Origin of the sequence: Mesorhizobium sp. M0011 (assembly GCF_040324155.1) — a bacterium.
Classification (GTDB): domain Bacteria; phylum Pseudomonadota; class Alphaproteobacteria; order Rhizobiales; family Rhizobiaceae; genus Mesorhizobium.
Genome location: NZ_JAMYVQ010000011.1, coordinates 1 through 57,671, shown reverse-complemented (window position 1 = coordinate 57,671; position 57,671 = coordinate 1). Strand labels below are relative to the sequence as shown.

Here is a 57,671-nt window from a genome sequence, read left to right as displayed (position 1 = left end):
GGTGCTTGCCGGCGGCACCTGGATGATGCGTGATCCACGGCGCGGGGTCGACCTTCCCGAGGCGGTGGTCGCACTCCACCGAATACCCGCCTTGTCCAAGGTCGAAATCGAACCGGACCATGTCGTGATCGGCGCAGCCGTTACCCATGCAGTCCTTGGCCGCGCGTTGCACGGGGCAGTGGGCTTCGAAGGTCTGGTTGCCGCGGCGGAGAATGCGGCCAATCCCGGCATCCGAAAGGTCGCCACCGTGGGCGGCAACCTTTGTGCCCTCGACTTTGCCGCCGCCGATCTCGCCCCTGCGCTTCTCGTCTGTGAGGCGGCGGTGGAACTGGAGACGTTCGAAGGCCCAAAACTTCTCGGCATTTCAGATTTCCTCAAAGACAGGCATACGCTGCTGGCCGAAGCGATTGTGACGAGAATTCATCTGCGCCGCGACCTTGTCGCAAGTGCTCATATCCGCCTGCCGCTTCGGAAAGCCGGCGACTATCCGGTCGCCATCGTCTCGCTTGCGGTAGACAAAGACAAACGATGTCGCATCGCCGTCGGCTCGGTGGAGCCGGTAGCGCGGCGCTGGACGGCGCTCGAACAGGCCATGGCGGCGGACTCGGCCTCTGCGTTCGATCCGGAACGCGCCGCCGGGCTTGCGCTGGAGCACAATGATTTTCAGGGCCGCGACGGCAAGGAGGCGGAGGGTTGGTACCGCCGCCAGGTTCTTCCGCCGCTGGTCAAACGCGGTGTTGCCGCACTTCTCAAGACTGGGGGCCTGGCATGACCGTGACATTCCAGCTGAATGGCGAGGACTGCCGCTTTGATGGCGATCCGATGACGCCGCTCGTCGACATCTTGCGGCAGGAACGATTCCTGACGGGGACCAAAGCCGTGTGCCGCGAAGGCTTTTGCGGCGCGTGCACGGTGCATGTCGACGACGAAGCGGTGCCGTCCTGCCTGAAGCCGATTGGCCTCGTCCAGGGATGCGCGGTGACGACCATCGAGGGATTGAGTTCCGGAAACCAGGCGCTGCACCCGCTCCAGGCCAATTTCGAGGCGGCCGATGCCGTGCAATGCGGCATGTGTTTTCCGGGAATGGTCATGAGCCTTTCGGCGTTCGTGCGTGACAATCCGCATGCGAGCCGTCCCGAAATCAAGGCGGCGATGGTCGGCAACATCTGTCGCTGCACGGGATATGAGCGGATAGTCGACGCCGTGGCCGACTGCCTCGACCAAGCGCGGATGGCTGGCCAGGTGGTAAGAGGCATCCATGTCTGAGCTGTCCGCCACGGTGATGAATCTTCCCCGCCGCGATGCGCAGGACAAGCTGCGCGGGCGCACGAGATACACCAACGACCGGGTTCGCCCCGACATGTTGCATGCCGTGCTGCTGCGGTCGACCGTTCCCGCTGGGCGGATCCGCAAGCTCGACGTTTCGGCAGCACTTCGCTGTCCTGGTGTGCGCGCGGTGGCGACCGGCGCCGACGCGCCAGGGCTCTACGGCATCGGCATTGCCGACCATCCGCTCCTGGCCATCGACATTATCCGCTATCATGGCGAGCCAATCGCCGTCGTTGCCGCCGAAACGGAGAAGCAGGCGCGGGCGGCGCTTGCGGTCATCGTGCTTGAGGTCGAGCCGCTGCCACCGGTGTCCACCATGGCCGAAGCGCTCCAGCCCGCCGCCCGTCTCGTCCACGAGGGCTGGCGCGGCTATGAGGTGATCACCGAGGGCGGTGCACGTGCCGGCAACATCGCATGGGAGGCAAAATCCAGCCGCGGTGACGTCGATGCGGCCTTCGCCCGCCCCGACATACGCATTGTCGAGAGCAGCTTTACCGTCGGCCGGCAGAACCATGTGCCCTTCGAACCGCGCGTTGCCATCGGCTCCTGGGAGGACGGCCGTGCTCACATACAGACCTCGACGCAGGTGCCTTGGACCGTGCGCAACGTCACCGGAAAGGTCATGCAGCTTCCGCCCGGGCGTGTGCGGGTCACAGTACCCCCTGTCGGCGGCGGGTTCGGCCTGAAATTCGATGCATCGATCGAGCCTATCACTGCACTTCTGGCGCGGATGACCGGGCGCACGGTGGTCCTGGAAAATACCCGGCAGGAAGAGATGGCAACCTGCCTCTGCCGCGAGAATGCGGAAATCCGCATCCGGTCCGCTGTCACTGCCGAAGGATACATCGCCGGGCGCGAGGCGGTCGTGCTGATGGACTGCGGCGCGTATGGAGGCGAACAGGTTTTTCTGACGACGATGACGGCGCACACGCTGGGCGGCAATTACAGGGTTGGCGCAACGCGGCTCGTCAGCCGCGCCGTATACACCAACACACCACCCAACGGTGCTTTCCGGGCTTGCAACGGCGTCTACAACACATTCGCTTTGGAGCGACACACCGACGAAATCTGTGATGCGCTAGGCTTCGACCCGATGGAGTTCCGGAAGAAAAATGTCCTGGGAGATGGTGATCTCGGTGCCACGGGCCAGGTTTTCGAGGCCGACGTGCTGGGTCCGATGCTCGATCGCATGGAGACACTGCGCGCCAGTACCGGTACATCAGAGGCCGAGGCCGACGGCAGGCTCTATGGTATTGCAACCACGGTCGGCACATGGTTCGTTTTCGTCGGGCCTTCGGCGGCGACGGTGAATTTGAACGCCGACGGCAGTGCAACACTGGTCACGTCGGGTGTGGAGATCGGATCTGGCACGATGGTGCAATCCCTGCCGCAAATCGTGGCCGGGCAACTCGGCCTCGCTCCCGACCAGGTGATCGTGCGCGAAGCCGACACCGATGCCGCCGGTCTCGATGTCGGCGTTGGCGGCGGACGAACCACCGTGTCCATCGGCGCGGCAAGTGTGGCTGCCTGCGCGGAAGTGCGGGAAAAGCTGCTGCGGACCGCCGGCGAGATGCTCCAGACCCGACCGGAAGACTTGGTGCTGCGGGATGGTCGTGTCGAGATCGCGGGACGTCCCGGTTCCGGCATGTCGATCCCCGCCGTCGTCGCCCATGCGCAGGCCACCACCGGCCCGATCACAGGAAGCGGAGCCTTTACCGCCAAGAACACTCCGGCAATGTCCGGCTGCGCCATGGGGCATTTCATCGATGCGCTCGACATCCCCGTCTTCGTTGTCCACGAGGCCGAGGTGGCGGTTGACCCGGACACCGGCCATGTCGAGGTGCTGGCCTATCGCGTGGTGCAGGATGTCGGCCGCGCACTCAACCCGCGCGCGGTCATGGGCCAGATACAGGGTGGTGTCGTGCAGGGTCTCGGCTACGCCCTGCATGAGGAGGTGACGATCACCGCCGACGGACGCATCGCGCAGGACGATTTCGAGACCTATCGCCTGCCGCTGGCGCAGGACGTGGTTCCGGTCGCCGCCGACCTCTACGAGGGCGCACCGTCGATGGGGCCGCTCGGCACCAAGGGCGCGGGCGAGGTCCCGATCCTGGCCGTGGGCGCGGCGATCGGCTGCGCTGTGGCACGCGCTATCGGCAAGCCGGTGCGGCAGCTGCCACTGACGCCGCCGCGCGTGCTTCGGCTGCTGCACGAGCGCGAACCCCCGCCGGAATTCCCGCACATCGCCCCCGGCTGGGCGTCGAACACTCTGGGCTGAGGCAAGCAAACCATGGTCACCCTGAACTGCGACATGGGGGAAAGTTACGGCAACTGGCGTTTCGGCGACGATGCCGGCATCATGCCTCACATCGATTGCGCCAACATCGCATGCGGCTTCCACGCCTCCGATCCATGGACGATGCTGAAGACCGTGCGGCTCGCGCTTTCGCACGGAAAGCAGGTTGGCGCGCATCCCTCCCTTCCCGATCGCGAGGGATTCGGCCGGCGCGAGATGAAACTTCAGCCGGAGGAACTGACAGCCGCCTTCCTCTACCAAATCGGTGCGCTGACAGGAATGCTGGCCGCCGAGGGCGGGCAACTCAGCCATGTCAAGCCGCACGGCATCATCTACGGCATGGCCGCGCACGACATGGACACTGCCCGGGCGATTGCCGCGGCGGTCAAGCCGTTCGGCGTCCCTCTCTTCGGCCTGGCGGGAACCTGTCACGAGACGGCGGCAGCCGAACTCGGCGTCGCCTTCGTGGGCGAGTTCTTTCCCGATCTTGCCTACGCTCCCGGCGGCAGCCTGATCATTCCGCGCGTCCAGTCGGCCATCGACCTGACGCTTGCCGAGCACCGCATGGTGGGGGCGCTTACCCGACGCGAACTCGTCACGACAGACGGTACGATCCGCCCGGTCGACTTCGACACCGTCTGCATCCACTCCGATCCTCCGAATGCGCGCGACGTCGCCGCGCTGATGCGGCGGATCATCGACACCCATTCCAACAGCCTGCCATGATTCATTCCCGAATCGTGAAAGCTCCACGCATGGGATCGAGGACTATCTTGCACTCACTGCCCGAACCATTTCCCCAAGCCGCTGAGGACTTCCATGGATGCGCTTTCCAACTCTCTCGCCGCCGCCGACATCGCCACCTCCATGCACCCCTACACAAACCTGCGTCAGCACGAGGAAACCGGGCCGCTGATCATCAGCCGCGGTGACGGCATCCGTGTGTATGACGAACGCGGCAAGGAATACATCGAAGGGCTCGCCGGGCTGTGGTCGGTGGGCGTCGGCTTTTCGGAAAAGCGGTTGGCCGACGCTGCCTACCAGCAAATGCTGAAGCTGCCCTACTACCACACCTTCTCCTCCAAGGCGCATGAGCCATCCATCCGGCTCGCTGAGAAACTTGTGGAGATGACGCCGGAAAACCTGACGCGTGTCTTCTTCACCTCGTCGGGCTCGGAAGCCAACGACACCATCGTCAAAATGATGTGGTTCATGAACAACGCGCTGGGCCGGCCAAAAAAGAAGAAATTCCTGGCACGGACCAAGGGCTACCACGGCATCACCGTCGCCTCCGGCAGCCTGACAGGCCTGCCGGTCAACCATCGCGACTTCGATCTTCCGGCGATTCCCGTTCGCCATTTGACCTGTCCGCACTTCTATCGCTTCGGCATGGAAGGCGAAGACGAAGCCGCCTTCACGGCGCGTCTGCTCGCCGAGCTGGAAGCGGTGATCGCGGAAGAAGGGGCTGACACCATTGCAGCCTTCATAGGCGAGCCGCTTATGGCAGCCGGCGGCGTTCTGCCACCGCCGGTCGGGTACTGGGAAGGCGTGGAGAAAATCTGCCGGGCAAATGATATCATCCTGATAGCAGACGAGGTGATCTGTGGTTTCGGGCGGCTTGGTACGCCTTTCGGCGCTCAGAAATACGGCTTCACGCCTGATATCATGACGGTCTCCAAGCAAATCACGTCGTCTTATATGCCGCTTGCCGCCGTCATTTTCTCCGATGCGATCTATCAGGCGATCGCCGACAACACCGCAACGATCGGCAATTTCGGCCACGGCTTCACGGCGTCGGGTCATCCGGTCGCGACGGCGGTGGGTCTCGAAAACCTCGCCATCTTCGAGGAGCGGGACTTGATCGGAAACGCGGCCCGCCTTGAGACGTCGTTCCAGGCCGGCATCCGCTCGTTCGCCGATCACCCGCTTGTCGGCGAAGCGCGGGGCACCGGTCTTATCGGCGCCGTGGAGCTGGTGGCAGACAAGGCGACGAAACGCCCCTTCGCCAAGGTTGGGCGCGCAGGGAGTATCGCAGCGGGAATCGGCCACGAGGAAGGCCTCATCTTCCGCGCCATCGGCGACCAGCTCGCGCTCTGTCCGCCGATGATCTCGACAGAAGACGATGTGAAGGAAATCATGACGCGCATGGGCCGGACGCTTGAGCGCCTGACCGGTGCGGTTGCCAAGGAGGGGCTTGAATGACCCGCATGAAAGCCGAACCGGTCGTCCATATCGACGACGAACGCTTTCGGGTCACCGAATGGCGCTTTGCCACCGGGGCCGAGACCGGCTGGCACATCCATGGCCATGACTACGTCATCGTGCCGCTTACGGACGGCAAGCTCGGTCTCGAAGGCCCGGACGGCGCGCAGTCGCAAGCCGCTCTCACCCAAGGGGTGCCTTATTCGCGGCGGACGGGTGTGGCCCACAACGTCATCAATGCCGGCGATGCACCGCTCGCCTTTCTGGAGGTCGAAGTCGTTGAGGCTGGCGATCTCGCAGCCAGGCGGCTCGCCGTGCTCGACCGGTTCCTCGCGGCCTGGAACGCTCGCGACGTGGGCGCGCTGATGGACTGCATGGTTGAGAATTGCGCTTTCCACGGCTCGGCCGGCCCCGATGCCGAAGGGCGCAAGCATGTGGGGCGTGACGCAGTGCGCGTCGCCTATGCAGCGCTGTTCGATGCCTTCCCGAAAGGCGCGTGGATCAGGGGACGGCACATCGTGACGGGCGACACCGGGCTTTCATCATGGCGCTTCGTCGGCACCACGGCAGCGGGGCAGCAAATCGAAGTCGACGGCTGCGATATCTTCGCTTTCTCGGGGGAGCTCATAGCGCTCAAGGATTCCTACCGCAAAGCGCGAGGGTAGCGAAAATCTGGATTCATCGGGCGACAAGGGCGGTCCAAACGGGCCGCCCTCGTTTTTTGCTCAAAGGCAATATCCTCAAAAGACGAAAGGCCCAGTCATCCCAAAGGAACAGGGCCTTCCGCATATGAAGGGCCGGGCTTACCCGGCCCATCTTCTCCTACTTGAGCAAGGCTTCCATCGGTACCGGCTCGGAAATCGTCCAGTTGCCTACAACACCCGGCTTGCCGGCCTTGGTCTCGACGATCAGGTACCGCGTCTGGTTCTGGTGATGCAGTTCCGGCGTGAAGGTACGAGGCCCGAACAGTGTCGGCTCATTCTTCATCTTTTCCAGTTCCGCGACGACCGCGTCGGCATCGGCCGTGCCTGCACGCTCCACCGCCTTGGCCCAGACGTCGACCATGACGTAACCCGGAAAGACATACTGGCTCGAGGGATCGGCGCCTGTCTTCTGCTTGTAGGTGGCATTGAACTTCAGCACGGCCGGATTGGGATCGTCGCCATAGATCGATCCCTGAACGGGGACGTAGAAGTTCGTCAGATCGGGCACAGCCGAGAGCCAATAGCTACCGTCGACGCCCGATCCATTCAGGATCATGGAATTGATACCCGCGGCGCGAAGCTGCTTGATGGCCGAGACGGCGCCCGGCATCATCGTGCAAAGCATGATCGCATCCGGCTCCTTCGGCAGAGACTTGATGCGGGTGATCTGCGCGGCGATGGAGGCATCCTCGTTCTTGAAGGTGTCTTCACCGACAAGCTTCGCGCCCTGGGCTTCGAGCTTCGGCATCATCCAGTCGAAGCCGTCGCAGATGCCCTTGTTGTAGGCCGTCCAGGTATCGAGCAGACGGTAGAAGTCCTTTGCGCCCTTTTCCTTGAATGCCCACTCGGCCATGGTCGCTCCCTGCACGGCCGCCAGCACCGACGCGGAGAAGCTGTGCGGGCCGACACCCTGGATGCCGGCCTTGACCGATTCCGCGCACAGGAAGAAGGAGATACGGCCTGCGTCCTCGGCCGCGAGCGCAGCCGGCGATCCGAAGTCGTAGTCGCAGGACACGACCACGAGATCCGCACCCTGGTCGAGCACGGAGAGGCCAGCCTTGGCGCCTTCGGCCCGGTCGGACTTGGTGTCGGCCTTGACGACCTTGATCTGCTTTCCAAGCAGACCGCCAGCCGCATTGATCTCGTCGATGCGGATCAAAGCCGCCTCCTGGGCAGGCTTGTCATAGGCTTCCATGAAGCCCGACTCCGCAGTGGCGAAGCCGATGACGATAGTCTTGTCATCGGCCAGGGCCGGGTATGCGATGGACATCGAGGCCAGAGCGGTTGCGACAATTCTCATTTTGTATGCCATGCACGTCTCCTTTTTTGTTTTCCGGTCGGGCTTGTGCCGCCGGTCACTTGTTGCGACTGCTGCGAGGTAAGGTGAGTTCGCGGTTGCCCATGAGTCCGGATGGGCGAAGCGCGAGGATCACGATCATGATGACGCCGAGGGCTATTTCCTGAACCCCTTTCGGGAGGGCGAACGTGGACTCGCCGAGCGATACGCCTGCCTCCAGCCAACGCAGCGCCTGGATGAGGGCGGACAGCAGGACGACACCCACCACACCACCCGACAGGCTGCCCATGCCGCCGACGACGAGCATGGAAAGGGTGATGAAGGTGAGACCGAGATAGAATGTATCGGGTGTGACCACGCCGATGGAATGAGCCATCAGCGCACCGCCCAGCCCCATCACCGCGCCCGATACGACGAACGCCACCAGTCTTTCCCTGGGAATGTCGATACCGGAAGCCGCGGCGGCGGTGGGCTCGTCGCGGGCAGCACGAAGGGCTAGGCCAGACCGGGAGATCGCGTGCACCCAGGCGATGAAGATTGCGACCACGGCGCCGATGAGATATGGCCAGATCACGCGCACGATCGGAATGCCGACGACCGATGAGGTCGCTCCGGTCACGCTCTCCCAGTTGGAATAAATTGTGTTGATCATGGCGAGCATCGCGAAGGTCGCGATCGATGCTGCGATGCCCGATAATCGCATCAGCACCCGCCCGAAGATGAGAGCGGCGAGGGCGGCGAACAAGGCTGCCAGCACGGCCGATTGCCAGTAAGGCAATCGGGTCGCCAGCAGCCATTCGGGCAGTCCCGGCAACGAACCGCGTTTCATCATCGGGTTGATGGTGAGCCACGCGGCCGCGTAGGCGCCAAGGCAGGTGAAGCCGATATGCCCGAAGCTGAGAACGCCCGAATTTCCGATAAAGATGTATAGGCCCACGACGAGGATGACACGGACGAACACGTCGATCACCGTCTGGTTGAAGGGCCGCGATCCGGTCATCACCGTGATCAGCGCGATGGCCAGCAGCAGCAGAGAAAGCAGGACCGGCGTCAGGATTGTGCGGCGCGCAAGTGCGAAGCGGGCGGGCTTTTGCTTGGCAGCCGCGGCACCGGGAGCGGTAGAGTTGGCTAGGGAGGCGGCGACAGCCATGAAATCAGACCCTTTCCTTGGTGCCGCGCGCGGCAATAAGCCCTTGCGGGCGGAAGAGGAGGACGAGGATGACCGCTCCATAGACAAAGGCATCGCGGAATGGCCGGGCGTCGATGGGCAGCATGACCTGCATGATCACCGAGGCGGCACCCAGCAGGAAGCCGGCGAGCACGGCTCCCCCGAGGCTGCCGAGGCCGCCAATGACGGTGGCGATGAAGGCCATCAACATGATCGAGGCGCCCATCTGGATGTCCAGCGTGCCTGTCTGGGCGCCAAAGATCAGCGCAATGGCGGCGGCCAACGCGCCGGAGAGGGCGAACGCACCCATGATGACCCGGTTCGCACGCACACCCAGCATGCGGGCCATCGAGAAGTTCTCGGCCGCCGCCCGCATCTCCAGGCCGAAGCGAGTTTGACGCAGGAACAATGTCAGGCCGATCAGGATGACCATCGTAGTCACGATCGTTATGAGTTGGAGGAGGGGAAGCCGGGCACCGAGGATCTCCACCGGCTGGGACAGTTCGGGCAGCAGCGAAATCGATTTCGGCCGACTGGAGAACAGCATGAGCAGGAAGTAGCGAATTACGAAACCGAGCGCGAAGGAGGCGATCATCATGGTTGCCGGATTTGCCTGGCGGAACCGCCTGAAGACGACGATTTCGCACAGCACCGACAGCCCGGCCCCGCAGAGGAGGACGAAGGGCACCAGAAGGTACCACGGCAATTGGCCGGCGAAGACGATGGCCATTGCGTCCGTAGACGGCCATAGCAGCGCGAAGACGCAGAAGGCGATGACGTCGCCATGCGCGAAGTTCACCAGCCGCATGACGCCGAAGATGAGGGCGATGCCGAGCGCTCCGAGCGCGTACAGCGAGCCAAGCGAGAGTGCGTCGAACAGGATCTGAAGCATCTCAATTGTCCTCGTAGCCGAAATAGGCAGCCTGGATCGCCTCGCCGTTGCCGAGCGTCCGCGCGTCGCCATCGAGCACGATCTGTCCGCCACGCATCAGGATCATCCTCCCGCCCACCATCATCGCTCGGGCCGAGCTCTGCTCAACGATCAGGAGCGTGAGCTGGCGCAGCGCACGCAGCGCGATCAGCCGCTCGTAGACCTGGTCGTTGATGTTGGGGGCGAGGCCCAGCGAAGGCTCGTCAATGGCTACAAGCCGCGGATTGGTCATCAGCGCGCGTCCGATGACCAGCATTTGCTGCTGCCCGCCGGACAGCAATCCCGCCTGCCCGTGCCGCCTCTCTTTCAGCATCGGGAAGGTTGCGTAGACGGCTTCGAGTTCGTCGGCCGCTCGGCTGCGCCAGCCGCGTTCGCGGGCGTGCATGCCGGTTCCGACCAGGAGGTTCTCTTCGGTCGTCAGCGAGCCGAAGACATCGCGCCCCTCCGGCACCATGGAGAATCCGAGCCGGGCGATGTTTTCCGGCGCCTGGCCGGTGATCTCATGACCTGCAAGGTCGATCCGGCCGCCCGCCACCGGCGTAACACCGGCGATCGCGCGCAGCAGCGAAGACTTCCCGGCTCCGTTCGGGCCGGTGATGAACAGGATTTCTCCCTCGGCCATGGAGAAGGAGACATTTCGGACCGCCGTGAGACGGCTATAGCGAATAGTGATATCGGAAAGGGCGAGCAGGCTCATTCCATCGCCTCCAGCACAGGCAGGTCGGTGTTCGCGGCAGTGCCCATATAAGCGTGGCGCACCTTCTCGCTGTCGCGGATCGCGGCAGGCGGGCCTTCCTCGATGATCGCTCCGGAATCGAGCACGACGATATGCTGGCAGAGGCCGAGCACCAGCCCGACATTGTGCTCGATGAGCAGGACACCACAGCCGAGATCGGCGGCGATGTGTCTTATCAGGGCCGAAAGCTCCCGCGCCTCCAGTGCGCTCATGCCAGCCGCGGGCTCGTCGAGCAGGATGTATGCGGGCCGTCCCATCAGGGCGCGGCCAATGGCGACGCGGCGCTCGTCCGTATATGGCAACGTTCCGGCGATGCGGGTGCTCAGCGCACCGATGCCTATCCAGTCGAGCATCGCTTCCGCTTCGGCGATGGCAGCGCGCCGGCTCATTCCCAGGCCAACGCCGGTTACCTCCAAATTGTCCAGCACAGGCAAGTCGCGGAAGAGCCGCCCACCCTGGAAGGTGCGGGCGATGCCGCGCCGCCGGACCTGATGCGGCTTGAGACCCGTGAGTGCTGCGCCGTCGAGCTTGATGGTGCCTTCCGTCGGTGCCTGGAAGCCGGTCAGCACGTTGACGAGCGTGGTCTTGCCAGCGCCATTCGGGCCGATGAGGCCATTAATGCGGCCGGGCGTAATTTGGAGGTCTACCGATGACAGGGCCTTCAGCCCCGCAAACGATACCGAGACGTTCTCCGCGCTCAGATGACTCATGACCCTTTCCTTCTTTCTACCGACGGAAAGGCGCGAAGCATCCGGCCTTGCGGCCAGTCACGTTGCAAATGTCTTCCCCTGTCGGTTCCGGCGGTCTCTAGCGGACTGCTCGGATGCCAAATTCACGCCGTTGCCCGGCGTCGTCTTGTCGTTTCGCGCACCGGATTTTGTCTTCCGCCACGCACGGTCGGTTTTGGCCGGCCGATCTCCTCGCCACCGGCTCCTCCGCCGGCATTTTTCCGGCTGACGTCAGCCGGCCAGATGTCCTTCAGCACGCGCCAGCGCGGCGCGCTGTTCGGTTCGCGCGGCAAGCGCGTCTTCCAGCGTCACCGGAACGAAGCGCGCCGGGGTGTGCGGCTGGAGCTGGGCGATAAGGTCCATGTCGGCCGATATCACCACGCCCAGCATCATGTACCCGCCACCCGAAACCGCGTCCCGGTGAAGAACGATCGGCTCCGTGCCACTCGGCACCTGGACGGATCCGTAGGGATAGCAGGCATCGACGATGTTCGAGGGGTCGGAGCCCGCACCGAAAGGCTGCTCGCGCTCGACGAACTCCAGCGGCGTCCCGCCCCGGAAGCGATAGCCGATGCGGTCGGCTTCGGGCGCGACCTTCCAGGTTTCCTCAAAGAACCGATTGCCGGCAGCCTCGGTGATCCGATGCCAGTACATCCCGGGAAGCATTCTGAGTTTCGCCGGACTATTGCCCGCGCGGCGCAGATTTGCAGGCAGTGAAAGACCGGCTTTGCCGGAACCTTCGCCGAGGGGAAGCTCATCACCCGCCTTCAGCGTGCGGCCCTGATGGCCGCCGAGTGCGCCCAGAATGTAAGTCGAGCGCGAACCGAGAACCACGGGTACGTCGATGCCGCCGGAGACGGCCAGATAAGCGCGCGCGCCGCCCTTGAGGAAGCCGAAGGAAAGCCGGTCACCGGCCTTCACCGGAAAACTTTCCCAGGTCGGCCGCTCCTCGCCATTGAGTTTGGGGGGGAGTTCTCCGCCGGTGACGGCGACGACCGCGGATTGGGTGAATTCGAGTTCGGGGCCCATGAAGGTGGCTTCGAGCACCGCGGCACCCGGATTGTTGCCGACAAGCAGGTTTGCGATGCGTGTGGCAAAGCGGTCCATGCCGCCGCCTTCGGGAATGCCGACATGATAGTGGCCTGGTCGACCAAGGTCCTGCACGGAAGTGGAGAGGCCGGGAGAGATTACCTTAACGGTCATTGATAAGCTCCATCAGCTTTGCATTGGTGCCGTAAATATCTCTGTTGAAGTCCTTCAGGCTGAAGGTGCACTCGCGAACCGTCGGCTGCCACCGATTGGCTTCGATTTCCTCCAGCGTGGCGTCGTAGTCATCGCGACCAATGGCCTTGAACTTGACGATGTCGCCTGGCTTGAACAGGCACATGTCATCGGAGAGGTAGCGCACCTTCCTGGTCGGGTCGTAGATCGGGGCCGGGGTTATGCCATACATCTGGTAGCCGCCAGCGCCGCGTACTGAATAGATCGCTGCGAAGCAGCCGCCATGGCCAATGGTGAGCTTGGGAGTGTCGGTGCGTGGACGCAAGTATTTCGGCGCCTGAATCTGTTTCTTGCGCTCAACCATCTGGTACAGGAAGGGCAGTCCGGCGACGAAGCCGACCATCGATACGAACCAGGGCTGGCCGGAATAGGCCTCGATAAACTCTTCCACCGTGGCGTAGCCGTTGATGCGGGCCGAATATTCAAGATCGGTGGAGGAGGGGTCCTGATGGCGCTCGCGGAAGCGCAAGCAGGTTTCACGCGTCCATGGATCCTGGAAATAAACCGGCAGTTCGATGATCCGGGTCTTCAGCACCGGGTCCGCCTTCGAGGCCGCCTCTTCCATCGACTTCAGTTCGCTGAGCAAATCCTGCGGCTTGACGATGTCGGGGTTGAAGCGAATCTGGAAGCTGGCGTTGGCAGGGCAGATCTCGGTGACACCTCGGATGCCTGCCGTACGCACCGCGTTCGTCATCGAAAGGCCGGTAAAGAAGGAGGTGAGCGACATTTCCTCGGACACCTCGCCGAAGATATGTTCGTCACCGCCGAAGTTGAATCGTATCGACATCGGTCCTCCTTAACCCGCCAAAGCTGCGGCGTTTTCGATGAGCCAGCCTTCCAGCCAGCGGGTATGCACGTCTCCCGCCCGCACCGCCGGATCGGCGGCCAGCGCAAGAAACAGCGGCTTGGTGGTCTTGAGCCCGCCGATCTTCAACTCGTTGAGCGCGCGGATCAGGCGCACTATCGCCGCCTCGCGCGTCTCTGCATGCACGATCAGCTTGGCAAGCAGCGAATCATAAAAGGGCGGCACCTGATAGCCTTGGTAGAGCATCGAATCGAAGCGTACGCCCGGACCGCCGGGAATGCGAAGCTCGGCCACCTGCCCCGGGAATGGAGCGAACTCCTTCGCCGGGTCTTCGGCATTGAGCCGGACTTCGATCGCATGCCCCTTGACGGAGACATCGCCTTGCCGGATCCGCAGCTTCTCGCCGCCGGCGATGCGAAGCATCTCCGCAACGAGGTCGATGCCGGTGATCGCTTCGGTGACCGGGTGCTCGACCTGGATACGGGTGTTCATCTCGATGAAGTAAAAGCGATCTGCTTCATCGTCATAAAGATACTCTACCGTGCCGGCACCAGAGTATTTGACCGCCTTGGCCAAAGCGACCGCCGAAGCGCAGAGCTCCTCGCGCAGCCTGTCTGAAAGTGCGCGCGACGGCGCCTCCTCCCAAACCTTCTGGCGTCGCCGCTGCAGCGAGCACTCCCGCTCGTAGCAGTGGATGGCATCGCTTCCGTCCGCCAGCACCTGCACCTCGATATGGCGGGCCTTGCCGATCACCTTTTCCATGTAGAGGCCACCGTCGCCAAAGGCGGCGAGGGCTTCTGCTTCGGCTTGAGGAAAGGCTTGCTCGAACTCGGCGAGCGAGTTGGCGATGCGGATGCCCCGCCCGCCGCCGCCTGCCGCCGCCTTGATCATCACCGGAAAACCGGTTGCGGTCAGCACCTCGTGGCCAGCCTTGAGGCCCTCGACCCGGCCAGCCGAGCCAGGCACCACAGGGACACCTGTAGCGGCGGCGGCGGATCGCGCCGAGACCTTGTCTCCCATCATCCGGATCGCATCTCCCGACGGGCCGACGAAGACCAATCCAGCGCCTGTGACCGCGTCGGAAAACGCGGCATTCTCGGCAAGGAACCCATAGCCTGGATGAACGCTGTCGCAACCGGTGTCGCGGGCAGCCTTCAGAATTGCTTCGACATTGAGATAGGACTTCTTTGCTGCTGGTGGGCCGATGTTGACCGCTTCGTCCGCAAGCTGGACGTGGAGCGACTCGGCGTCTGCGGCCGAATACACCGCCACGGTGGTGATCCCCAAATCTTGCGCGGCCCGGATGATCCTGACCGCTATCTCGCCCCGGTTGGCAACCAGAAGCTTTTTCAGCATCAGTCGAGATCCGCAATAGGTGCGCCGGCCATGATGGGGTCTTCATTGTCGGCAATGAAGCGGATGTTCGTACCGGCCGTCTCGGCCCTCACTTCGTGGAACGACTTCATCACTTCGATGAGACCGATTACGTCTCCGGCGGAAACCGCGTCCCCATCCGCCTTGTAGGGCGGCTGGTCTGGCGAAGCGCTCCGATAAAAAGTGCCGGGAAGAGGCGAAAGAATCTGGGCCATAAAAAGCTCCGGAAAACTGCGGACAGACTAATTTGGAACCGCCCGCGCGGGCGGGTTCGGTCGAGTTCAGTGCCAGGGGGCGATTGCGGTGCGCACGGCTCTGGCTATTTCGATGGCGTTCGGCGTATCGGAATGCACGCAGATGGTTTCGCAGCGTACGGGGAAGAAACTGCCGTCCTCTGCCGTGCCCTCGCCCTCCCTGATGGCGCGTACGCACCGCTCGGCCATCTCTGCGGGGTCCTTGGCGTCATGAACGCGTGTCAAGATCAGCTTGCCGGAGGCATCGTAGTCGAGATCGGCATAGAACTCGGCGACGAATGGGATACCGCGCTCTTGATAGATCTTCTCATGCAGGGTGCCCGTCATGCCGAAGAGGGGTACGCCGAAAACCTCTGCGGCGTCACACACGCCATGGGCGATTGCCTCCTGCTGCATGGCCATGAAGTAAAGGCTGCCATGCGGCTTGATGTGGTGGAGTTCCACACCTTCGGCCTTGAGGAAGCCGGCAAGCGCTCCCACCTGGTAAATGATGGTGTTCCTGACTTCTTCGCGGGTCATCCGCATCTCGCGCCGGCCGAAACCCTGAATGTCGGGCAAGCCTGGATGGGCGCCGATCTTAACGCCACTCGCCTTGGCGCTGCGGACGGCGGCGTGCATGTGATCCGGATCAGAAGCGTGGAAACCACAGGCGACATTGGCAACGTCGATGATGGGCATCATGCCCATATCATCGCCAACCTTGTAGAGGCCAAAGCTTTCGCCCATGTCGCAGTTTAGCGTCACCGCCATCGCATTGTTACCCCTCGAAGCTGCCGTCTTTGCGGCGTTGCAGCATTTTTTGCGCATGCGAAGGCGTTTGTGAAATAGTAGTTTATTGATTGTCATATCAAAAAAACAGATAATGGTTCTGGGCCGGAGCGCACCATGACCATCACCTTGAAACAGCTTGATTATTTTATCGCGACCGCCGAGAGCGGACAGGTCAGTCATGCTGCGGTGGAACTCAACATCTCGCAATCGGCGGTCACTGCGGCGATAAAGACGCTTGAGGCTGACCTGGGCGTACGGCTTTTGGAGCGTAACCACGCTGGCGTAAGATTGACGATGGAGGGCGCGCGGTTTCTTGAACATGCGCGGGTTATCACCGGGGCCGTCGCTGCCGCCGTCCGAAGCCCGTTGCGCGATAGGAAAGGCCTGGCGGGCAAGCTGCGGCTGGGCATGACCTACACGGTCGTCGGCTACTACATGTCGCGCCACTACGCCCGGTTTCGAAAGACCTATCCCGAGATCGAGGTCGAGGTGCTGGAACTGCCCCGAGACGCTCTCGAAAGCGGGTTGATGTGCGGGGACATCGACATGGCCGTGATGCTGGTGTCGAACCTGGAGCACACCAAGGAGTTGGCGCAGGAGGTCTTGATGCGGTCGAACCGCCGGCTCTGGCTTTCGGCTGATCATCACCTGCTCGCGCGACAGGAAATCAGCCTCACCGATGTGGCGGCGGAAGATTATGTCATGCTGACGGTTGACGAGGCACGTACGACGGCCGCCCGTTACTGGGATGCCGCGGGGCTTTCGCTCCGCGCCGTCCTTACCACCAGTTCGGTCGAGGCCGTGCGGTCGCTCGTGGCTGCCGGCATGGGGGTCACTGTCCTGTCCGACATGGTTTACCGCCCCTGGTCCTTGGAGGGGCAGCGCATCGAAGTGCGCGGGCTTGTCGAGCCCATCCCCACTATGGATGTCGGCCTGGCCTGGTCGCGTGACAGATCAATCGAACCGGCAGCGGCGGCCTTCCGGGCCTTCATGTCCGTGACCATGGGCGGCGGCGGCTAACCGCCTGCCGTCAGGCAGGCGCTATGGCACAGGCTTGGAATGGTGGCGACGACGCGGATGCCGAACGGTGCGAGTTCCACGGCCATGGCCCGGGTGGCGGCAATCGCCCAGCCCTTGAAGCATTGCACCAAGTCAAATTCGGGCGAGGCGAGACGCCGCCGTTGGCGATCCGGTCGAACATCTCTTCGTCCATCGTCTCGAGCGCCAGGGCGGCTGGGCCACGCCGGCATTGTTGACCAGTATGTCGAGACCGCCAAAGGCCGAGCGGGCCAGGTCTACCGCCGATGGCGACCTTGCCAGCAAGTCTCATATCTGCTCCTCCATTGCCGGCACCATCGGGGAAGTCGCGTACATTGCACAGTCCGATTATCTGAACGCCCTTTTAGCTTTCTTTGTTTGAGGTCGACCGGCGTGGGAGGCATGGTCGCCACGGAATTGTGAGGAGGAAGGGATGACGCTGAATTTCGACCCGCGGGCGAAGGCCACGGCGCTCTACCACGGCGAATTCCGGCCGATGTTCGTCGGCGGCAAGTGGGTTCCGGCACGGTCCGGCCAGGAGATGCAGGCGCTCAACCCGGCGACTGGCGAAGTGCTGGCCACCGTGCCGCGTGGCTCGGCGGCCGACGTCGATGCGGCGGTGGCCGCTGCGCGCACGGCTTTCGAAGGGCCATGGTCAAAATTTTCGCCCTATGAGCGGCAGTGCGTGCTTCTGCGCATCGCCGATCTCTTCGAGACCCATTGGGAAGAGCTCAGCGTTTCGGACACTCTCGACATGGGACTGCCGATCACGCGCACGCTCGCCAACCGGCGGCGCGTCATCGGCATGCTGCGCTTCTATGCGGGCATGGCGACCGCGCTGCATGGCGAATCCATAGACAATTCGATCCCTGGCGAGATCGTCAGCTTCACAAGGCGCGAGCCGGTGGGCGTTGTCGGCGCGATCATCCCCTGGAACGCTCCGACCGCCGCTTCGATCTGGAAGATCGCGCCGGCGCTCGCCACCGGCTGCACCATCGTGCTGAAGCCCTCGGAGGATGCCTCGTTGACGCCGTTGCTGATCGCCAGGCTGATGCAGGAAGCCGGCGTTCCCGACGGCGTCGTCAACGTCGTCACCGGCACCGGGGCGGAGGCCGGTGCGTGGCTCGCTAAACATCCCGACGTCAACAAGATCGTCTTCACCGGCTCGACGCTGACCGGCCAGGCCATCGCGCGGGCGGGCGTGATCAACCTCAAGCGCGTTTCCCTGGAACTCGGCGGCAAATCGCCGATCATCGTCTGCCGGGATGCCGACATCGACAAGGCGGTTCCTGTCGCCGCGATGGCGGTGTTCGTTCATTCGGGCCAGATCTGCATCGCCGGATCGCGGCTGTTCGTGGCGCGCGAAATCCATGACGAATTCGTGCGCCGGGTCGCCGAGTTTGCCGGCAGGCTTCGCATCGGCCATGGCATTGAGGCGGAAACCGAAATCGGCCCGCTCATCAATGCCAGGCAGGCCGGCAAGGTGGTGGGCTATATCAAGGCCGGCCGCGACGAAGGCGCGGAACTGATAGCGGGCGGCTCGCGACTGACCGGCGAGATCTACGACGGCGGCAATTTCATCGCGCCGACTGTCTTCGGCGCGGTGTCGGACAAGATGACCATCGCGCGTGAAGAAATCTTCGGTCCGGTGATTTCGGCGATGCCGTTCGACACGCTCGACGAAGCCGTTGCGCGGGCCAATGCGACGCCCTACGGCCTGGCCGCCGGCATTTTCACCAGTCATCTGGGCACCGCCCACAAGCTCGCCCGCCGCATCAAGGCCGGCTCGGTGTGGGTCAACATGTACCACGCCATCGACCCGGCGGTGCCGTTCGGCGGCATGAAGATGTCCGGCTACGGCCGCGAGGGCGGCATCGAACATCTGCATGAATATCTGGAGACCAAGTCGATCTGGATCCAGACCGACTGAGCGTGCGCTGATATTCAGGTGAGGCCGGCCTGCGAATGACGGCGTCCCGCACCATTCTCGGCGCTCGTGCAAGGTGCCTGTCCGAAGGCGCGATGCTCAGTTTGCCAGTTCGCAAATTGGTGCGGATGAGGTTCATCAGCTGTTCGGAGAAGGACTGGTGCACATAGCCCCGCGGTGATGATGCCGACGGAGCGGTGGGCGTCGCGATGGTCGATCGGCACCACTCGCATGCAGTGTGGAGAAAGACGATGAGGAATCGTCGGTTGTGTCCTCTGCCGGATTTCACCTGCCGCAAAGCTCAGCCCGATGCCGGTAGCTGCCGCGATCCCGTGACGGTACTTTCTTGAGTGACGGGAGTGTCTGGCCCGGCAGTCAAGCGGCTCTACTTTCCCCAGCTTCCGTCCTATAGGCCGTTTCCCTCGATCATCGCCATCAGGCAATCGCCAGATTGTGTGCCGCTGATGCCCAGATCACGCACGCTGTTCATGTGGTTTCGGTCATTCAGGCGGAGGTCGCAGACAAGGTGCCCCTGCGCGCGTAAGCGCTTTCCGAAGTCGGCGGCCTGCTGGTGAAAAGGTGACGTTTCCTGATCTCCGACGAGAATGGTCGCTGCCGTCTCCGGGTCATGCCACCGCGTCATCGGGGTGAAGGCAGTTGCCTCCTCATCGGTGATTCCGATTAGCGGCTGGAGGAAGGACGTCTGAAGGGGCTTGAGGTCGTAAAGGCCGCCTAGCAGCAGCGCCGCACGTATGGGCGATGGCATTGGCGTCTTTTCGAACAGGAATGTGGCCAGGTGCGCGCCCGCCGAATGACCACTTACGCTTAGCCGGGCAGGGTCACCGCCATGGGCGGCTATATTGTCCAGCACCCATTGTTTGGCACGCCGGATCTGGTCGACGATTGCCGCCATCCTGACTTCAGGCATCAGCGCATAGTCGACGATGACCGCGATCGCCCCAGCTTTGGTGACTGTGTTCGCTACATAAGAATAGTCGCTTCTGGAGAACATGCGCCAGTAGCCACCATGGATGAAGATGTGCACGGGAAGATCCCTGCGCGCGCCGGGCGGAAAGAACAGGTCCAACCTTTCGGCCTTGCCCTCGCCATAGGCGATATCAGCCGACATCGGCAGGGTCGCCCGGGTTTCGGCGCTGCGAGTCACTATGTCGGCCACGATATCGTCAAAATCGGCCACATGGTCGCGCGTGCGGAATGGGTCCTTTGACATAACTGCCGGTTCAGAAGGTGACGGCAATATATTTAGCCTCCATGAACTCGGCGATGCCGTGGTGCTGGCCGCCTTCGCGGCCAAGGCCACTCTGCTTGACGCCTCCGAATGGTGCGGCCGGATCCGACATCAGTCCTCGGTTGAGACCGATCATGCCGGCCTCGATCCCCGACGCCACCCGCATGCCGCGTCCAACATCGCGTGTGTATATATAAGCGGCCAGGCCATATTCCGTGTTGTTAGCATGTGCGATCGCCTCGGCCTCGGTGTCGAAGCGTGTGATGGGTGCCACCGGGCCGAAAATCTCCTCGTGCGCCATCTCCGCATCGGGCGGCACATCGGACAGCACTGTGGGCGGATAGAAGAATCCTTCTTCCTCCGAAATCGCCCCGCCGCAAAGCACCTTGGCTCCCCGGCCCACGGCGTCCTTGACCAGGCGGTCGATCTTGTCGACAGCCTTTCTGGTGATCATCGGCCCGCATTCTGTGTCTGCATTCGGACCCGCCCCCACCTTAAGTGCCGCCATGCGCTTGCGGAGCCCGTCGGCAAAAGCATCATAGATTCCCGATTGCACATAGAGGCGATTGGCGGCGGTGCAGGCCTCGCCGGCGTTGCGCATCTTGGCGATCATCGCGCCGTCGAGGGCGGCGTCGAGATCGGCATCGTCGAAGACGACAAACGGGGCATTGCCGCCGAGTTCCATCGAACAGGAAATGACATGCTTTGAAGCCTCGCCGAGCAAGGTTCGGCCGACACCCGTCGACCCCGTGAAGGACAGTTTCCTGACGCGTGGATCGGAGAGCATGGCGGAAGTCAGCGGCCCGGGACTGGTCGTGGTCAGCACGTTGACGACGCCGGCAGGCACGCCGGCTTCGCTGTAGAGTGCCGCCAGCGCATAGGCCGTCAGCGGTGTTTCACTGGCCGGCTTCAGGACGACAGTGCAGCCTGCCGCCAGCGCCGGCGCGATCTTGCGGGTCGCCATCGCGGCCGGAAAATTCCACGGTGTGATCAGCACGCAGATTCCGATCGGCTCATAATCGACCACGATCCGGTTGGTGCCGGATGGCGCAGTGCCGAATTCACCGGTAATCCGGACCGCCTCTTCGGCATTCCAGCGGAAGAACTCGGCGGCGTACGCCACTTCGCCGCGCGCGTCGCGCAACGCCTTGCCATTCTCCAGCGAGATCAGCATGGCGAGCGTTTCGGAGCGTTCGACCATGAGCTCAAAACAGCGCCGAAGGATTTCCGAGCGTTTGCGCGGCGCCGTCTCCCGCCATCCCTTAGCTGCTTTGGCCGCGGCCTCGACGGCGGCGGTGGCGTCCTCGACTGTCGCATCGGGAACCGCCGCGATCACCGCCCCGGAGGAGGGATCGACGACATCGATGAGCCGACCGTCGGAGGACGGTCGCCAAGTGCCGTCGATGTAGAGTCCGTGCAAAAAACCGCGCACGTCATAGCCATCCTGGTCGAGCTGCTGAGCGTTCAAATTCATCGCTTTGTTCCGTTCTTCACATAACGCAGGCGGCGATGTCGCCGTCATGGGCAGCCTGGACGAGGCGTCGCATCGTGCCGAGATCGAAGGCACGCGGATTGTTCTTGATCAGGCGGTCGATGCCGAGCGCTTGCTCAGCGGTCCAGTCAAGCTTGTCGGCGGGGAGGCCTAGATCCGCCAGTGTTGGCGTAATGCCGATCGCCGCGAACAATCGCCTGATCTCCTCGATTGTGGCGGCTGCCATCTGGGCGGTGGTTCTCGCCTTCGTTTCCAAGCCAAGTGCCGCGCCGATCTCTGCCATCTCGTCAGCGGCGACGCGGCTGTTATAGGTCATTACGTAAGGCATCATTGTCGCCACGCCCAAACCATGGGCGGTGTGGGTGAGGGCGCCTGCCGGATATTGCACGGCATGCGCCGCCGCCGTTCCGGCGGTGCCGAATGCGCAGCCCGCTGCCAGAGCGCCCATCATGACATCGGCACGCGCGTCGACATCGGTGCCGTCGCTGCAGGCTTTCTCCAGACTCCGGCCAAGCAGTTTTATCGCGAGCAACGCGAAATGGTCGGTCAGGGCAGTCTTGCCGATGAAGACATGCTGTTGCGGCAGATTGGGGTCTTCACCGCGCCGCATGGCGGTGAAGGCCTCGATCGCATGGGTCAAAGCGTCAGCGCCAGCGATCGCGGTCAGGCCAGGGGGGCAGGTCATTGTCAGTTCGGGGTCGCACAGGGCGACTGCAGCGATAAGGTGAGGGCTCGATATGCCGACCTTGAGCGTCCGGTCCGGGTCGGAAATCACCGCGACCGGCGTCACCTCGGAGCCGGTGCCGGCCGTGGTGGGTACGGCGATCAGCGGCAGTGTCGGACCCGGCACCTTGAACTCCCCGTAATAGTCCTGGAGCTTGCCGCCATGGCTGAGAAGCAGCGTGGCGCATTTGGCGAAATCGAGACAGCTGCCGCCGCCGATGCCGATCACCATGTCCGGCCTGAACCCCTTGGCTTCCTCGACACAGATGCCGACCGTGTCGCGTGGCACGTCGGGCAGAACGCGGTCATGCACAAGGACTTCGATCGAGGCTGATTGAAGGGACTTGATGATGTCGACGAATACCGTTGTGCCCGCGAAACGCTCATCGGTGCAGACCAGCGCACGTTGGCCGAACCGGGCGGCGACCGTGGGCAGCACATGGCGCTGCCCTTTCCCGAACAGGATTTCACGCGGCAACCGCAGGGCGGCGAAGAGGGTCATGATCGGTCCTTTGACGGCGGCTGACTGGAAACGGAGGGATTGAACTGGGCTTGGGATCGGACGGTCTAAGCGCGTGTCTCTCGCCCCTAAAACATATCCGCTTTAAAATCGTATAGGATATAGGATTGCATCGACGGAACCATCGTGTTAGCAGTCCTGACTGTCAAGAGGCAAAATATGCACACCGCAAACTTAGCCGACCCAAGCGACGCCACCATTGGAGTTGGTCGCATCCAGCGCGCCAACAGTCTCGTCGAAGATGTCTATGAAGCCATCTTCGCGCAGTTGATGGCGCTGAAAATCCCGCCAGGCTCACGTATTACAGTCGATAGCCTGGTCAAGGAATTCAACGTCTCGCACACGCCGATCCGCGAAGCCCTTGGCCGGCTCGAAGGCGAAGGCCTCGTCCTCAAGACGCATTTGATCGGTTATCGTGCTGCACCCCAGATCACCCGGCGCCGTTTCGACGAATTGTACGAAATGCGTCTGCTGCTCGAACCGCATGGCGCCGCAAAGGCCGCCGTAATGATGGACGAGGCCAAGTTCAATGTGTTGCTCGAAGCCGCCGGCGTGATGTCACGCCGCGACGGCAAGGATGATCGCGTACGCTATTCGAACTTCGCCAGGCAGGATGCGATCTTCCACGACAAGATCTTGGAGTTTTCTCAAAACGAACTCATCCGAGAGACGTTGGGCCACCAGCACACGCACTTCCACATCTTCCGCCTGATGTTTCATGCACGTGTGACCGAGGAGGCACTTGACGAACATGAGGCGATTCTTGCCGCGTTCGGCTCTGCCGATCCCGATGCCGCCGCAAAGGCGATGCGCATCCATATAGAGCACTCGCGCGATCGCCTGCTCCCGGCATTCGATTGAGGTCGGAACGGATGTCCATTGCCGCTAATATCGCCGGGGAGGGCGGGAGCACGTTGTCCAGCAATGCGCATGGTTCGCTCGAACCGGTGGTGCGCGCCCAGCAATTGTCCAAGCAATACGGCCCGGTGACGGTGTTGTCGGACGTCACTTTGGACATCCTGCCCGGTGAGGTCCACGCCATCATTGGCGAGAACGGTGCCGGCAAGTCGACGTTGATGCGGCTGCTGTCCGGCTATGTCGAGCCAAGCCACGGCACATTGTCGATGAGCGGACATGCGGTGAAATTTGCCAAGCCCAGCCAGGCGCAGGAAGCCGGTATCGCTTTGGTTCATCAGGAGATCCTGCTCGCCGAGGGGCTCACGGTCACCGATAATCTGTTTCTCGGGCGAGAGCTTTCGCGCGGCCATGTCGTGGATGACCGCACCATGCGCCGGCTGGCGGCCGAGAAACTGGCGCAGATCGGTTGCGTGGTCTCGCCAAGTGCACTGGTGCGCGATGTCTCGCTGGCAGACCGGCAGATGGTGCAGATCGCTCGCGCTCTGCTTGACGACTATAAATTGGTTATCTTCGACGAGCCGACCGCCGTTCTGACCGGTGGCGAGGTCGAGCGCCTGCTGGAGATCGTCCTGCGACTGAAGGCTCACGGCACCGCCGTGCTGTATATCAGCCACCGGTTGGACGAGGTGCAACGGGTGGCCGACAAGGTGACCGTTCTGCGCGACGGCAAGATGGTCGGCACCTATCCCGGCAAGACGCTGAGCCAGATGGATATGGCGCGGCTGATGGTCGGTCGCGAACTGGCCGCACTCTATCCTGAAAGGACCGCAGCGCCTTCGGATGTACCGATGCTGAGCGTGAGGAACGCCTCCGTTCCCGGCTATGCGGAGGACGTGTCGTTCACGGTCCACAAAGGCGAGATCCTCGGGTTCGCCGGCATGGTCGGCGCAGGCCGAACCGAACTCTTCGAAGGCATTATCGGCCTGCGCCCGGCGGCCGCCAAAGTCGAACTTGAGGGCAAGTCGATCCATTTCCAATCGCCGCGCGCGGCGATCGACGCCGGCGTCGGCTACCTGACCGAGGATCGCAAGGGCAAGGGATTGCTGCTGCAAGAGCACCTGGCGCCTAACCTGACGCTGTCGGCGCTCGGTGTGTTCCATCCCGGCCTCTCGATGGGTCGGCGCCGCGAAGCGGAGGCCTTGGAACAGGCCGTGGAGACATATGACATCAGGCTGAAGAGCCTCGGTGCCAAAGCGGGCCAGCTTTCCGGGGGCAATCAGCAGAAGCTGCTGCTGGCGAAGGTGCTGCTGACCGATCCTTCGGTGGTCATTATCGACGAGCCCACGCGTGGCATCGACATCGCCAACAAGGCGCAGATCTATGCCTTCATCCAGGAGCTTGTGGCCAAGGGCAAGGCCTGCATCGTCATCTCTTCGGAGATGCAGGAACTGATCGGCATCTGCGACCGCATCCTGGTGATGCGCGAAGGCCGCATCACCGGCGAGGTCAGCGGCGCCGAAATGACCGAAAGCAACGTGGCGGTACTGGCGACCAGTGGCCCCAAGCCAGGGCCAAAAGCCAAGGGAGGCACAGAATGGCTGTCATGACCGAATCCGCACCCAGGCGTCGCCCCCTGGATCTCAATGTCAGTTGGACCGACATCGGGCCCTTCCTTGCGCTGGCGGCCCTCCTGGTCGTGGGTTACCTCATCAACCCCGATTTCCTGTCCGCCACCAATCTCGCCAACGTCATCACCCGCAGCGCCTTCATCGCCATTATCGCGGTCGGCGCGACATTTGTGATCTCGTCCGGCGGGCTCGATCTTTCCGTCGGCTCGATGGCCGCCTTCATCACCGGCATCACCATCATGTTCATGAACACGGTGGCGCCGCATGCCGGTATCTGGGCTATTCCCGCCGGCATGGCGGTGGCGATCCTGGTCGGCCTGCTGTGCGGGCTTGCCAACGGCCTCATCGTCACGGTCGGCAGGATCGAACCATTTATCGCCACGCTGGGCACGATGGGGATTTTCCGGGCGCTGATAACCTATCTGACCGACGGCGGCACGATACCGATCGACCGGTCGCTGCGCGAGGCCTACCGGCCTGTCTATTTCGGCACGGTTGCCGGCATCCCGGTTCCAATCCTCATATCCGTCGCCGTCGCCGCGGTCGCATCCTTCATCCTGTACAAAATGAAATACGGCCGTAAATGCGCGGCGGTCGGCGCCAATGAGGATGTCGCCCGCTATTCCGGCATCTCGGTGATCAGGACACGGACCGTCGCCTATATCGCCCAGGGTGTCTGCGTGGCCATTGCCGCGATCTGCTACGTGCCGCGCCTGGGCGCCGCGACGCCGACGACCGGACAGCTTTGGGAACTGCAGGTCATCACAGCCGTGGTGATTGGCGGCACCGCGCTGCGCGGCGGCAAGGGCCATGTGTGGGGGACGGTCGCCGGAGCCGTCATCCTGGAGCTCATCGCCAACCTCATGGTGCTGTCGGACTTCGTCTCCGAATACCTCGTTGCCGCTGTTCAGGGCGTCATCATCATCATCGCCATGCTCATCCAGCGGTTTTCGAATTCGAAATAGCGCCGCGTCCGGACCACGCGGATCAACGTTCTTATAGGTCCAAGGGAGAAGACAATGTTCAGTAGAAAATGGATTGCGGCGGCGACACTTGGCGCGCTGCTGCTGGCCGGCCAGGCCATGGCGCAAGACAAGAAGGTCATCGCGGTGTCGATACCGGCAGCCGACCACGGTTGGACGGCGGGCATCGTCTATCACGCACAAGCAGCGGCCAAGGAAATCAACGCCGCGTTCCCGAACGTCGAAGTGGTCGTGAAGACGTCGCCGTCCGCGGCGGAGCAGGTCAGCGCGCTTGAGGACCTGTCGGCCAGCCGCAAGCTGGATGCTTTGGTGATCCTGCCTTACAGCTCGGAAGAGCTGACTCAGCCGGTCAAGGCTATCAAGGACATGGGCACGTTCATCACCGTCGTCGATCGCGGTCTGACTGACGCCTCCGTCCAGGATCTTTACCTCGCCGGCGACAATATCGCGGTTGGCACCAACACAGCCAAGTTCATGATCGATAAGCTCGGCGGCAAGGGCGACGTCGTTGTGCTGCGCGGCATTCCGACCGTCATCGACGACGAGCGCATCAAGGGCTTCCAGGACACGATCAAGGGTACGAACCTGAAAGTTCTCGACATCCAGTACGCGCATTGGAACAGCGACGAGGCCTTCAAGCTGATGCAGGACTATTTGGCCAAGTACCCGCATATCGATGCGGTCTGGGCCAATGACGACGACATGCTGCTTGGCGTGCTCGAAGCGGTCAAGCAATCGGGCCGGACCGATATCAAGCTGGCGCTCGGTGGCAACGGCATGAAGGACATCGTCAAGAAGGTGATCGACGGCGACGCCATGACGCCGGTCGAGACGCCATATCCGCCGTCGATGATCAAGACCGCGATCTACATGACCGTCGCCAACCTGATCGGCCAGGCACCCGTCCGTGGCACCGTCAAGCTCGACGCGCCGTTGATCACCCAAGCCAACGCCAAGGAATACTATTTCCCCGACTCGCCATTCTAACCCTATCCGATTTCACCGAAAGGCAGGGCGCGGTCTGCGCCTTGCCTAGCTCAAACACTGAGAGGAAGAGCCATGCCAGGCAAAAAGATACTGATGCTGACCGGTGAGTTCACCGAAGAATACGAAATCTTTGTCTACCAGCAAGCGATGGAAGCCGTCGGTCACACTATCCACGTGGTATGCCCAGACAAGAACGCCGGAGATCTGATCAAGACCTCGCTGCACGACTTCGAGGGCGACCAGACCTACACCGAAAAGCTCGGCCACTATGCGCTGATCAACAAGACTTTCTCGGAAGCCGAGAGGCAGCTCGATCAATATCATGCCGTCTACTGCGCGGGCGGCCGCGGCCCGGAATACATCCGCACCGACAAGCGCGTGCAGGCGATCGTGCGCCATTTCCACGAGGCCAAGAAGCCGATCTTCACCATCTGCCACGGTGTGCAGATCCTGATCGCTGTTGACGGCGTGGTGCGTGGCAAGAAGGTCGCAGCACTCGGCGCCTGCGAGCCTGAGGTGACACTGGCGGGTGGCACCTATATCGACCTGTCGCCGACCGAGGCCTATGTGGACGGGACAATGGTTTCTGCCAAAGGCTGGACGGCGCTTGCTGCGTTCATCCGCGAATGTTTGAAGGTGCTGGGAACGGAAATCCGCCACGCATAAGCTTCTGGAACCGACGCATTTCGCCAAGGGATGCGTCGGTTGCTTTCAACAGCGCCTCCATATCCATAAATTCGGTCGGGATCGCGGCTCCCGAACACAACGATATAGGCGAGATGCTCAAGGATCGCCGCCTGGTTACGCCGCTTTTCGTCCTTCTTGTTTCACTGATCGCGGCAGTGCTGTTCGACATGCTGGCGCGCGGCGTTGTTTCAGCGTCCGGATTAGAGGTCGTGTCGTCGACCGTGCGGCCCGTCGTCGCCCCGAGGCCATCACGCTCGGTGCCGAGGCCCGGTGAACAAGTTCTCATAAAACCTTCTGACAGCCGTTCGATCGGCGCTCAGGCGCGACGTCACCATGAAAGCGTGATGCGCCTCAGTTCAGGCCTGCGTCAGTGAATATGGCATCGCGGATAACGAATAGTCCCTGGCGTCCGGGTTGGTCATCGGCCTGACGAAAAGAACGGCGTCTAGGAACGATTCCGGCCGGCTGCCGTTGCCTAACATTAGATATCTCTTATGGAAGTTGCGAAATGCCGCTGTGTCAGAATCTATGCCCTCTTGAAATGACATTCAAATGTCCACGTTGCGGATTGGCTTTGCTGAAACCCGGGCGCTGGTTCCAGGTTGCATCCAAATATCGCTGCGAGGGGTGTCACAGCGAAATCCGGATTACTTATCCCGACAAGATTGCACTGTTCCAGAAGTATGCGGCGCAGCGCGAGGGTCTACCTCCGCCAAAGCATAGCTCAGTCCTGACCAAGTCATTCAGCGGCTAGGCCATGGTCCTGCCAGGGGTAGTCTGAACGCTGACTGCCGGCGGTAGTGTTGCCTGTTGCATGGAACGAAATCCGTTCCTTGCGGTTGGAGTTCATGCCTCCAGCTACACGCAATTGAGCCGGCCATGCCCTGCAGTCAGGAGCAGTGATGCAAACATACCTGGTAGAGCAAATGGAAGGGGACGACGTAGTTGCGGCGAGTAATGTCAATGCGTCCAGCCCGTTCACGGCAGCGACTATATCAACAGGACGCCAAGTTACCCTGCGGACATGGGAAAACAACTGGGTTCGTGTCACGGATGAGCTTGGAGGAGAAGTATTCGCATATTGCTTCGTTTCAGGCGCCGGCGAAGCGGACAGCAGCGCACAGCCCGACACCTCGGTAAGGTAGTCCCACAGCCCGTGCGGGCGCAGGCTGGCATGCTCAACTTCGAACGATTCAAGCGATCAAGACCGCCTGGCGCATCATCCGAATGATTGATGAAAAGATCATGCCGCGGGGCGATAAGCGGCAACAATCCTAGCGTGGGGCCCTTATGTCTCTGGCGCATTTAGAATCTTCGAGGGTGATTCGAACGGTGCAGACTGACTACCAAGCGGTGGTCTCTTGTCGATGGTCAAAAGTTCCCGATCATGCTCTTGACGAGGGCGGGCCCGTTCTACGTCTGCATCAACGGATGGGAACTGGCTTCGTCGACATTCCGGTCTTTGATCACCTGAGGGAAATCGCCGGGCATTATTCCGAAAAATTAGCCGCCAGCGACGGCACCAACCGACTGACCTATTCCGAGCTTTTTCGGGCGGTCGAGGCCTTGGCCAGCCGGATTGAAGCCGTCGTTCCCGACGGAAATGCGGTTGGAATACTTCAGGCCAACTCGGTCTGGTACACAGTTGCGATGCTGGCCAGCATGGCATCCGGTCGACCGTCAGTACCGCTTAACGTGCGAGATCCGGACTCGCGCATCAACGAAATCGTCGCCGACGCGAGGCTCTCCGCCATAATTGGCGACAAAGGCATCCATGGCCTTGATCTGCCCCAGCACGTTGCCCGGATCGAGATAGCGCAATCGTTGCAGGCAACGCTTCGTCCAGCTGAACACCGTACCGTTTCTGTCGATGCACCGGCAATGGTGCTTTATACCTCCGGCAGCACGGGCCGCCCCAAGGGGATTGTCAACAGCCAGCGGAGCTTGCTGTGCCGAGTGCAGCAATATGTCGACGCCTGCCACATCAATGCGCAGGATGTTTTCCTGCCCCTGACCGGCCCGGCCACCATCGCCGGTTGCCGGGAAATCCTTGCTGCTCTTCTTACGGGTGCTACGTTGCAGCTTGTGGAGGTCGAAGCCGTCGGCCTGCGCTCGGTTCGCGGCCGCATGCAATCGGAAGGCGTGACGATCACGTATCTGGTGCCGGCATTGCTTCGCGCTCTCCTGGCGGATGAGCCCGCGGACGCCTTTGGTTCACTCAGGGTTGCCCGAATTGGAGGCGAGAAGGTGTCCTCGGCCGACATCCGCCTGGTGCGCAAGGCTGTCCCGCCAACTTGCCTGGTGCAGATCGGCTATTCATCGACGGAAACGACTGGATCGCAGTGGTTCTTGCCGCACGATTGGCCGGAATTCGATTCCTCAGCTCCCGTCGGTTGGCTGCTTCCGGGAATCAGCTTCGCAATTGTCGATGAAGAGGGTTACCCGGTTCAGCCCGGCAAGATCGGAGAACTGTTGATCAGAAGCCCGTATGTCGCACTCGGATATTGGGAAAACGGGGCAGTTGTTCCGTTTGAAATAGATCCCGCCGACCAGACGCTTCGTATCTTTGCAACGGGCGATCTTGTGCAAATTGGGAGTGATGGCCTGTTGCGGATCATCGGTCGCAAAGGGCGCCAGATAAAGGTCAATGGGCGGCGCGTTGAGCCGGCCGAACTCGAACGGGTTCTGCGTGGCGCGCCGTCGGTGAAGGATGCCGTGGTTATCGTCACCCCGGCGAATGAACTGGTTGCGTTCGCCGTACCGCACGGCAGGGCGGGAGTCAGTTTTTGCGACGAGCTGCGCCAATTTGCCAGGACAAAATTGCCGCCGGCGCTTTGCCCGCTGCGGCTCCATGCAAGCGCCGAGATACCGCGGCTGGCCAGCGGAAAGATCGATATGGCAATGCTGGCTGCAATCGACCTTTCGGTGCGGGAAACAACGCCCCCACCGCAAATCGCCCATGCGGGAAATGAAGTTCCTGCTCATCAGATCGTACGGCGTGCCTGGACCAAGGTCCTTAAAACGCGGGTCGCACTGGGGTGCTGGGATGAAGCGGGGGGAGATTCGCTGAAGCTGCTGCATTGCGTGATGGAAATCGAAAGCGCGATCGGGCAAGAGCTCGGATTGGAAGCCTTCACGGTTGGAATGAGCTTCGATGAGATGGTTGCAGCGGTCATTTCCGCTCAAGGAGGCGGAGAGCACGCGCCCGCCTGGAAACACGAGCCTCCGCTGCTTTTCCTTTTCCCCGGGTCGGTCGGCTATGGTCCGAGCCTTGCTTCGTTCGCATCAGCAATAAGCAAGGTCGCCAGGGTGTCTCCCATCAGATATCCGGCCCTGGGCATGATCCTGCAAGGTCAGAACACTGTCGCCGCAATGGTCGAAGCTGCAATTGATCATATCAACCGCGTGCAGCCGACCGGCTGTGTTCGCCTGCTTGGCCACTCGCTCGGAGGAGCGGTCGCTTTTGAGGTTGCCGCGCGTCTGCTTGATCAAGGGCGAGCGGTAGCGTTCACGGGCATTCTGGATACCAGCCTGGTTGGCGAGCGCAGCAAGCGTTGGGAGACCATTACCCGGACATTTCACCGGATCCGAACCAATCGTATATCGGCTAGTCGGGTGGCGTGTCGCGCGCTTGCCAAGGTCGCGGTCAAAATGCACTGCGAATCCCGGCTTGCCGGCTTCCTCGACCGCTATGCCGAGGGTCAGTTCAATCCGACGAGCTTCAGAACCAAACTGGAACTGCAGGAGGTTCTGCGGGCGCGGGCCTTCTTCCAATGGCTGACAGAACCTAGGCCGATACTGCCGATCACCGGCACCTTATTCCGTTGCGCGCGGCCCGGAATGCCCCTTGCACTCGGGTGGGATCGGGCATTCGTCCATCTGGACGTCATTCCGATCGCCGGCACCCACATCGACATGGTCGTGGAGCCTCATCTGACCGTCAATCGCCCACTCATCGAAAACGCTGTGACCGAGACCTACTCTTCAATCGAGTCACGCAAACAGGAGGCAGTGTCATCGACCTGATCGGCGAATTCAGCAGCGATGTGCTGGCGCTCGATGCCCGGCTGGAGATCGATCGCATCGTCGAGACTTTGCGCGAACAGGTTCTCGGCACACAACGGCGTCGCGGAGTGGTCGTCGGGCTCTCCGGAGGCATCGACAGTTCGGTCGTCGCAACGGTGTGCGCACGGGCGTTCGGAAAGTACAAGGTACTGGGCCTGTTCATGCCGGAGCGCGATTCGTCAGGCGACTCGTTGAGGCTTGGCCGCAGCGTCGCTGGGCAGCTTGGCATCGACACCATCCTTGAAGATATCGAGCCGGCGCTCGAAGGCATTGGCGCCTACGCCCGACAGATCGAGGCCATCCGAACTGCCGTCCCTGGATATGGCGAAGGCTGGAAATGCAAGCTGGTCATGGCATCGGTGCTGGAGAGCAGCGGCCTCAATATCACGCGCCTTACGGTCGAGGATCCGGACGGAAAGATCGACACCGTGCGTCTGTCGCCGGCGGCTTACCTGCAGATCGTCGCTGCTACCAACTACAAGCAGCGGGTTCGCAAGATGACCGAATATTATCATGCGGACCGCCTCAACTATGCAGTGGCAGGCACGCCAAACCGGCTCGAATACGACCAGGGCTTCTTCGTCAAGCAGGGCGACGGCGTCGCCGATGTGATGCCTATCGTCCATCTCTACAAGACCCAGGTTTACCAGCTGGCGGAATATCTCGGGATTGACACGGAGGTCCGAACAAGGCCGCCGACCACGGACACGTTTTCCATGGCGCAAACCCAGGAGGAGTTCTACTTCGCCTTGCCCTATCAGTTAATGGATTTGTGCCTCTACGGCATGAATCACGGAATTTCGGCCGGCGCGGTCGCCGCCGCCGCCGGCCTCACGGCCGAGCAGGTCGAGAAGGTCTATAAGGATATCGTCAGCAAACGCCGCGCCGCACGCTACCTTCACGCACGGCCGCAGCTGTCCGCTGCGATGGACAGGGATTGACCCATGTGCGGCATCGCCGGAATTGTGGCGCTGAAAGCGGCTGCGGAGCCTCCGTCACGAGCCGCGCTTCTGAGAATGGCAGCCGCGCTCTCCCATCGAGGTCCGGACGAAAGCGGCCTTTACCGCGACAAGCGAGCGGGGCTGGCGCATACCCGCCTGTCGGTCATCGATCTCTCGACCGGACAGCAGCCTCTCGCCGACACAGGCAATACCACCTGGATCGTGTTCAACGGCGAGATCTTCAACTACGTCGAGTTGCGTGACCAACTCATAGCCCTGGGACATCGTTTCCGCACCCGCAGCGATACGGAGGTCGTCGTGCATGCCTACCGCGCCTGGGGCGTGGGCGCGTTCGAGCGGCTGAACGGGCAGTGGGCACTCGCCATCTGGGACTCGCTGACAGGCCGCCTCGTCCTGTCGCGCGACCGGTTCGGCATCTGCCCGCTGCATTTGTGCGAACACGCTGGCCGCCTGCATTTCGCCAGCGAAGTTAAGGCCATCTTCGCAGCCGACCCGGCGATACCGCGGGCCTTCGATCCGGCGGGGGTCGACCAGACTTTCACGCTGTGGACCGTCGTACCGCCGCAAGGCGTATTTCAGGGAGTACAGGAACTTACCCCCGGCCATGTCCGCATCTACGACAATGGCAGCGTTCGTGAGCAGGCTTTCTGGAAACCTTGCTATCCCGAGAGCGAGGACCTGTCCCATGGCACCTTCAGGGGCTCGCTGGAGGATGCGGTGGACGAAGTGCGCGGCGCCTTGCAGGCCGCGACGGCGCTTAGGATGGTGAAGGCGGATGTGCCGGTCGGCTGCTACCTTTCCGGCGGGCTCGACAGCTCACTTGTCGCCATGCTCGGGAGGCGCTTCGCCGGCGCGCCTTTCCAGACTTTCTCGTTGCGTTTTGCTGACGCCGAATATGATGAAACCCGTTACCAGCGGCTGGTTGCAAGTGCGAGCGGCGGCGAGCACCACGAGGTGATGGTTTCGCGCAGTGACATCGCCGACATCTTCCCAGATGTGATCCGTCACGCCGAGCGTCCGATTCTCAGGACGGCGCCGGCGCCGTTGTTCCTTCTCTCGAGGCTGGTGCGCGAACATGGCATCAAGGTCGTGCTGACCGGCGAAGGGGCCGACGAGATGTTCGCCGGCTACGACCTGTTCCGGGAAGGCAAGGTCCGCCGCTTCTGGGGGCGGCAGCCCGCCTCTGCCCGACGCGCGCGACTGCTGGAACGCCTCTACCCTTATCTGAGCCGCTCGCCGGTCAAGCAGCAGGCGATGGCGCGCCAGTTCTTTGGACATGGTATCCATGCATTTGGCGCGCCCGGCTTCGCGCATGATACCCGCTGGCGCACCACCAGCGCCATCAAACGGCTGTTCTCGGCCGACATGCACGCCGAAACGGCGCGTCACGACGTGGTGGCGGACCTGCTCTGCCGCCTGCCCGAAGAGTTTCAACGATGGGGTCCTCTCGCGCAGGACCAGTATCTTGAGATCAGGACGCTGATGTCGGGCTACCTGCTCTCCTCGCAGGGAGACAGGATGCTGATGGCCCATTCCGTCGAAGGGCGGTTCCCGTTCCTGGACGACAGGCTGGTGGCCTTGGCGAATTCGCTACCGGCCGACTACAAGCTGCGCATTCTGGATGAGAAACACGTGCTGAAGCGTGTTGCGAAATCGATCGTGCCCGCGGAAGTCGTGGCCCGCAAGAAGCAACCCTACCGGGCGCCCAACGCACTTTGCTTCATCGGCGATAGCGCACCCGCCTATGTCCGCGAAGCACTCTCGGAGACTGCCCTGCGCGCGGCGAATGTCTTTGATCCGAACTCGGTCGCGCGCCTGCTGGACAAATGCGCTGCCAAGACCGGCGATGGGGATCTGTCCAACTCGGACAACATGGCGTTGGTCGGCGTGCTGTCGACGCAGCTCCTCCATCAGCAGTTTGTCGCAAGCCGCCCTTCGAGCGGGTGTGCGGTCGACCTCAGGATAGATGTCGATCACCTGCACAGGCAAGAGGTGCTGGTATGATGCATGGCGCCGTCCCTCTGCTGCACGACTACCTCAGCCATTCGGCCGGCCGGCTCGGCGACAAGGTGGCGCTGGTGTGCGGCGGGCACCGGCTCGCCTATGATGAGCTTGAGACACGTTCCGACGCGGTCGCCCATCATCTCGTCACGTCCGGGGTCGCCCCCGGTGACCGCGTCATGATCTTCGCCGACAACACCGTCGAGACCGTGGTCAGCTTCTGGGCGGTTCTCAAGGCGAGCGCCGTTGTGTGCGTCGTCAATCCGCTCACCAAGAGCGACAAGCTGGGGTATTTGCTCAACGATTGCCTGCCGGCGGCATTGATCACCGACAAACATTTGCAGCCGATCTTTACTGAGCCGGCGCGTAACTGTCCGTCGCTGCGGCGGCTCATCGTCTCCGGTCAGGTGGACGACGCCGAGCTCCGGGGATTGCCGCATGCCGTGCGCTGGGATGAGGCGGCTGCCGGCCACGGCAAAGCGCCGGCCCGCCGCCGCATCGATATCGATCTCGCAGCCATCATCTACACGTCGGGCTCGACCGGCGAACCCAAAGGCGTGATGCTGACACACAGGAACATGATGGCAGCCTGCGCGTCTATCGCCTCGTACCTCGAGCTTGGCGAAGACGACGTGATCCTCAATGTCTTGCCCCTGGCCTTCGATTACGGCCTCTATCAGATGATAATGGCATTCCGTACCGGGGCGCGGTTGGTCCTCGAGCGCTCGTTTGCCTTCCCCGCACAGATACTTGCGATCATCGAAAGGGAGAGAGTTACAGGCTTTCCCGGCGTGCCGACCATCTTTGCCGCGCTGTCGGATCTCAAGACGCTGAAGGCAAATGATTTTGCAAGCATAAGGTATGTCACGAACACTGCTGCGGCACTGCCGCTCAAGCACATTCGCCTGCTCCAGGAACTGTTTGCCGATGCCCGGATCTATTCGATGTACGGCCTGACCGAATGCAAACGCTGCACCTATCTTCCGCCGGAAGATCTTGCGCGAAAACCGTTGAGCGTGGGGATCGCCATCCCGAACACCGAAATGTGGATTGTCGATGAGGATGACCGAAAGGTCGGTCCCAATGTCGTCGGCCAGTTGGTCATCCGCGGAGCAACGGTCATGAAGGGCTACTGGGGTAAGCCGGAGGCTACCGCGAGGAAGCTCAAGCCTGGCCCTTTGCCCGGCGAGCAGGTTCTGTACACCGGCGACTACTGCCGAATGGACGAGGAAGGGTACCTCTATTTTGTCGGCCGCAGCGATGAGATCATAAAATCGCGGGGAGAAAAGGTGGCGCCTAGGGAAGTCGAAAACGTGCTGATGGAAATCCCGGGAGTACGGGAAGCCGCGGTTGTCGGAGTTCCCGACGACCTGCTGGGGCAAGCAGTGAAAGCGTTTGTCGTCATGGAGCAAGGAACGATCATAGGCGAAAAGCAGCTGCGGATGGAATGTCAGAAGCGGTTGGAAAACTTCATGATTCCGAAGTCCATCCAAATTGTGTCCAGTCTACCGATGACGGACACGGGCAAGCTCAAGAAAATAGCGCTGTCATAAAGCGATACCTGGAAATCATTTGGATCGGAGGCCAATTCAATGCTGAGCACGAACAACAGAATTGACACCTACAGCGATCAGATACGCGCCTTTCTGGCGTCAAATTTCTACGTGGCCGACCCGCGTGCCCTGGAGGTTGAAACGTCGTTGCTCGACCAGGGCATCATAGACTCGACTGGAGTGCTTGAAGTTATCGGCTTCGTCGAGGAGACATTCGGCATCACTGTCGAGGACAGTGAACTTCTGCCTGAGAATTTCGATTCCATCCAGGGAATTGCACGTTACGTGGTGAGCAAGGAAAACTGATCGCCGGGCGATGGTAATAAGGGCGTCTTCCCAACCGAGCGCGCAAACCCATGGCGCGGCTCACGCTGGCGTTCTGGCTCGTGCACAAACCACCCTGGCTTCACCAGCATTGTTCGCAACCGTGCGAATGCTCTCGTAGCCTTTGGAACGTTCAACCAAACTCATGACCTGCCGGTCCTGGCCAAGCCCGACCTCGAAAAGCAGCATACCACCTTGCCGCAGATAGCGCCGCGCCTCCTTGATCACCCGCATGTGAATGCTCAGGCCGTAGGGCCCGGCAGCGAACGCCTCACGTGGTTCAAGTTCCATCAAATGCGCGCGGTCGTTTTCGAGCCGCTTCTCGGAGATGTAAGGCGGGTTGCAAACGACCAGATCGATCGTGCCTTCGAGCTCCAGACCCGAGAAGGAATTGAACAGGTCGCCCTGCAGCACCGAAATGCGTCCGGCTAGGCCAAGATGGGCGACGTTCCGGCACGTGGTTTCTACACAGCTGTCAGTGAGATCGCTCGCCCAGACGCGCGCGGTGGGGACCTTGTATCCAATGGCGCAGGCGAGATTGCCTGCCCCGCAGCACATGTCGACGACACGCGGGACCGGCCGATTAAGTTCACGCAGCACATTGAGGGCGGTGCAGCCGAGCAATTCCGTCTCCGGGCGAGGGACGAGCACGCCGGGCGCGACAACCAACTTCAGTCCCATGAAGTCGGTGCGGCCGGTGCTGTAGGCGCTGGCGACATCTATTTCACCAATCACGACAAACCCGCTTTCTTGATTTTCCCATGCTCGATTTCTCAGGTCGCCCATGTCTTCATGCTGTGAGGCGAGGCATCAGCCTCATCGTTCCCGGCTAGGTTCACGTCCGCGTAGCTACTGGATCGCCGCACTCTGCAGGTCGCTGCTGAACCTCACCTCGATCGTGTCTCCAGGCGCGACCTCAGTGTCCTGGTCGACCGGTCGACTTCTCGACGCGTCGCCGGCCCCGCCGGTTATTGTGATCCGCGCCTGGAAGGTTTCGCCGGCGACCGGCAGTGGAAGAGCGGACGCCCCTGATGGCTGAAGCTTCTGGCTGGCTGCGTGGAGCCTTGCAGTGGTCTCGGCGAGGCGAAGGTCGGTGTCCCTCAACTCGTTCAGAAGGCCGATCCTTCGTTGATTTTCATTGCGTTCCTGCTGCCTGACGAAGTCTTCCTGCTGGCGTCGCGTTCTCATGAGTTCGACCGACGTCTCGAGCGCCCGGCTCGACGACATCAGCACGGCACGTCTGACGTCGGCGAGCCTGCTGTTGGTCAGGTTGCCCGATTCGAACGATTTGGTGACCCGCGCCAGATCGTCCTCATCCTGTTTCACCGCGGCCGCTTCCGTCTGCTCGCGCTTGAGCAGAACCTCGACCTCAGCCTCGGCATCCTTGGCGGTCTTGTCGAGATAGCTTTGCTCCTGTTGAAAATTGTTCAGCGAAATTCTGAGACCCTCCGCTTCCGCCTGCGCGACCGCCGATATCAATGCATTCGACAGGGGCGAACCTTGCGGCGGCTGCATGTCAAATTCTGCCTGGTTCTGAAGTTCGGCGCGGATACGGGCGCCATGAAAGTAGTCCCTGATGTAATCCCCCCAGATGGACTCGTAGTCGCGTCGCAGATCAACGGGATCAGGTCCGCTTTGGCTTGCCCGCGACCGCAGAAGGCTGAAACCGCCGGCGACCGCAATCGCCTGCCGGACTGTCATGAGTGGCCGGTAAGCCTGCTGCCCTGGCGTCAGCACATCGCCAGTGACGTAGATCGGCCGGTACTCCGCGATCACGGCCGTGACGTCGCTCGGCTTGATGACGATCATTTGCTCCCGTCCATCAGGCAGACGCTGGTGGACGATCTTGGTTGGCAGCACCGCTTCCATGCGCGTCTGCAATTCGGCCGGCGTCAACCCGCCAACCGGGATCATCCCGAACTCGGGCAGCGCGATCGAGCCATCCATCTGGACAATCGCGCGTTGCGTTCGTTCCGCTATGGAGGCAATTCCTATCTCCACCGTGTCGCCGGGGGAGAGCTTGTAGGCGGCCGGCGCTTCGGCCGCGGTTGCGCTGCTCAAGGCCAGGCATCCGACAAGTGCTGCAAAGGAAATTCGGCTAATGAAGGCCATTGATGGCAATCTCCCCTTGTTTCAGATCCGGCTGCTGCGGCCAATCGAGATGGGCGACGAATTCGTAGACCGGTCCGCCCGGCACCCCCCAATTGCTCGACCAGATCACTTGCGACCCATCGGGGGACGGGGAGGCGTGTGTCTCGCTCCAATAATCGAACGGAGCGTTCCGCGTCTGCACGATCCGTCGGACCTCTCGACTGCCGTCGACACGCAGCGCGATCACCTCGCGCGAGTATGGAGCCCAGTCCGGCTGGCTTCGAACCTCCTCGGGATTGCCCCCGTAACTCATGAATGCCCATTCGGGCCTGTCCAAAGCACGCAGCGACGCATGCTCGGCCTCGCCGAACTTCATGAGCGACATGACCTTTCCATCTGACAGCCGACGCTTGATCACCTGATATTTGTCGGGGCTGGATTTGCTGATTCCGACGTAAATTTCGCTACCATCCGCGTCGAGAGTCATATCGCCATGGCCGGGCCGATGATGGTCCTTCCAGGTCTGGCGCAAGGTGCCGTCGATTGCGAAAATGGCTCGCTGCTCGGTGCCGTCTGCCCGGTTTTGAAAACACAGGATGTTTTCTCCAAGCGGAGAAATGGTGCAGGAACTTGTCGTTCCGCCAACCTTGGCGAGATTGATATCCGGGTATTTCAGACGCCGATCGAGGTCATATGCGAAGACGACGGCAGTACCATCATCGCGGGTCGCGCGTACGGCAATGCGGCTGCCGTCACGACTTGGATTTCCCTTGGACGGGCCGAATTTAAGATCCCGATATTTCGCAGCGGCAAAAACTATGTCCTCACGATTGCTGCGGGGCGCCCAGGTCGAGATATTCTGATCATCGACACAAATCATCAGATCCGCGTTTCGAGGGTGCCATTCGCACTCACCCGGCTTGTTGCGATGGAACAAAGGAACGTAGTTTTTCCCGTCGAGGAAGCACATGCCGTTGCAGCCGTTCATGAGGACGAGGAGGCTCTGATCGGCATTCCACGCTTGCGCGCTCGAGTACCGATGACTGCAATATATTTTGCCGCAGACAATTCCGCTGCCAAGAGCTCCGGGCTTGGTGATCCGAGTAAAGCTGATCCCTGTCGCCGGATCGGTTGCAGGTTTCAGGTAAGCGGGCAGATCCATTGCCGGCTCCGTGCCTGCCGCACCGCTCGGCCGGTTTCCGGCTGTGTGCAGCGCCAGCAGAGCGGCCATCAGCAGCACAGCCGGTATGAGCCGCGGAAAAGTCATGTCATATAGCTCATTTCGCGTCGGACGCGGCCTTCGCTGAGGCGCGAGCGCCACCACTCGATGGTTCTTTCCAGACCGTCACGCAGGCTTGTATGCGCCCGCCATCCGACTTTACTTTCAAGGTTCGAGGAATCGGCGAGCAACGCGCGAACCTCGGAGTTCTGCGGCCGCATCCGGCTTTCGTCGCGACGGACCGGTTTCCTGGTGCCACTCAACTCGAGCACCAACTCCAAAACGTCCGAGACACTGACGGCGCGCTGGCTGCCGGCATTGTAGGCATGGCCAAATTCAAGCTCGGCCGCCCCTGCCGCCACAAATGCCGCCGCAGTGTCTTCCACAAAGGTAAGGTCGCGAATAGGGCTGGTGTCGCCGACCATGATCGCCGGACAGTTCTCGTCCAGAGCCTGCCTGATGATGGTCGGCACGATGGCCCGCTCGCTCTGGCGCGGCCCGTATGTATTGAACGGTCGCAGGATGACCACCGGCACATCGAAGGACCTGGCATAGGACGCCGCCATCATGTCCGCCCCGATCTTGGATGCAGAGTAGGGGGATTGTCCCTGCAACGGGTGGGATTCGTGGATAGGCATGGTCAGTGCGGTGCCATAAACCTCGCTCGTGGACGTATGCACAATGCGCTCGGTTTCCCAGTGGCGTGCCGCTTCGAGGACATTCACGGTGCCCAGAACATTGGTCTCCACATAGGATTGGGCAGCCGCGTAGGAATAGGGAATCGCAATCAGCGCAGCCAGATGAAACACCACCGCCTGGCCGCGCACGATCCGGTTGATGAATGCGCTGTCGCGAACGTCCCCACGAATGCATTGCAACTGGCTTCGAACGTGGTTGGGCAAATCATCCAACCAGCCATGGCTGTCGAACGAGTTGTAGAGGGCCAGTGCCGTGACATCGGCACCTTCGTGCACCAGCGCTTCCGTGAGGTGGGATCCGATAAATCCATCCGCACCCGTGACCAGGACCTTCCTGCCGTGATAGTTCACGACCGTGCACTCCTTCGATCATGTGAGCCGTCAAACTGGCGAACGAACAACAATCCATTCATGCCAAACTCCTCACTTACCAACTCTACCCACTTGCCACGGGAGGCAAGGACACGCCGAAAACCGCCCTAAAGCCCCGCATTATCCAGACGAGGTCCGATGCAATCGTGCGCCGCGGATAGTAGGCGAGGTCGATCGTTGCCTTGGCCGGGAACAGGACCTCTCGATAAAACAGGAGCGGATCAAGGGAGGGCGGGTAAAAACAGGCTTCGTGACGGAAGAGAACCTGGGTTGGGCCGAGCAGGCCAGGCTTCCACTGTAGGACAGCTTCATTGCCGCCGCGGAAACAATCGGCGAAGGCAAGGCTTTCCGGCCGCGGCCCGACAATTGCCATGTCCCCGGTGAAAACGTTCCACAGTTGGGGCAGCTCATCAAGTTTCGTTGCCGCGAGAAAACGGCCTACCCGCGTCATGCGGCTGTCATCGTTCATGGTCAGCGCAAGGCCGAAAGGATCGGCAGTTGTCTTGAATTTGCGGAACTTGTACATGCGAAACGGTTTTGCGCCGGCACCCAGGCGCGTCTGTGCGAAAAACACTGGCCAACCACCTTCGACAAAGAGTGCAACGGCAATCAGGAGCATCAGTGGAGCGAGTACCATTCCCGCTGCTGCAGCGAGGATGATGTCCATAGCGCGTCTGGCAATTCCGTGGCTGGTGCCAGCTACGGCGGGCCGATGCATCGTCACGTCGAGTGCGTTCATGCCGCGGCTCCCGCACGCCCGCTGCTTTCAATCGCGGTGGCTAGTGCAACAACCACCGACTCGATCGCACTTGCCGTAATTTGCGGGTGTAGTGGAATCGTCAATTCCCGCTGCGCGAAGTCCTCGGTCTTCGGCAGATGGATTTCAGTGAACATCTGGCGATAAAGCGTCATCTGGTGCACGGGCGTATAGTGGATTGTGGTCTGTATACCCTTCGTTCGCAGATGGTCGATTACCGTTTGCCGGTCGACGTCATGTGGCAGGAGGACAGGCATGATGTGGTAGGCCGAGGTCCGCGGTTTGCCGAACGGGACTGTCACAGCCGAGCAATAATCTGCGATCAGACGCCGATAGAGGACGACCAATATGCGCCGGATTTCATTCCATTCCTGCAGGTTCTGAAGTTGGACCAAGCCGATAGCGGCGCGCAATTCGTCCATGCGATAATTGAAACCGAGCATCGTCACGTCGTATTGCGGCGTGCGGCTGTTCAGCCGCTGATGTGTGCCACTGGTCATCCCATGTCCGCGAGCCTGGCGGATCGCTTCACGGAGCTGTGCATCCCGGGCGATAACGGCCCCGCCTTCCGCGGTGGTCATGTTCTTGTTGCCGTAGAAGCTAAAGGCCGCGGCCGCACCGTAAGTCCCCACCTCCTTAAGGCCGGGAGCATGCGCGGCATCCTCGACGATATGCAGTCCTCGCACACGGGCAAATCTCTGCCATTCTTCCCGGTCGGCGAGGTAGCCGGCAAAATGGACGAGAATGACAGCCTTGGTGCGTCCGGTGCACTTGGCTTCCGCGTCGCTTAGAGACATCAGTGGCACTTCGGCCGACTCTATGTCGACGAATACCGGTGTTGCTCCTACGTAGAGCACTGCATTCGCGGTCGCCACGAAGGTCAGCGAGGGAACCAGCACTTCGTCTCCAGGGCCGATCCCAAGTGCATGGAGAATGAGATGCAGGGCGGCGGTGCAAGAGCTGACGGCGACGCAATCGACCGCATCATGCACGGCTGCGAAGGCCTCTTCAAAGGCTCGCACCTGATCCCCCATCGTCAGCCACCCACTGTCGACAACTTTGGCCAGGGCTGCCTTTTCCGGAAAGCCAAGAATAGGAGCGCTGACCAAGAGCATTACGACCTCCTCATGTTGGCGCGGCCGAGCGTTCAGCCCTCAAGCGGCCGCTGCCGAGACCTCGATCGATGCGGACTGCTCTTCCCAGGCAATGGTTTGTGCGTTTTGAAAATCTTCAACGCGTCCGATATCCAGCCAGAGCCCGTCATGTTTGTAGACGTGCACATTCGTGCCGTTTTGCATCATCTGCAGCATGAGGTCGTCGAATCCGAAGGCGATACCGTCAGGTATAAAACGGAAAACATCTGGGTTCATGCAATATATACCCATGCTTACCAGATGAGATAGCGTCGGTTTTTCACGAAATACTTTAACAGTATTGTCGATCTCGTCGATGACGCCGAAGTCCATCTTGATGACGCGGGAAGCGGTGGCTATGGTGACTGGATCCGTGTGAGTCCGGTGTGATGCCACAAACCGGCTGAGACTGAGATCGGTAAGTACGTCCCCATTGAGAACAATGAACGGCTCGTCCAGTTCCTCCCTGATCAGGGAGAGCGGGCCGATAGTGCCGAGAGGTTCCAGCTCCTGGGTATAGCGTATTCTTAGATTCCACTGTGATCCGTCTCCGCATACGGTGCGGATCAAGTGCCCCAGATAGCCGGTCGTTACGTAGACTTCCTGAATGCCGTTCCGTCGCAGCCACTTCAAAAGCAATTCAAGAACCGGTCGAGCACCGATCGGCATGAGAGGCTTGGGCAAGATGGATGTGAAAGGCCGAAGGCGTGTTCCCATTCCACCGCACTGAATGACCGCTTTCATCTCGTCCTCCTATTGATACGACTGTCGCGGTGTGATGGGTCCAGCCCACCGGCCGGAAGGTACGCCAGTGTTGGTTTCGCCTCTCCGGGTGCAGCGATGGTAAGTGGCGCCCGAGAAGGCGTCGTCGTGCATTTGAATGGCACTTTCCCGGCGTTTTGATTTCAATATTCCAGCCGGCAGGGCATGGGCGCGGCAGGGCGGTCAATCAGAGCTGGGAGCTGTAGCCGCTCGATTGGCAACTGCTGTGCGCATGTCCGGCGCCGGTAACGACCTTCTCGGAAGGGCATCGCTACCGTTCGTACGAAAAAAACACTTTGCTATCTGGCCCTGAAATGTGTGCGATTGTAAGCTATATTAGCAGGTTGAAATGTGCGGATGGGCGGCGACGAGCGTCGACATACGGGGGATCAGCGGGCGGCTGATCTGTGTTGGGTCACCGTACAGTCCATCCAAAGGGAGGGTTCGGCAGCTAGGGACACATGCGGGCTGCCAAAAGGTGGGTGGTTCATGTATCGTATTATCATCGCCGATGATCACGGCTTGTATCGTCGTGGGCTGCGACTGGCATTGATGGCCGGCATTCCAGACTTGGAAATATTCGAAGCGGCGTGTTTTGATACCGTCATAAGCCTGCTTGAAGATCAGGCGCCCGTTGATCTCGCCGTCATCGACCTGAACATGCCAGGACTGTCCGGCCAGGACGATCTTCGCGACGTCTTACCGGCTCATCCCGACACACGGTTTGCAATTGTTTCAGGGACCGATTCACGCGCCGAGATTCTAACTGCCCTCTCGATTGGACTTCATGGCTATATCGTAAAGTCCCAAACGGACGAGGAGGTGGTCCTGGCGGTGAAGGAAATCCTGGCCGGCCGTATTTACGTTCCGGCACTTCTTTCACAAAGGCCCAAGGAGTCGGTACGCCTTCCATCCGTGGCTCCCACGCAAATGCCCCACAGGACCACCAGCGTCAACAATCTGGGCAGGCTTACGTCCAGACAGAAGGAAGTCCTCAGGTTGATGGCCGAAGGTTACTCGAACAAAGAGATTGCCCGCTCTCTTGAAATTGCAGAAGCGACGACGAAGATTCATGCCGCCGCCGTCCTGCGCGAACTTGGGGCACGAAATCGGACAGAAGCCGCGGTTCTGCTGAAGACATGGGCCGCCAGAGACGTCAACTAGCGCCGATTGCTTTTGGCGGCAGCCGGACCGAATATTTCAGTCCGTGATCCAGCATCTCAAGCTTGGAAGAGTGGCCCACGATAGGTTCACCGTCAGCTCCAATAATCAACGACCCAAAGCCACGCCGAGCCGAGGTGGAGACCCGGCGCTCTCCCGATTCCGACCATTCGAACACTATGTCGGCGCCGGGCTCTTGGGCTGCGAATTGCCACACGACCTCGATCCGGCCTGCCGGAGTGCCGAGAGCCCCATGCTTCACGGAATTGGTCGTAAGTTCGTGAACGATCATTGCGAAGCTCTCAGCCGAACCCTCTGCCATTTTTACTTCGGGTCCACTGATCGAAATGTTGTGCGTCCCCATATAGGGCTGCAATTCCTGAGCAATGAGGTCACGGAGGGAAGCCGACAGGCTGCCATCGCGTGAAAGAAGCAGATGCGTCGCCTGGAGTGCGCCGATTTTTTCGATCAGTGTCTGCTTGTAACGGGCAATATCGTTGTCGGGGGCACCGACCATATTTACAAGCGCCGTGATCACCGGAAACAGATTGTTGAGCCTATGGCGCTGTTCAAGCATGGCCCGCTCTCGCTTCTTCGCCGCAGCCCGCAGCAGAATGGTTATGCGCCGATCGGTGACATCCGCGGCGACTCCTATTCGCTGTGCACGACCATCGCGCAATTCGTCCCGTCCGCGAAGAGCAATCCAGCGGATGTGTCCGCCAGCTCGCCTGATGCGGATCTCCGCGTCATAGTTGGCGCCGGATGCAAGCTCTCCCGGGGCCGTCAAATTAGGCAAGTCGGCCGGATGAACGACCGCAGCCAGTTCCTGCAGCGGACGGCTCGGCGCGGGTGCCAGTCCCATCATTTCCCAGAACGCTGCTGAGCCGTTCACCAACCCGCTCTCGAGGTCTATGCGCCACGTTCCCAACCGGCTGGACGACAGCGCCAGGTCCAACCATTCCTTCTGAGCCCGGAGTGCCTCGCGGGCGGTTCGCTCTCCCGATATGTCGTCCACCATTACAAAGATGCTTTGAGGGAGAGCATCAGCTGGCACGGCCAAGGACAGCGCCAATCTTGTCCACAAAACCGTGCCGTCCTTTCTCAGGAGACGGATCTCCGAGCCGAACGAAGTCGTGTCTTTGAGGCGAGTCAACGCTTCCGCCAAAGTGTGGTTGTCGTCAGGATGGATGAGTGCCCTGACTGGCAAACTAGAAAGCTCCTCCTCGGCATACCCTGTCATCTCACAAAGACGTTTGTTGGACCGTTGCAATTCTCCATTCTCGCTCATATTGGCAAAGCCAATGGCGGCACGTTCGAATGCCCAGCGATAGCTGTTTTCGGTTGCCTCCAAGGCCACGAGTCTATCCTCGGCAACCTGCAAAAGGGTGCGGTAGTCCTGCCTCTGCCGGTGGAAAGTCAGGGCGATCATCCCCCCTGCAACCAGAAGCAGAATGGCCCGAATCCAAACCTCGACGTCAATTGGATTGCTCAGGATATCCCGCGTCAACAAGCCGACGGCCACCATCACAAACGTTGCCGCAAGGGCAATCAGGCGATCTTCGAGATATGAGATGGCAATAATGGTGGGAACAAACTCAAAAAAGCCGATGTCGTATGCCATGGAGGCGGGCAGCGCTGTCTCGACCGCAAGTGTTGCGACCAGGAGCGACATCGAGGCAAGGTGGGTTAGCAACTTGCCTGAGCTGTTCGGATGCAAACTGAGCGAATGCAAACGCATGTGCCAGACTATAACCTTCTGACTAGTCCGTCGAGATTAGACCGAAAAGCGTACAGACTAGTCCGACCGCAGGATTGTTCCCCGGGATTGTAGCGCGCATTTTGTCCGATGTCGGGGGCAGATCGGACCGCAACTCTCCAAGCGACCTGACTGACATGTTTAAGGCACCTCCTGACAGGGAGGCGTTGCCGTTTTGCGGGAGGTAAGAAAATGGCACTGGTTGGTAGGCAGGATGATGGAATTCTTGGTCGCCAATATGGAAGTTTCGGGGGAAAGCCCGTCTCGGCCTTGAGAACGCAGGGTGGCCATAGTTCCGCCTGGCACGAAGCACCACAAAGGTTCGACGGCGTGGCTGTCGAGCCAAAGCAGAGCAGCCTTGCATCTGTTGTGAGAATGCTTGATCGCATCGGGTGTGGCTATCTGATCCTGAACAGCGACAGGAAGGTCATGGAGTGGAATTCAGCCGCTCAAAACACCTTGGAGCGCGAGGGCGAGGCAGCTGATACGGCCGGCAAGGTGTCGGTTGCTCTGAGGCGGCTGATCGCAAACGTGCCGGGGAATTTTCTTCCTGGCACGCTTTCATGGGTGGTGATCCGCGGTATGGGCGACAGGCCCTTGATTTTGAACGAGAAGGGCATAGCAACGCCTGACGCGACGAGTATCGTGGCGCTGCTGGATCGTGAAAACAGGTCCGGGCCAAATCCCCAGACGCTGCAAAGAATGTTTGGTCTGACGAGTGCCGAAACGCAACTCGCGCTGCGCTTGGCGCAGGGCGATGCCCCTTTGGAGATAGCCCGCAAGCGGCGCTTGAGCCGGACCACGATAAGGTCACAGCTGGCGTCGCTCTTCGCCAAGACCGAAACACGGCGCCAGGCGGAACTGGTAGCTCTTCTTGGGCGCATATGCGTCTTGCCGTGAGGTAACGGCCGTACCATGCGCGCGCGCAACAGGCTTGTGCGCGCGCAATCTGTTGCCGGCGTGCTTGTCCGCCAGCCTCACCCTACCGCCGTCGTGTGCGCACCCGGCCCAATCTTGGGCGGATTGCAAACACGTGGTTAAGCACGTGCCAGCCCGCCACCTTCATGACGGAAGGCCGGAAGATCTGAATCCCGTCCAGGAACGTGGTCAACCAGGACTGCTGGTGGAACCTCATGGGAATACGAGCAACCCGCAATGCCCGCAGCAATGTCTCGGGAGGCGGGAGATGGTTGCGGTCCTTGATGAGATTCCAGTTAAGCTGTTTGACGGCGAGGGTCACTTCGTCGACCTCGCGGAAACTCTTTGACGTTGTAATGCTTGGATGGTTCGTTGCATCGTAAAAGGTAAGCGGATCGCTTATCGCCACCATGTCCCCATGGCTGGCTAGATCCACGAAGAACAGTTGATCCACTCCGGCCGGAATCTCTTTGTGCGTGCGCATCAAGCAGCCGGCACGAATGACGTCGCTGTTGATCAACAATGTGGATGGAATAATCCCCAGGCAGCGTGTCGCGCGCACCAGATAGAGGTCCATCAGGCACTGCTGGCTGGAATAAAGCGAGATCGGTTCCTGCTGCTTGGGGACTTGGCGAAATCGCACTCGCTTGTCCTCGATTATGTTTGCGGCTGACGTCATGAAGGCGACTGAGGGGTACTGTTTGGCAATTTCGGCGAATGTCCTGAGTGCACCTGGCGCAAGCCAGTCATCGTCATGCAGCAACTTGATCCATCGTCCGGAGCAAGCCAGCATAGCGTTGTTGGTGTTCTCCACCTGACCGCGACCTCGACTGTTTTCGATGATGCGGATGCGAGGTTCGCTCCGTGCGTAGTCGGTCACGATAGCCCAGGTCTCGCCCTCCGGCCCCTCGTCGTCGCTCACGACCAACTCCCAATCGGAGTAATCCTGGCCCAAGACGCTGTCGATCGCCCTGCGGATCGTATCCGGTCGACGAAAGGTTGGTATCCCGACCGAGATAAAAGGGCGTGACCACGAGAGATCGGCCCGGTCATGCTGGGTGACCGCAACTGCCGCTTGAAGGTTGTCAACCGACGACGAATTCATGGTGTTTTTTCCTCGAGACATTCATGTTGGATGCACGTTGCAGCGCCTGCTGGTTGAGGGTCGTGGGTCAACAGATACAGTGATGCTGCCATTTTCAGAGCGAAACCCGACGCGCCGCCGGCGGCCATGAAATAGATGACGGTGACTGGCTGCCAGCCCGCCTGGGCGCCGGCGAGCAGCGGGCCAAACACGAGAACCGCCCGTGCGAGGTCGATGACCAGTCTTGTTCCTTGCCGCCGTAACAGAGCGGGAACGTCGCTGAGCGGAGTCGACAACGCCTGTGCCGCGCCCATCAGCGCCAGTGCGGTCATGATTTCCGCAGTGGGCATCCAAGGCTCGCCCAGAAGCGGAACGACCACATAGGGCGCGGCGAGGCCGAGCAGCAAGATCGGCACCGCGGTAAAGGCGGCGGCCAGCAGGAGAAGCCCGCGCGCCACACCAAGCAGGTGTCCACGATTGCTGTTCCGGTTTGCTTCGGCGACAAAAACATTGCTGAGCGGTGTGGCGATCAGCGTCACCGGACCGGTGACCAGCCGCGCGGCCACGCCCAAATATCCGGCAAATGCGGTGCCGAACAGCCCGCCGACAAGGACTGCTGGAAGATTGTTGATTGCTATGCTCGCGAGCGTTGCGGGAATATCGAACAGAGGAAATTTGTATTCCCGCCGAGCCTTTTCCAATACCGCACGCCAAGGTGCCCAGGCGATGCCACGCAAATCCTCCCAACTCATCACCCGATAGCCGATCACCCCGATGAAGACGAACTGGCTTAAAATATGGGCATGGATCATCGCTTCACCGCCGAGTTCGGCGATGCCGAAAGCCAATTGCAGTGCAGCCATGCTCGCCGGCAGGATCAGGCGCCCGAGAGCAAAATCGCGCAAAAGCCCGGCACGCAGACTCCAGCAGTTCATGGCTTCGACCAGACCTGCGCCTCCCATTCCAATCGGAATGAGCCAGGCGAGCGAGCCGAGGCGATTGGGAGCAAGGTTCGACAGCATCTGTCCGGCCGAAAAGGCCAGGACGGTCGTCACGAACACAGCCAAGAGAATAAGCTTGACCGTCACATAGGCCTGCGCGTTCCCCTTGACCCCATAGAGCGAAGCCTCGAAGCGCAATGCCGCGACCCCGGCGAGTATGTTCACGATCGACAGATAAATCGTAAAGATGCCGAAATCGGCCGGCGAATAGAGCCGCGCCAAAACCGGGATTGCGGCAAGAAGGGTGAGCTGGCCGACAATCGCCATTGCCGACACTCCGCTTGCTGCACGAATGATCGAGCCGATCGGGCTCGGCCGAACAACGATGATGGCTGTGCCTGCCGCAGGAACCGTCTTGGGTCTCAGAAGGTCGCTTGGTGCCATCGGTTCGCGCTTCCGAGGGAGGCAAATATCGGGGATTGCCGCAGCCTACGATGCACACCGGACCTTGCCATCATTCACCTGAATGACGCGCTCTGCTGACAGGCTGCACCGTGAATCGTCCTGGCCGCTCCCTGGATGAACCGCCCCAGGATCGTCCGTAGCCCAAGGACGAGCCTGTGGCCGTCATGCTATTTGCTCGCGCAAGAGGTCAGCGCTGTCCTCGAGCCGATATCCGGCATGTTTTTTCAGATTCACTCGCGTGAGGACACTGCCAACAGGTATCGCAAGAGAACCGTTGCCCTGAAGGAGTTCCAGCACCCCGCGAGCGAGGGTGCGTGGCGTTTTCCTCCACCGGATGGCGAAAAGAACCACGTCCGCCCATCCTGGCAGAAATTTGGCTTCCGGCTGCCCCAGCGCCGACGGCAGGTTTATGATCACGATGCGATAGGTCGCGTGCAGATCCGCCATCACTTTGCCTCCGTCCTCGCATGATAGCAGCGCCAGCAGGTCGTCCGACGGAGCGGCGGTCATTACGTCGATCCCGATTTCATGCAGCCTGGCAACGGCACCTTCCAGGTCGCAGCGATTGCAAACATAGTCAGCGAAGGAATGGCGGTTCTTGCGTTCGCTGAACTGGTGCAGGAACTCGAGCGTGAGCTGAACGCCCTTGCGTTCAAGATCGACCAACAGAACTCGACCGCCCAGTCGCGTGCCGGCGAGCGCCAGGCTCCACGCGAGCTCGGTCCCGCCATCCTGCGGCACGCTGGAGGTGACAAGCGCCGTGTACGACGAACGAGCCCTTAGCGCATTTGGTGCCGCCGCAATCAGCAACGACGTCACGGCGCGGCTATATGCGGACCTGCGCTCCCCCAGCACGAGGTTTCGCAGTTGTTTGGCATGCATTCCGCCTGCTTCGGGAATCTGCCCCACACAGGGAACCTTGAGCACCGCTTCTGCCTCGGCCTCGCCACGGAAAGTCCGGTCGAAATGATTGCGCATCGTGACGTACATCGCCCCCAGAATGGCGAATAGGATCATCCCAGGGGGAACAAGGAAGATGGCTGGCAAGGTCTGCGGGATAGTCGGCGGCCAAGCAGCGGACAGGATGGAAATTCCAGCTGAGGGAACTCCGATACGCCGCGTCAAATCCTGTTGTCGACCAAGGAGTTCGTTATATCGCTGGGTCAGCAGGCTGACCTGCGGCTCGAGAGCCCGCAAACCGGAAAGCCGGCTGGCGGTGTCGGCCATGACCGCATCCAGGATGTTCTTTCGGCTTTCAAGAGCGGCGATCTGTGCACGGAAAATGTTTGCATCGGCAGCAATCTTGTCGACGCCTTGTTCGATCTTGCTTTGCGTCGTGGCTCTGAGTTCCTGGTCTGCCGGCGCGAGAGCCTGTCGAGCCGCAAGGTCGGCAAGTTCAGGCGCGCCAATAGCTTCGGCCAAGGCGGTGAGAGAGGCCCCATGCTCTCGAAGCCCCTGGACGTATCGAAGCCGAGATTCCACAGCGGCGAGGTCCGCCTTTGACATCGACAATTGCTGGCTGAGGTCGGCCCGTTCCCTGGCTGCATTGTCCGCCGAGCCTTGGTCGATGGCTCCGTGGCTCAGCCGATATTTCTCAAGGCGGTCTGCCGCTGCCTGCAGATCATTTTGCAGCCCGGGCAAACTGGCGGTGATCGCATCGAGCTCTTGCTGGTCGGATGCCTGCCTTTTCTTCGCTAGGGAGTCGACATAAACCTGAGCGAATGTGTTGGCCACGAGCGCCGCCCGCGCGGGGCTGTCATCGGCAAAAGCGACGGAGATTACTCTCGATCGCAGCTCCTGCCCGACCCGCATGCCTCGCCGCAAAGCTCTCAACTCGGAGGCATCCTCGGCTTGTGGACCGTTGGCTACCTGGTCCGCCCCTGGCCACAGCCAGTCCAGTAGACCGCCGGCAAGTGAGCGTGTCCTTGGGGGAGGGGTGGCAGACGGTTCAAGCCGGGAATTCCTGCTCGCGGAATTGTCCTGTCCGGTTTCCGCCGCACCTGTCTTGCGCAGTGCCGCCATGACGCGGCGCAGGTGATCTTGCGACGATAACATCGTGATGTGGTCATCTATGCTTGAATCAACGAGGTCCTGCGAAGACGGGGCGCCGACGGGCAGTGAACCGCGCGAGGGGGCGTCGACGATAAGCTGGGTTGTTGACTCGTAGAGAACTGGTCGAAGGCTTCCCAGCAACCCCGCCAACAAGCCGCCCAACACAGCGAAGGCAACAATAGACCATTTTCTCCTTGCCAGAATCACGAAGAGTTGGCGCGACGCGGTGGGCGGCTCGACATACTCACGCAATGACCGCACGGGCACTCTGCCTTCGAGAACCGGTGCTGGTAGTTGATTGACCCGTGGCAGCTGGATCGGGCTGATTGCGGAACCTACCATCTTACACTCCTGCCAGGTCGCGTTCATGAGTTGGGCCGGTTTGCTGTGCTTGCCGATTGGCCTTGCTCCGCCAGGCCTGGAACATCAACGCGGACCACAATTCGCGCGAGCGGTTATGGCCATCAATGTGATCGCGCCAGCAGGCGTCGATCTTCGCGGTGTCCAATACGTCACTGCTTTCGGTTCGCATGTCGGCGAGAAGATCGGTGGCCCAGTTGCGCAGCGGACCCCGCAGCCATGCAGCGATAGGGACATCGAAGCCTTGTTTCGGACGCTCGATCAGGTGCTGCGGGAGATAGCGGCGTAGCAATTGGCGAAGGATCCATTTGCCGGCGCCATCACGAACTTTCATGTTGGATGGCAGCCGCCAGGAGAATTCGACAACGCGGTGGTCAAGCAGAGGACACCGACCCTCAAGGCTGTTGGCCATGGTGGCACGGTCCAGCTTCACCAAGATATCGCCAGGCAAGTAGCCCGCCATGTCATCGTACAGAAGACGGGAGAGCAGGTCGTCAAGCGGCGGACCGCCGTAGCCGTGGGTTGGTTCGGTCGGCCGCTGATATCCAAGGTTTTCAGCTTGTGGCCGCGCCAGCCGCTGAAACAATTCGTCTTCGTTCGATGCCGTGAGCAGCCGGGCGAGGCGTTCCATTCGGTCGCTCCGGATAAAATGCCTCGCGCTCGCAGAGAGCGGCAGTTTGCCAACGGCATCGTCACGTCCGGCGCGTGCGAAAAACCCTGCCCCTGCCGCCAAGGTTCGGCGCAGTTGTCGGGGCAGGCGCAGGTGCCGTTTCAGCCGCTCCGCCATAAAGTGGCGGCCGTATCCTGCGAAGCATTCGTCACCACCGTCGCCCGACAGCGCTACGGTGACGTGCTGACGAGCGAGCCTGGCAACGAGCAAGGACGGTATTTGTGATTCATCGGCGAAGGGTTCATCCCAGACCTGGGGCAACTCGGGAATGACGTCACGTGCGGCGCTTGGCGAGAGGTGAAGTTCGGAGTGGTCGGTACCCAGATGACGGGCAACGGCCGCTGCGTATGGAGCTTCATCAAAGCCGCCCTCTCCGAACGAGATCGTGAAGCTGCGAACCGGCTTGCAGGATTGGGCCTGCATCAAGGCGATCACGGCTGAGCTGTCGATCCCGCCCGACAGGAAGCCGCCCAGAGGCACGTCGGCGATCATACGTTCCCGCACAGCCAGCCGAAGCCGGTTGTCCAGTTCGTCAACCAGATCTTCGTCGGTGCCGATGGCGGGATTCCGTCGCCCATCGGCAGCGACGGCAGCCAGCGACCACCAGCGGTGAACGCATCGGGAAAGACGGTCCGCGCTGCGGTCTTCGGCAAAATTCGCCGCCGTGACGGAAAGGACAGAACCAGGCGGCAGTTTGAACACGCTTCGCCAGATACAGCGATGGTCCGGCACCCATCCCGTCGAAAGCATTGCCGCGGCGGCATCAAGATCAAGTTCGGGAGAAAAGCCCGGAAAGCAATTGATCGCCTTCAGCTCAGAGGCGAAAACCAGCGCATCTCGGGTCGATGCGACATAGAGGGGCTTTTTGCCCATTCTGTCGCGGGCCAGATGCAGGGTTCTTGTCTTGAGATCCCACAATGCGAAGACGAACATACCGGCAAAGCGATTGAGGGCGGCCTCAAGCCCCCAATGCTCGATTGCGCAGAGCATCACTTCGGTGTCGCTAGCACCTTGAAAGGTTTGGCCCGCACACTCGAGTTCGCTACGCAAATCGCGAAAATTGTATATCTCACCGTTGAAGGTGATCACGTACCGACCGCTGGCGGAATGCATCGGCTGGTGCCCGGCGGCTGACAGGTCGACAATTGCCAACCGCCTGTGGCCCAGTGCGATTCCAGCTTCGCGGTCGATCCAGAGCCCCTCGCCATCCGGCCCCCGGTGACGCAGCGATGCAGTCATCCGCCCGATCGCTCCAAGCGGCTTTATGTCCAGAGCGTCCGAAGCCAATAGAATTCCCGCGATCCCACACATTAGGCCACCCTCGGTTCAGCAAGCTGTCGCCGAAGTGCGGTCGGATTTCCGGCAACGAGGCAGAAAGCCAGCGAAAACCACACGATCGGGTGGCGGATGATCAGGTGAGGCATGCTGAAGATTATCGTCGATCCCCCGAGCACCAGCAGGGCGTCGAATCCCGCTCGCCAGGCGGAGGACATGGCGGCGCCCACGATCCAGACCAACGCCATCACGGCAAGCAATCCGCCCTGCAGGTAAAGGTCGAGAACGGTGTTATGCGCCTCGAAAGGTCGCTGTAGAAATTGACGGTCGGCCACGGGAGGCCGCTCGAGGTGGGGGCCAGGGCCCAGTCCCAGGGACCCGGATTTCAATCCTTTTTCCACAGCCTCCTGCCACAGATAAAGCCGGAGTTCGAACGTTTCGACGGTCGCTTCCCCGCCTTCGTCTTTGGTAAGGCTCTTCGCAAAATTGGCGACGCTGGTCTCTTCGGTGAGCGCGTACGGCGTCATTGCAAGCGCTAGAGGGAAGGAGCCTGCCAACAGCATAATTGCCGCCAGGCGGGGCATGCTGGCGCGGCCGCTCGTTGCTATCCATGCACGAAGCCGCAATCCGATGAAGATGAGGCAGCTCAGGATGCTGGTATAGAGATAGGTGTCGCTCTTCGTCAGTCGGCCGACATAGAACGTCAGGAGCAGGCATGAGAATGCAAGCAAACGAGCCCATGGGTTGCGCGTGGTCGTGGCAAGATGCAAAGCCAGCGGGCCAAAGAGCGCGCAATAGAGCGCGAGTTGGTTCGGGTTCTCTGACCAGCCACGGAACCGGTCCCAATACCAGGGATCGACGCCGGATTGGTGGATCGCACCATAAGCCAAGCCAAGCTGTATCACAAAGGCCCCATTGGCAAACGCGACCACGCACCATGCGCTGCGGCGCAGATGCCGATCGGCGTCCGGCTCCGCCGCGGCCAGGCACGTAAAGCTTGCCAGCAACACATATGCCATAACGTCATGTACAAACCCGGTCAGATAAAGAACGGTGGTCAGGTAACCGACGATCGTGCCGATCCCCAAAGCGAGCGACAGGAGCAGCCAGAAGCTCGCCAGTTGGACAAAAGCGGGTGTGAGCTGGAGACGACCGCCAGCGAGTATTCGTCCAATCGCCAGCACGATCCAGATCGCGATGAACAATTCGCCATAGCCGAGCGGCAGTCCCGGAACGCCTAGTTGCGTCGCATAGGACATAGCAACCCCCAGGGCGAGCAAGGCGTCCCGGATCATTGATGTGCCCCGCCTCGGTGATTTGCGAGGCCGCCTCCAAGCCCAACGGCAGGGAGCGGTCGCATGTGCCCCGCGCGGAGTGTGTTGTCGTAAAGGTCGCAGTACTGGTCGACCACCAGCGGCAGGGCAAATCGCCTCCGGACAAGTTCAACAGAACGGGCGCCCATCGCCTTGGCCGCCGCGCGGTCGGACAGCAAGTCTATTGTTCGCGAGGCGAGGGCTTCGGCATCATGCGGCGCAACCAGGTAGCCGTTCCATCCGTCTTCGACGACGTCGCTGCAGCCTGGCATCCTTGAGGCCACGATGGGCAGTCCCGCCAGCCCCGCCTCGAGCAATACACGCGGAACCCCCTCGCGATACTGAGTGGGAAAGGCGAATACATCGGCCATGCCAAGGAGATCGGCGACATCGCGTCGTGGACCCAAGGCCAGCACATGAGGTGCATGCCGATCAAGCTCCGACTTGTCGATTGCGAATGAGCCTTCGGATTCTCGTGGGCCGACGAGCACAAACCGTGCCGCGGGCCTTGCGGACAGGATGCGAGGGATCGCATTGAGAAGGGTCGCCACGCCTTTCTGGCGCGTCAAACGGCCGACGAAGATCACCACTTCGGCGGACTGAAGGCCGAGGTCCTTTCGCATCTTCGTTGCTGAGGACCCGAGATGGCGCACCGTTGCGAACGCGTCGACATCGATTCCGGAACTGCGTATCAGTCGCGAACTTCCGCGACCGATCAGCCGAAAGCGCTCGAAGAACAGTTGGTCGTCGCTATTTTGGAATACGGTCGCAGCCGTCCAGGAAGACGCAAGCCATTGTAGTGCGCAATAGACCGGACGCAACGCCAGGGCTCGAGGCTCCAGCGATGAGAACGTCCACCCCAGTCCGTTGATGGTGCGAATGACCGGAACAGTTCCCCGTACCGAAAGGGGCGTTAACAGATTTGGCTTGGTGTCGAAGCTCTGGATGATGTCAGGCTGAAGCTCCTGCATCAAGCGGCGCATCGTTCCGAGGGTGCGCCATTCCCCGCCTCCGCTTGCAAAGCGGTCGAAGGAGAACCTGTGATGCGAAATGTCATGCCGTAAAAACGGTACGGGAGAACCGCTCGAGACCGCCGTAACGCGAAAGCCTTTCTCTCGCAGCGCGATGAGGAAGGGAACTCTCAAGGCGTGATCCTCGCCTCCTACGCAGACCAGGTGCGGGTTCATCTGCCTCTCCCAAGCGCACATGGCCGATTGGCTCTCATGCTGCCATGGCCCGGTTTCATCACCTCTGAGCGCATGCCGCCCGAGTGCACGCTAGGGGGACACCAGGTGCCTGTCCTCGTCCGTTTGAATGACACCCGTGATGTTTGGAAGGGTAGCGACCAGCGAGGCGAGATTCCCTCGCGATTGCCGGAGCGTTCATGTGACTCGTGTCTTGCGGGATGAGCGCGGTGTTCGCCTGAGCCGGTACGAGTGGCTGGTCTGCATCACCTTGGTTGTCCAAGGTTTTCGAGTGTCCAATTGCGGCGGCGTGGTGCCTGAGCTCCGCGGCTCGCTGATGGCAAAAAGTTTTTGACGCGTGGTTGCGCTGGGCCGTCAAGCCGGCCCTCGACCTGCGTCGCCCGGTCTTCAGGACGGAACCCGCACGTCAGCTGTTGGTCCACACATCCGGAACATCTGTCGGGGGGGGGGCCCGGGGGCGGCCCCCGCGGAAAATAGTGTGTTTGTTGGGGGGGGTGGGGGGGGGGGGGAATAAAGGCGCGGGGTGAGTCTAGCCGGGGGGGGGGCGGGGGGGGGTGTTGTGGTTG

The 57,671-nt window shown here is 61.2% G+C and carries 49 protein-coding genes (1 of these 49 running past the window's edge); 21 read left to right on the top strand and 28 right to left on the bottom strand.

The genetic code is table 11. The features are described from left to right. From NKK51_RS14745 to NKK51_RS14720, 6 genes are all read left to right on the top strand, one after another. A protein-coding gene (locus tag NKK51_RS14745; RefSeq protein ID WP_352553553.1) for an FAD binding domain-containing protein crosses the window boundary here: on the top strand, positions 1 to 772 show its 3' portion. It extends 80 nt beyond the left edge of the window; only the last 772 of its 852 coding nucleotides appear in the window; the start codon falls outside the window, past its left edge; it ends in the stop codon at positions 770 to 772. Continuing rightward, positions 769 to 1,266, top strand: coding sequence for a (2Fe-2S)-binding protein (locus tag NKK51_RS14740; protein WP_352553551.1), 498 nt, complete (start codon positions 769 to 771; stop codon positions 1,264 to 1,266). Before NKK51_RS14745 ends, NKK51_RS14740 begins: the two co-directional genes overlap by 4 nt. Continuing rightward, positions 1,259 to 3,607, top strand: a complete 2,349-nt coding sequence (locus NKK51_RS14735) for a xanthine dehydrogenase family protein molybdopterin-binding subunit (RefSeq protein ID WP_352553550.1) — start codon at positions 1,259 to 1,261, stop codon at positions 3,605 to 3,607. Before NKK51_RS14740 ends, NKK51_RS14735 begins: the two co-directional genes overlap by 8 nt. A gap of 12 nt (positions 3,608 to 3,619) precedes the next feature. Next, positions 3,620 to 4,351 (top strand): LamB/YcsF family protein, encoded by a 732-nt coding sequence (locus NKK51_RS14730; RefSeq protein WP_352553548.1) that lies wholly within the window; start codon positions 3,620 to 3,622, stop codon positions 4,349 to 4,351. 93 nt (positions 4,352 to 4,444) lie between these two features. Next, positions 4,445 to 5,827 carry an aspartate aminotransferase family protein gene (locus NKK51_RS14725; protein WP_256747151.1) on the top strand — a complete coding sequence of 461 codons (1,383 nt, stop codon included), beginning with the start codon at positions 4,445 to 4,447 and terminating at the stop codon, positions 5,825 to 5,827. Further along, positions 5,824 to 6,492 carry a nuclear transport factor 2 family protein gene (locus tag NKK51_RS14720; RefSeq protein WP_352553546.1) on the top strand — a complete coding sequence of 223 codons (669 nt, stop codon included), beginning with the start codon at positions 5,824 to 5,826 and terminating at the stop codon, positions 6,490 to 6,492. Before NKK51_RS14725 ends, NKK51_RS14720 begins: the two co-directional genes overlap by 4 nt. Before the next feature lie 157 nt (positions 6,493 to 6,649). Here the strand turns inward: NKK51_RS14720 and NKK51_RS14715 are convergent, their stop codons facing one another. The 10 genes from NKK51_RS14715 to NKK51_RS14670 form a co-directional block, all read right to left on the bottom strand. Then, positions 6,650 to 7,843 (bottom strand): ABC transporter substrate-binding protein, encoded by a 1,194-nt coding sequence (locus NKK51_RS14715; RefSeq protein ID WP_023808984.1) that lies wholly within the window; start codon positions 7,841 to 7,843, stop codon positions 6,650 to 6,652. A 43-nt stretch (positions 7,844 to 7,886) separates the two neighbouring features. Next, positions 7,887 to 8,978 (bottom strand): branched-chain amino acid ABC transporter permease, encoded by a 1,092-nt coding sequence (locus tag NKK51_RS14710; RefSeq protein WP_352440675.1) that lies wholly within the window; start codon positions 8,976 to 8,978, stop codon positions 7,887 to 7,889. Between the two features lie 4 nt (positions 8,979 to 8,982). After that, a complete protein-coding gene (locus tag NKK51_RS14705) occupies positions 8,983 to 9,888 on the bottom strand; it encodes a branched-chain amino acid ABC transporter permease (RefSeq protein WP_095483664.1) in 906 nt (301 codons plus the stop codon). Position 9,889: 1 nt separating this feature from the next. Further along, the gene (locus tag NKK51_RS14700) at positions 9,890 to 10,624 is read right to left on the bottom strand and encodes an ABC transporter ATP-binding protein (protein WP_352553544.1); all 735 of its coding nucleotides are present in this window, start codon (positions 10,622 to 10,624) and stop codon (positions 9,890 to 9,892) included. After that, complete coding sequence (locus NKK51_RS14695; protein ID WP_352553542.1) at positions 10,621 to 11,373, bottom strand: ABC transporter ATP-binding protein; 753 nt, start codon at positions 11,371 to 11,373, stop codon at positions 10,621 to 10,623. Before NKK51_RS14695 ends, NKK51_RS14700 begins: the two co-directional genes overlap by 4 nt. A gap of 249 nt (positions 11,374 to 11,622) precedes the next feature. Beyond that, positions 11,623 to 12,594: a 5-oxoprolinase subunit C family protein gene (locus tag NKK51_RS14690; protein WP_352553540.1), complete on the bottom strand. Its 972-nt coding sequence runs from the start codon at positions 12,592 to 12,594 to the stop codon at positions 11,623 to 11,625. Then, the gene (locus NKK51_RS14685) at positions 12,584 to 13,459 is read right to left on the bottom strand and encodes a 5-oxoprolinase subunit B family protein (RefSeq protein ID WP_352553539.1); all 876 of its coding nucleotides are present in this window, start codon (positions 13,457 to 13,459) and stop codon (positions 12,584 to 12,586) included. The genes NKK51_RS14690 and NKK51_RS14685 overlap by 11 nt, the downstream gene beginning before the upstream one ends. 9 nt (positions 13,460 to 13,468) lie before the next feature. Further along, complete coding sequence (locus NKK51_RS14680) at positions 13,469 to 14,833, bottom strand: acetyl-CoA carboxylase biotin carboxylase subunit (protein WP_352553538.1); 1,365 nt, start codon at positions 14,831 to 14,833, stop codon at positions 13,469 to 13,471. Further along, positions 14,833 to 15,066: an acetyl-CoA carboxylase gene (locus tag NKK51_RS14675; RefSeq protein ID WP_013533152.1), complete on the bottom strand. Its 234-nt coding sequence runs from the start codon at positions 15,064 to 15,066 to the stop codon at positions 14,833 to 14,835. The genes NKK51_RS14680 and NKK51_RS14675 overlap by 1 nt, the downstream gene beginning before the upstream one ends. A 66-nt stretch (positions 15,067 to 15,132) precedes the next feature. Then, the gene (locus NKK51_RS14670; protein ID WP_127255327.1) at positions 15,133 to 15,855 is read right to left on the bottom strand and encodes a LamB/YcsF family protein; all 723 of its coding nucleotides are present in this window, start codon (positions 15,853 to 15,855) and stop codon (positions 15,133 to 15,135) included. A gap of 135 nt (positions 15,856 to 15,990) precedes the next feature. Between NKK51_RS14670 and NKK51_RS14665 the strand changes: the two genes are divergently transcribed. Further along, positions 15,991 to 16,896 carry a LysR family transcriptional regulator gene (locus tag NKK51_RS14665; protein WP_127294331.1) on the top strand — a complete coding sequence of 302 codons (906 nt, stop codon included), beginning with the start codon at positions 15,991 to 15,993 and terminating at the stop codon, positions 16,894 to 16,896. On the opposite strand, the gene NKK51_RS14660 is transcribed toward NKK51_RS14665, so the two are convergent. Then, positions 16,893 to 17,027, bottom strand: a complete 135-nt coding sequence (locus NKK51_RS14660) for a hypothetical protein (RefSeq protein WP_281040467.1) — start codon at positions 17,025 to 17,027, stop codon at positions 16,893 to 16,895. The genes NKK51_RS14665 and NKK51_RS14660 overlap by 4 nt on opposite strands. Before the next feature lie 320 nt (positions 17,028 to 17,347). Between NKK51_RS14660 and NKK51_RS14655 the strand changes: the two genes are divergently transcribed. After that, complete coding sequence (locus NKK51_RS14655; protein ID WP_352440673.1) at positions 17,348 to 18,844, top strand: aldehyde dehydrogenase family protein; 1,497 nt, start codon at positions 17,348 to 17,350, stop codon at positions 18,842 to 18,844. A gap of 403 nt (positions 18,845 to 19,247) precedes the next feature. Here the strand turns inward: NKK51_RS14655 and NKK51_RS14650 are convergent, their stop codons facing one another. From NKK51_RS14650 to NKK51_RS14640, 3 genes are read right to left on the bottom strand one after another with little or no spacing between them, the layout of a single operon-like run. Next, a complete protein-coding gene (locus tag NKK51_RS14650; RefSeq protein WP_352553674.1) occupies positions 19,248 to 20,072 on the bottom strand; it encodes an alpha/beta hydrolase in 825 nt (274 codons plus the stop codon). A 10-nt stretch (positions 20,073 to 20,082) separates the two neighbouring features. Next, positions 20,083 to 21,564 (bottom strand): NAD-dependent succinate-semialdehyde dehydrogenase, encoded by a 1,482-nt coding sequence (locus tag NKK51_RS14645; RefSeq protein WP_352553536.1) that lies wholly within the window; start codon positions 21,562 to 21,564, stop codon positions 20,083 to 20,085. A gap of 16 nt (positions 21,565 to 21,580) precedes the next feature. After that, the gene (locus NKK51_RS14640; RefSeq protein ID WP_352553534.1) at positions 21,581 to 22,807 is read right to left on the bottom strand and encodes an iron-containing alcohol dehydrogenase; all 1,227 of its coding nucleotides are present in this window, start codon (positions 22,805 to 22,807) and stop codon (positions 21,581 to 21,583) included. Positions 22,808 to 22,984: 177 nt separating this feature from the next. Here NKK51_RS14640 and NKK51_RS14635 point away from each other — a divergent pair, with 177 nt between their 5' ends. From NKK51_RS14635 to NKK51_RS14585, 11 genes are all read left to right on the top strand, one after another. Then, entirely contained in the window at positions 22,985 to 23,686 is a 702-nt protein-coding gene (locus tag NKK51_RS14635; protein ID WP_352553532.1) for a GntR family transcriptional regulator, read from the top strand. An 11-nt stretch (positions 23,687 to 23,697) separates the two neighbouring features. Beyond that, a complete protein-coding gene (locus NKK51_RS14630; protein WP_352553530.1) occupies positions 23,698 to 25,290 on the top strand; it encodes a sugar ABC transporter ATP-binding protein in 1,593 nt (530 codons plus the stop codon). Then, positions 25,287 to 26,276 carry an ABC transporter permease gene (locus tag NKK51_RS14625; protein WP_352553673.1) on the top strand — a complete coding sequence of 330 codons (990 nt, stop codon included), beginning with the start codon at positions 25,287 to 25,289 and terminating at the stop codon, positions 26,274 to 26,276. The genes NKK51_RS14630 and NKK51_RS14625 overlap by 4 nt, the downstream gene beginning before the upstream one ends. 54 nt (positions 26,277 to 26,330) lie before the next feature. Beyond that, positions 26,331 to 27,281 carry a substrate-binding domain-containing protein gene (locus NKK51_RS14620; RefSeq protein WP_023808960.1) on the top strand — a complete coding sequence of 317 codons (951 nt, stop codon included), beginning with the start codon at positions 26,331 to 26,333 and terminating at the stop codon, positions 27,279 to 27,281. A gap of 72 nt (positions 27,282 to 27,353) precedes the next feature. Further along, positions 27,354 to 27,947 carry a DJ-1/PfpI family protein gene (locus NKK51_RS14615; protein WP_013533129.1) on the top strand — a complete coding sequence of 198 codons (594 nt, stop codon included), beginning with the start codon at positions 27,354 to 27,356 and terminating at the stop codon, positions 27,945 to 27,947. 113 nt (positions 27,948 to 28,060) lie between these two features. Next, positions 28,061 to 28,342, top strand: a complete 282-nt coding sequence (locus NKK51_RS14610) for a hypothetical protein (protein ID WP_352553528.1) — start codon at positions 28,061 to 28,063, stop codon at positions 28,340 to 28,342. Between the two features lie 916 nt (positions 28,343 to 29,258). Then, entirely contained in the window at positions 29,259 to 31,994 is a 2,736-nt protein-coding gene (locus tag NKK51_RS14605; protein ID WP_352553527.1) for an AMP-binding protein, read from the top strand. Next, on the top strand, positions 31,991 to 32,974 hold the full coding sequence (gene nadE / locus NKK51_RS14600) for an NAD(+) synthase (protein WP_032908690.1): 984 nt from the start codon (positions 31,991 to 31,993) through the stop codon (positions 32,972 to 32,974). The genes NKK51_RS14605 and nadE overlap by 4 nt, the downstream gene beginning before the upstream one ends. A gap of 3 nt (positions 32,975 to 32,977) precedes the next feature. Beyond that, positions 32,978 to 34,999 carry an asparagine synthase (glutamine-hydrolyzing) gene (gene asnB / locus NKK51_RS14595; RefSeq protein ID WP_023808957.1) on the top strand — a complete coding sequence of 674 codons (2,022 nt, stop codon included), beginning with the start codon at positions 32,978 to 32,980 and terminating at the stop codon, positions 34,997 to 34,999. Beyond that, positions 34,996 to 36,549, top strand: a complete 1,554-nt coding sequence (locus NKK51_RS14590) for a class I adenylate-forming enzyme family protein (RefSeq protein ID WP_352553525.1) — start codon at positions 34,996 to 34,998, stop codon at positions 36,547 to 36,549. Before asnB (NKK51_RS14595) ends, NKK51_RS14590 begins: the two co-directional genes overlap by 4 nt. 39 nt (positions 36,550 to 36,588) lie before the next feature. Beyond that, positions 36,589 to 36,855, top strand: a complete 267-nt coding sequence (locus tag NKK51_RS14585) for an acyl carrier protein (RefSeq protein WP_013533122.1) — start codon at positions 36,589 to 36,591, stop codon at positions 36,853 to 36,855. 60 nt (positions 36,856 to 36,915) lie between these two features. On the opposite strand, the gene NKK51_RS14580 is transcribed toward NKK51_RS14585, so the two are convergent. The 7 genes from NKK51_RS14580 to NKK51_RS14550 form a co-directional block, all read right to left on the bottom strand. Further along, positions 36,916 to 37,659, bottom strand: a complete 744-nt coding sequence (locus NKK51_RS14580; RefSeq protein ID WP_050592622.1) for a N5-glutamine methyltransferase family protein — start codon at positions 37,657 to 37,659, stop codon at positions 36,916 to 36,918. A 63-nt stretch (positions 37,660 to 37,722) separates the two neighbouring features. Beyond that, on the bottom strand, positions 37,723 to 38,934 hold the full coding sequence (locus NKK51_RS14575; protein WP_352553523.1) for a polysaccharide biosynthesis/export family protein: 1,212 nt from the start codon (positions 38,932 to 38,934) through the stop codon (positions 37,723 to 37,725). Positions 38,935 to 38,971: 37 nt separating this feature from the next. Then, positions 38,972 to 40,231: a hypothetical protein gene (locus NKK51_RS14570; protein WP_352553522.1), complete on the bottom strand. Its 1,260-nt coding sequence runs from the start codon at positions 40,229 to 40,231 to the stop codon at positions 38,972 to 38,974. After that, entirely contained in the window at positions 40,228 to 41,232 is a 1,005-nt protein-coding gene (locus NKK51_RS14565; RefSeq protein ID WP_352553520.1) for an SDR family NAD(P)-dependent oxidoreductase, read from the bottom strand. Before NKK51_RS14565 ends, NKK51_RS14570 begins: the two co-directional genes overlap by 4 nt. Positions 41,233 to 41,317: 85 nt before the next feature. Further along, the gene (locus NKK51_RS14560) at positions 41,318 to 41,992 is read right to left on the bottom strand and encodes a sugar transferase (protein ID WP_352553519.1); all 675 of its coding nucleotides are present in this window, start codon (positions 41,990 to 41,992) and stop codon (positions 41,318 to 41,320) included. Beyond that, positions 41,989 to 43,125 carry a DegT/DnrJ/EryC1/StrS family aminotransferase gene (locus NKK51_RS14555; RefSeq protein ID WP_352553518.1) on the bottom strand — a complete coding sequence of 379 codons (1,137 nt, stop codon included), beginning with the start codon at positions 43,123 to 43,125 and terminating at the stop codon, positions 41,989 to 41,991. Before NKK51_RS14555 ends, NKK51_RS14560 begins: the two co-directional genes overlap by 4 nt. 39 nt (positions 43,126 to 43,164) lie before the next feature. Next, positions 43,165 to 43,887, bottom strand: a complete 723-nt coding sequence (locus NKK51_RS14550; protein WP_023808950.1) for a nucleotidyltransferase family protein — start codon at positions 43,885 to 43,887, stop codon at positions 43,165 to 43,167. 507 nt (positions 43,888 to 44,394) lie between these two features. Between NKK51_RS14550 and NKK51_RS14545 the strand changes: the two genes are divergently transcribed. Then, positions 44,395 to 45,069, top strand: coding sequence for a LuxR C-terminal-related transcriptional regulator (locus NKK51_RS14545; protein ID WP_352553516.1), 675 nt, complete (start codon positions 44,395 to 44,397; stop codon positions 45,067 to 45,069). Here the strand turns inward: NKK51_RS14545 and NKK51_RS14540 are convergent. After that, the gene (locus NKK51_RS14540; protein WP_352553514.1) at positions 45,062 to 46,804 is read right to left on the bottom strand and encodes a PAS domain S-box protein; all 1,743 of its coding nucleotides are present in this window, start codon (positions 46,802 to 46,804) and stop codon (positions 45,062 to 45,064) included. The genes NKK51_RS14545 and NKK51_RS14540 overlap by 8 nt on opposite strands. 210 nt (positions 46,805 to 47,014) lie before the next feature. Between NKK51_RS14540 and NKK51_RS14535 the strand changes: the two genes are divergently transcribed. Further along, positions 47,015 to 47,722, top strand: coding sequence for a helix-turn-helix transcriptional regulator (locus NKK51_RS14535; protein ID WP_352553512.1), 708 nt, complete (start codon positions 47,015 to 47,017; stop codon positions 47,720 to 47,722). 82 nt (positions 47,723 to 47,804) lie between these two features. Here the strand turns inward: NKK51_RS14535 and NKK51_RS14530 are convergent, their stop codons facing one another. From NKK51_RS14530 to NKK51_RS14505, 6 genes are all read right to left on the bottom strand, one after another. Continuing rightward, on the bottom strand, positions 47,805 to 48,845 hold the full coding sequence (locus tag NKK51_RS14530; RefSeq protein ID WP_023808946.1) for a glycosyltransferase family 2 protein: 1,041 nt from the start codon (positions 48,843 to 48,845) through the stop codon (positions 47,805 to 47,807). After that, positions 48,842 to 50,092 (bottom strand): oligosaccharide flippase family protein, encoded by a 1,251-nt coding sequence (locus NKK51_RS14525; RefSeq protein WP_245486033.1) that lies wholly within the window; start codon positions 50,090 to 50,092, stop codon positions 48,842 to 48,844. The genes NKK51_RS14530 and NKK51_RS14525 overlap by 4 nt, the downstream gene beginning before the upstream one ends. A gap of 300 nt (positions 50,093 to 50,392) precedes the next feature. Next, on the bottom strand, positions 50,393 to 52,624 hold the full coding sequence (locus NKK51_RS14520) for a GumC family protein (protein WP_023808944.1): 2,232 nt from the start codon (positions 52,622 to 52,624) through the stop codon (positions 50,393 to 50,395). Position 52,625: 1 nt separating this feature from the next. Beyond that, complete coding sequence (gene asnB / locus NKK51_RS14515) at positions 52,626 to 54,623, bottom strand: asparagine synthase (glutamine-hydrolyzing) (protein WP_352553511.1); 1,998 nt, start codon at positions 54,621 to 54,623, stop codon at positions 52,626 to 52,628. After that, positions 54,623 to 55,882, bottom strand: a complete 1,260-nt coding sequence (locus tag NKK51_RS14510; RefSeq protein WP_352553509.1) for an O-antigen ligase family protein — start codon at positions 55,880 to 55,882, stop codon at positions 54,623 to 54,625. The genes asnB (NKK51_RS14515) and NKK51_RS14510 overlap by 1 nt, the downstream gene beginning before the upstream one ends. Then, positions 55,879 to 57,087 carry a glycosyltransferase family 4 protein gene (locus NKK51_RS14505; RefSeq protein ID WP_023808941.1) on the bottom strand — a complete coding sequence of 403 codons (1,209 nt, stop codon included), beginning with the start codon at positions 57,085 to 57,087 and terminating at the stop codon, positions 55,879 to 55,881. The genes NKK51_RS14510 and NKK51_RS14505 overlap by 4 nt, the downstream gene beginning before the upstream one ends. Between the last annotated feature and the right edge of the window lie 584 nt (positions 57,088 to 57,671).

Excerpts from the sequence above, each read along its gene's own strand:
- NKK51_RS14740 (WP_352553551.1), top strand. The coding sequence starts at position 769 with ATGACCGTGACATTCCAGCTGAATGGCGAGGACTGCCGCTTTGATGGC.
- NKK51_RS14735 (WP_352553550.1), top strand. The coding sequence starts at position 1,259 with ATGTCTGAGCTGTCCGCCACGGTGATGAATCTTCCCCGCCGCGATGCG.
- NKK51_RS14730 (WP_352553548.1), top strand. The coding sequence starts at position 3,620 with ATGGTCACCCTGAACTGCGACATGGGGGAAAGTTACGGCAACTGGCGT.
- NKK51_RS14725 (WP_256747151.1), top strand. The coding sequence starts at position 4,445 with ATGGATGCGCTTTCCAACTCTCTCGCCGCCGCCGACATCGCCACCTCC.
- NKK51_RS14720 (WP_352553546.1), top strand. The coding sequence starts at position 5,824 with ATGACCCGCATGAAAGCCGAACCGGTCGTCCATATCGACGACGAACGC.
- NKK51_RS14715 (WP_023808984.1), bottom strand. The coding sequence starts at position 7,843 with ATGGCATACAAAATGAGAATTGTCGCAACCGCTCTGGCCTCGATGTCC.
- NKK51_RS14710 (WP_352440675.1), bottom strand. The coding sequence starts at position 8,978 with ATGGCTGTCGCCGCCTCCCTAGCCAACTCTACCGCTCCCGGTGCCGCG.
- NKK51_RS14705 (WP_095483664.1), bottom strand. The coding sequence starts at position 9,888 with ATGCTTCAGATCCTGTTCGACGCACTCTCGCTTGGCTCGCTGTACGCG.
- NKK51_RS14700 (WP_352553544.1), bottom strand. The coding sequence starts at position 10,624 with ATGAGCCTGCTCGCCCTTTCCGATATCACTATTCGCTATAGCCGTCTC.
- NKK51_RS14695 (WP_352553542.1), bottom strand. The coding sequence starts at position 11,373 with ATGAGTCATCTGAGCGCGGAGAACGTCTCGGTATCGTTTGCGGGGCTG.
- NKK51_RS14690 (WP_352553540.1), bottom strand. The coding sequence starts at position 12,594 with ATGACCGTTAAGGTAATCTCTCCCGGCCTCTCCACTTCCGTGCAGGAC.
- NKK51_RS14685 (WP_352553539.1), bottom strand. The coding sequence starts at position 13,459 with ATGTCGATACGATTCAACTTCGGCGGTGACGAACATATCTTCGGCGAG.
- NKK51_RS14680 (WP_352553538.1), bottom strand. The coding sequence starts at position 14,833 with ATGCTGAAAAAGCTTCTGGTTGCCAACCGGGGCGAGATAGCGGTCAGG.
- NKK51_RS14675 (WP_013533152.1), bottom strand. The coding sequence starts at position 15,066 with ATGGCCCAGATTCTTTCGCCTCTTCCCGGCACTTTTTATCGGAGCGCT.
- NKK51_RS14670 (WP_127255327.1), bottom strand. The coding sequence starts at position 15,855 with ATGGCGGTGACGCTAAACTGCGACATGGGCGAAAGCTTTGGCCTCTAC.
- NKK51_RS14665 (WP_127294331.1), top strand. The coding sequence starts at position 15,991 with ATGACCATCACCTTGAAACAGCTTGATTATTTTATCGCGACCGCCGAG.
- NKK51_RS14655 (WP_352440673.1), top strand. The coding sequence starts at position 17,348 with ATGACGCTGAATTTCGACCCGCGGGCGAAGGCCACGGCGCTCTACCAC.
- NKK51_RS14650 (WP_352553674.1), bottom strand. The coding sequence starts at position 20,072 with ATGTCAAAGGACCCATTCCGCACGCGCGACCATGTGGCCGATTTTGAC.
- NKK51_RS14645 (WP_352553536.1), bottom strand. The coding sequence starts at position 21,564 with ATGAATTTGAACGCTCAGCAGCTCGACCAGGATGGCTATGACGTGCGC.
- NKK51_RS14640 (WP_352553534.1), bottom strand. The coding sequence starts at position 22,807 with ATGACCCTCTTCGCCGCCCTGCGGTTGCCGCGTGAAATCCTGTTCGGG.
- NKK51_RS14635 (WP_352553532.1), top strand. The coding sequence starts at position 22,985 with ATGCACACCGCAAACTTAGCCGACCCAAGCGACGCCACCATTGGAGTT.
- NKK51_RS14630 (WP_352553530.1), top strand. The coding sequence starts at position 23,698 with ATGTCCATTGCCGCTAATATCGCCGGGGAGGGCGGGAGCACGTTGTCC.
- NKK51_RS14625 (WP_352553673.1), top strand. The coding sequence starts at position 25,287 with ATGACCGAATCCGCACCCAGGCGTCGCCCCCTGGATCTCAATGTCAGT.
- NKK51_RS14620 (WP_023808960.1), top strand. The coding sequence starts at position 26,331 with ATGTTCAGTAGAAAATGGATTGCGGCGGCGACACTTGGCGCGCTGCTG.
- NKK51_RS14615 (WP_013533129.1), top strand. The coding sequence starts at position 27,354 with ATGCCAGGCAAAAAGATACTGATGCTGACCGGTGAGTTCACCGAAGAA.
- NKK51_RS14610 (WP_352553528.1), top strand. The coding sequence starts at position 28,061 with ATGCTCAAGGATCGCCGCCTGGTTACGCCGCTTTTCGTCCTTCTTGTT.
- NKK51_RS14605 (WP_352553527.1), top strand. The coding sequence starts at position 29,259 with ATGTCTCTGGCGCATTTAGAATCTTCGAGGGTGATTCGAACGGTGCAG.
- asnB (WP_023808957.1), top strand. The coding sequence starts at position 32,978 with ATGTGCGGCATCGCCGGAATTGTGGCGCTGAAAGCGGCTGCGGAGCCT.
- NKK51_RS14590 (WP_352553525.1), top strand. The coding sequence starts at position 34,996 with ATGATGCATGGCGCCGTCCCTCTGCTGCACGACTACCTCAGCCATTCG.
- NKK51_RS14585 (WP_013533122.1), top strand. The coding sequence starts at position 36,589 with ATGCTGAGCACGAACAACAGAATTGACACCTACAGCGATCAGATACGC.
- NKK51_RS14580 (WP_050592622.1), bottom strand. The coding sequence starts at position 37,659 with ATGGGCGACCTGAGAAATCGAGCATGGGAAAATCAAGAAAGCGGGTTT.
- NKK51_RS14570 (WP_352553522.1), bottom strand. The coding sequence starts at position 40,231 with ATGACTTTTCCGCGGCTCATACCGGCTGTGCTGCTGATGGCCGCTCTG.
- NKK51_RS14560 (WP_352553519.1), bottom strand. The coding sequence starts at position 41,992 with ATGAACGCACTCGACGTGACGATGCATCGGCCCGCCGTAGCTGGCACC.
- NKK51_RS14555 (WP_352553518.1), bottom strand. The coding sequence starts at position 43,125 with ATGCTCTTGGTCAGCGCTCCTATTCTTGGCTTTCCGGAAAAGGCAGCC.
- NKK51_RS14550 (WP_023808950.1), bottom strand. The coding sequence starts at position 43,887 with ATGAAAGCGGTCATTCAGTGCGGTGGAATGGGAACACGCCTTCGGCCT.
- NKK51_RS14545 (WP_352553516.1), top strand. The coding sequence starts at position 44,395 with ATGTATCGTATTATCATCGCCGATGATCACGGCTTGTATCGTCGTGGG.
- NKK51_RS14540 (WP_352553514.1), bottom strand. The coding sequence starts at position 46,804 with ATGCGTTTGCATTCGCTCAGTTTGCATCCGAACAGCTCAGGCAAGTTG.
- NKK51_RS14535 (WP_352553512.1), top strand. The coding sequence starts at position 47,015 with ATGGCACTGGTTGGTAGGCAGGATGATGGAATTCTTGGTCGCCAATAT.
- NKK51_RS14530 (WP_023808946.1), bottom strand. The coding sequence starts at position 48,845 with ATGAATTCGTCGTCGGTTGACAACCTTCAAGCGGCAGTTGCGGTCACC.
- NKK51_RS14525 (WP_245486033.1), bottom strand. The coding sequence starts at position 50,092 with ATGGCGATTGTCGGCCAGCTCACCCTTCTTGCCGCAATCCCGGTTTTG.
- NKK51_RS14520 (WP_023808944.1), bottom strand. The coding sequence starts at position 52,624 with ATGGTAGGTTCCGCAATCAGCCCGATCCAGCTGCCACGGGTCAATCAA.
- asnB (WP_352553511.1), bottom strand. The coding sequence starts at position 54,623 with ATGTGTGGGATCGCGGGAATTCTATTGGCTTCGGACGCTCTGGACATA.
- NKK51_RS14510 (WP_352553509.1), bottom strand. The coding sequence starts at position 55,882 with ATGATCCGGGACGCCTTGCTCGCCCTGGGGGTTGCTATGTCCTATGCG.
- NKK51_RS14505 (WP_023808941.1), bottom strand. The coding sequence starts at position 57,087 with ATGAACCCGCACCTGGTCTGCGTAGGAGGCGAGGATCACGCCTTGAGA.